We start from the raw sequence: 57,671 nt of genomic DNA on the forward strand, positions 1-57,671 counted from the left end.
TGGCGCGCCGAAAGCGACCTGGCGCCGAACATCACCGACGTCTCCGCGCCCATCATGGCCGACGGCGCGGCCATCGCGGCCCTGACCATGCCCTACATCTGCAAGCGTGGCGTACGGCCGGTGGAAGAGACCATCGCCGAGGTCCAGGCCACCGCCGCGGCCATCTCGCGCGAGATCCAGGGCGTCGCCTGAAAACACCCCGACCGGCCGGGCGTGGCCCAGCGACCGGGCGCGCCGGCAGGTTCAATCCGCTCCAGGCGACGGGGACCCCTACGGCGTCGTCGTGAGGCCCATCAACCGACTTCCTCGACGACCACGGGGGCGCCCATGCCGAAAGGCTGGCCCGGCGCCACGGCCATCAGCACCGCCACGGTCCGCTCGCCATCCTTGGCCGGCAGCGCCGTCGTCAGGGCGCCAGCCGCGGCGTCAGGCTTGGCCGCCACCTTGACGCCGTCGACATAGACCTCGGCCGGACCGGTCAGGCGGCCGAACACCAGCTTGCCGCCGCCCCGCCGCACCTTCGCGCGCGGCGTGAAGGCCAGCCGATAGAGCACGAAGCCGCCGCCCGGATCGGCGTCCTGCAACGTACCGGGCTTGGCCCAGGTCCAGGAATTCATGTCGTTGTCGGCCGGCTTGGCTAAGGGATCCGGTCGCGTCGAGGCCATCGGCGACATTCGCCAATCGGACAGGATCGAGACCGGCGAGGTCCGCGGCTCAGCCAACAGCGCCCCGGGCTGGACGGTCAGTTGAACCTGTGCGGACCGCAGCCCCGGCGCCGAGGCCGAAAGGCGCATGACGCCGCTGGAACCCTGTTCGCTCTGCACGATCACCTGGGCCAGGCCGTTGAACAGGCTTCGAGCGTTTCCCTTCTCCGGCTCGTGGCAGTTGGGGTCGCCATTGCCCAGGCCGATGATCCGTCCGTTGGCGATCTCAAAGGTCACCGGCAGATTGGCCGTGGGGACCGGCCGCCCGGCCTTGTCCAGGGCCTCGACCGTAATCGGCGCGGCGTCGGCGCCGTCGCCGGTCAGGACGGTCCGATCCGGCGTCAGGCGCAGGGCGACCGGCGGACCCGCCGTCTCGACCACCGCCTTCGACACCGGTTTGCCGCCGACATAGCCGATCGCCTCCAGCCGGCCGGGCGCATAGGGCACGGTCCAGGACGGCATGACGAAGGGATCGACCGCCTGGCGCGAGATCAGCCGGCCGTTGAGGCGCAGCTCGACGGCCTCGGCGTTGGTCAGGGCCATCACCTTGATCGGCTGCCCCTCCTTGCCCGGCCAGGTCCAGTGCGGGGCCAGGTCCAGCAGCGGCCGGTCCTTGATCCATTGCGCCCTGTGCAGGAAGAACGCCATCTTCGGGAAGCCGCAAAGATCCATCGCCCCGAAGAACGAGCTGGCCGAGGGCCATTCGAACGGCGTGGGTTCGCCGCGATAGTCGATGCCCGACCACAGGAAGGCGCCCGCCACGAACGGACGCTTGGCGATCGCCTCCCAGCCCTTGCGATGGGTCGTCCCCCAGGACGACGGTTCCTCGTCGTTTTCGGCCAGGATGTTGCGCGCGCGATCGGTGAACCATTCGCCGCGGGTCATGAAGGCGGAGGTGTCCTCCGAACTCATCATCGGCAGGTTCGGATGCTCGGCGTGGAACCGGTCATACCTGTCGGGCTGGTAGTTGAAGCCCACGACATCCACGGCCTGCGAGACGTTGATCGGAGTGAACATGCCGTCGTTCATCGCGGCGGTGACGGGGCGGCTGTCATCCAGCCGCTTGACGGCCGCGACCATGCGCCGAACCATCTGGTAGCCCGCCTCCGTGCCTTGCATCGGCTCTTCGTTGAACACCGACCACAGGAAGACGCTGGGATGGTTGCGGTCGCGGCGGATCAGCCATTCCAGCTGCCGCATGTAGTCAGGGCTGGGGTTGAAGTTGCGGTTCTCGTCGAGGATCAGCACGCCCAGCCGGTCGGCCGCCTGGAGCATCTCCGGGGCCGGGGCGTTGTGGGCGCAACGCACCGCATTGGCGCCCATGGCCTTGACCCGGCGCAACCGGAAATCCCACAGGCTGTCGGGCACGGCCACGCCGACCCCGGCATGGTCCTGATGCAGGCAGACGCCCTGGATCTTCAGCGACTGGTCGTTGAGGAAGAAGCCCTGGTCGGGGTCGAACCGCAGCGTGCGGAAACCGGTCGAGGTGATCGCCTCGTCGACCTGCTGGCCTCCGCGCCAGACGCGGGTGCGCACCGTGTAGAGCGCCGGATCGTCCACCGACCACAGGCGCGGGCTCGCGACCTCCAGGACCAGCCGGGCCTCGGCCTGGTCCAGCGACGGGACCTCGGCGGCGACGCGCCCGGCGCCCACCACCTTGCCCCAGGGATCGACCAGTTGGGCCTCGACCTCGACCGCCTCGGCCTTGGATCCGATATTGCCCAGGGTGGCGACGACCGGCAGGGTCCAGCGCCCCGCCGCGTCCCGCCGCGGATCGGCATGGACGCCGTCGTCGGCGATATGCACGGCCGCGCGCTTGGTCAGCCAGACGTGGCGATAGATGCCGCCGCCCTCGTACCACCAGCCTTCCATCAGATCGGCGTCGACCCGCACGGCGATGCTGTTGAGCTCGTCGCCGTAGCGGGCGAACGGGGTGAGGTCGATCTGCAGGGCGTTGTAGCCGCTCCAGTTGTGGGCCACGACGCTGCCGTTGAACCACACCGTGGCCTGGGTGGCGATCGCGCCGAATTCGATGGATAGGTGCTTGCCGCGATCGGCGGGATCCAGCCGTAGCGCCCGGCGGTACCAGGCCTTGCCGCGCGGACGATAGCCCTGGGCCAGGTTCTCGTCCTTGTCGAACGGCCCTTCGACCACCCAGTCATGCGGAAGGTCCAGTTCGCGCCAGTCGCTGTCGTCATACTCGAACGACGCCGCGCCCTGGGCGTTGCCGGCCTTGGCGTTGGCGTAGGACCAGCCATGCCCCCTGATCTTGGGAAACGGCACGTCGCCCAGATGGAAGCGCCAGCCCTGGTCCAGCGAGATCCTCTCCCCGGGCGCCTTGAGCTGCGGCATGGGATAGGATCGCTCGGGGACCGCGACGCCCGCCCAGCCCAGGGCGGGTGATGCGCCAGCCAGGGCGATGGCCGAACTTGCCCAAAGGAAACGACGACGGTCCAGGTTCATGTTGCTCATCTCGGATTTCCGGCCGTCCGTCAGCCGATCACATCACGCATGGCGGCGGCGGCGGCGGCCTCGTCACCGTCCCGGATCGCGGCGAAGACCCGGCGCATCGCCTTGGATCGCGCCGCCCCCGATCCGTGTCCGCAGCGGGCGTCGTACAGCAGTTGAGCTTCGATCAGCCCCGACAGGGAGCGCATGACCGGCCGGTCCGACGCCGCGCAGATGGTCAACCTGAAGGCCCGCTGGAGGGCGCGAGCCCCTGCGTCGGACGGCTCCGCCGCAAGATCGTTCAGGCACTGCTGCAAGGTCTCCAGGTCGTCGACCGAACGCCGCTTGGCCGCGCGGCGCGCCGCCTCGCACTCCAGACCCAGACACATCGCGCGCAGGTCTTCGCCAAACACGGGATCGCCGCCCGCCCCCAGACGCCATCTCAGGACATCCCGGTCAAAATGGCTCCAGTGTTCCGCCCGGCGGACCGTGGCTCCGACCCGCGTCTTGACGCTCAGGAACCCTTTTGCGGTCAGGCCCCGAATGACTTCGCGCAGGAACGAACGGGAGACTTGGAACCGATGCAGCAGCGCCGTTTCGCTCGGAAAGCCGGTCACGTCGTAGACGCCGTCCATGATTTCCAGGGCCAGGACGCGCAGCATCTGGTCATGGGCCGAACGCGGACGCTCCAGACCCAGACCTGGCCAGCGCGGCGGCGCGCCATCCTCGGCGCTTCCAGGCCGCCAAGGCGGCATCAGGGGCGCCGCCCCGGGCGGCTGGCCCTGTTCGGCGCCGCGACGATCGGCCTCTTCGAGAGCGCCAAGCCGGTCGGCGAACAGGGCCTCGCCCGCCTCCTGCCTGCGTGGCCGTGCATCTGCGCCGCGCATCATGTGGTCGCCTCAAAGATCGGCGCGGCGGTCAGACGCCCCGGCGTTCGAAGCGCCGGTGGGCGGACCGCGCACTCGGCTTGGGCCAGGCAGCCGGCCATGGGGCCGTCGGTCGCTTCACCGCTGACGATCAATACTGGCTTGCTCAAAGCCTCCTCCGGAGAAGAAAAAGACGCCCTTCGGCTAGGGAAAGGAACCGCCGAAGGGCGCAGGAGAAGGACGTGTCAGAACGACAGCCGCAGGCTGGCGTCGTTCGACGAAGACCTGGTCTTTGGCAGTTGCAGCCTCCGCGCGCGCCTCTGGCCGCGGTCGCCGTCTGCGCTGAAGGTCGCGCGGCTGTCCCGCCGGTTGGCCATGCCGGAATGAGTTCGGACCTGAACGCCAGAGCCTTGGTCGGAGGTGCTGTCCAGATCGCGCCGAACATTCTGCCTGCAAAGCATTTTCTACCCCTCCCGCTTGCTCGCGAGGATTCTGGCGCTCCAAGGGCGCCACGCGAACCGCTTTGACTGACCATCGAATGGCAACGTTGTCATCGCCCTACTGACCTAGCGGATTGTCACAAATTAGCAAGCCAATTCCTCAGACAAATGGGGCCTCAATTTCAAAATGTTGCACATTAATACTGACACCGGTGGCATTCCGAGGTCAGCGTGGATCCTGCGCGGAGCACGGCCTAAAATGGCCTTACCCTCCTGTTCTCCCCAAGATTAGTGGATTTTTCGACGGAATCGCAAACGCACAGCGGGCAACTTCACAGGCATATTATAAGTTTCGCTGGAAGCAATTAAGCAGACAATTTGTCAGAGGCGCTGCGGCCATCGGTGCAGTGCGCCTTCTCCCTGCATGAGTGCTTGAGGGGACGCTCCATAATCGGGCGGCGCTCTTGCACTTGCACTCGATGCGATCCGGTGGGAAAATTTGCCCTAAAATACCGTAGTGTTTTATTTATACAAAGTTTTTTGCAACACGCCTACATCGCTGGCGACGCCGTGTCCCGGCCCACAGGGAGTCGTCGTCCGGGCGCCGCCCGCAGCGACGCTTCAGGGAGATTGAGCGTTTCCCGACCCGACTGAGTCCGGGCGGGACCTCAGATTTTCGTCTTGACGCATTTCCTGGCGACGCTCGGCCATTGGAGCTTGCCCCCGTCCAGACGTGGGGCTGACCGATCTTCTCGCCGAGTTGGCCCGAACCAAGAGGCGATCCGGTTTGTTCAGGTCACGCCGTCATCATCGCGCGGCGCGGGTTCGACGGACCAGCGCGACGTCACGCTCGCAAGCGGCGGCCGCCCCCTCCACGGTGATCGACCGCGCGCCATCGCAGCCCAAGCGGACGGCGAGGACGGGCTGGCCCTCGATGCTGGCCTCGACCCCTCGCTTGCCGGCCGTCCTGACCACGAACGCCTTGGACAGCGAGTCGAGCTCCACCCGGCCTTCGCGGCGCAGGTAGCTGCCGTCCGCCACGAACCAGCGTTCGGGCTTCTGCGGCGTCCCGCCCTCGGGATAGGTCAGCGCCAGGATGTAGGCGTCGGTCTCCCAGCCGCCGAGATCGGCGTTGGCGTTGCGGTGACGGATCCGGCCGTCGGCCAGCAGGTTGAAATAGACGTCGGTCACCTGCCCCTTCTGGTGAAGCCGCACCATCAGGTAGTCCTTGGTCTCGAAACGCTCGATCCGTGGCGCGCTGGCCGGACCGTTGGGAGTCAGGGCGACGATGAACTTCATGCGGTCGGAGACGCCCGGCGCCTGCAGGCGCAGATAGGGCTGGGCTTCGTCGGGCGCGTGGTCCCTCAGGCCGGCGCCCTGGGCCATGCGCAGCAGTTCGGGATAGTCGGTGGGCAGGCCGCCGTCGGGCAGGGTCTGCGGAAACAGCGGCTGGACGGCCACCTCGGCGTCGCCATTCCTGACCGTGATCACCTGACCTTGCCGCTTGGCCTCGCCCTCGTAGTGCAGCAGCCACTCGAACTGACCCGGCTGCCAGCCCTTCAGGTCGTCGATCACCAGGATCACGTCGCCCAGCCACAGGAAGCTGCGATACTTGCGCTCGAAGACGCTGGCGTTCGGCCCCGTGGCGTCGGCCCAGACGAAGCGCAGGTCACCCGCATCGACCAGGTGATCGACCCGCCCGGGGAAATGCGAGCCGTCATAGGTGTTGCTGGCCGGCTCGGCCTTGCCGTCCAGGGTGACGACATTGTGGGCCACGCTTTGCCGATAGTAGCCGTCGTATTCGGGCCGCGAATAGCTGCTGTTGCCGGAGTCGATCAGCAGCGGCTTGCCCTTGTGCCAGAGGATGAAGCTGCCGGCGTCCGCGTGGTTGTGGTTCCAGGTGAAGCCGGAACGGAGCGCCAGATAGGTCGCGTCCGGCGACCAGGACGAGCGCATCGTCGCCGAGCCCAGGTCCCGGTCGATCCAGCGGGTCGGCAGGTCCGGCCCGCGCGCCGCCTCCGCGCGCGCCTTGGCGGAAGGCCACTGCACCATGTTCTCCGGCTCGCTCCAGACATCCTGGCCGGGATTGGAGCGGACCTGGTCCAGATACCAGAGATAGCGGGGCTTCTGGTCGCCGCTGGCCCACAGGTTGATCAGGGCGTGCGCCCCGCTGGCGGTGGGATTGCCGTCGCCGAAGTTGGACGACAGCGCGCCCGCCCCGGTTGGATAGAGGTTCTGGATGAACAGGTCGGCGACTCCGTCCAAACGCGGCGTCGGCGCGGGCTTTTCGCTGAAGGCGTCAAGCCAGGCTCGCTTGAACCTCAGATAGCCCTCCACGGCGAAGTCGGCGTAGTTGATGCTTTCGACGAAGGCGCCGTTGGACGCGAAGTGCTGGGGCTTGGTCTCGATCGCGCCGCCGTCATAGGCGGCCCATTCCTCGGCGGCCTCGTCGATCCGTCGGATCCAGGCGTCGGCCTGGGGCTCCTCGGTCTTGACCGCTATGGCCGCCACGCCCGCGCCGAACACGATGTGGCTGAACCAGTTGTGGCCCATGGTGTCGAGGCTGTGGATCCGCTCCGCCCCGTCGACCCAGTCGCCCAGGATCGGCTTGATGGCGCCCTTGACCAGGGCCCTGGCCAGGCGGTCGCGTTCGGCCGGGGCCAGGGCGTCATGGATCGCATCGAAGGTCAGGCCATAGACATAGGCGCTGGTCCCCATGCCCAGGTCGGAATTCCAGACCGGGGTGCGGGCCAGCAGCGGCTTGTCGGTGATCCAGTTGGGCCGCGCCGCATAGACGTCCAGCAGGGCCTTGGCGCGGTCGGCGTAGCGGCGCTCGCCGGTCATGCGGTAGGCCAGGGCCAGGTCCATCAGGGCGGCGTTGAGCTCGCGGTCGTTGGCCGGCTTGCGGGTCATGGCCTCGTCGGCCTGGCCGTGAGCACGGCTCCAGGCCGCCTTGGCGTCCGGATCCTCGGCCACCCGGGCGCGAAACTGCGCGATGTGCCGGTCGCTGAACGCCAGGTAGGGGTGGCCCGACCGCAGGGTCTGGGCCTGGGCCGCCCCGCCGATCAGGCACGCCGCCAGGACCAGGCCGGACACCCGCCGCATCACGTCACGCACCCCGTGTCTCCTCCCCGTCGCTGTCATCGTGTTCCTGCTCAATGATGATCCGCCTAGGCCAGGGACAGGTTGACCGCGAAGCTGCGGCGCACGCCCGGGCTCCGGAACGGATAGACGCAGTGCAGCATCCAGGACGGCCACAGGTAGAACTCGCCCACCGCCGGCTTGACGACGAACAGGTTGCGCACGCCCACGGCGCTGCGGCTGTCGATGAACTGCAGGCACCCGGCGGTGTTCTGGCGCGCCTTGTCGGCCCGGAACTCGGCCTCGTAGTCGGACGGCACGCGAAGGTAGCCGACACTGCTGAACAGGCAGCCCTGGTGGAAATGGGCGGGATTGTAGTCGCCGGCGACCATGTCGTTGACCCAGCCTTCCTTGATCTGGATCCGCAGCTTTTTGTCGGCCAGCTCTTCGGTCCGCTCGTAGTCGCCGTAGTGCATGAGCGCGTTTTCGCAGCGGTAGGCGTAGGTGCGCGCGACATCGTAGAGGAAGTCGGTGACCTCGGGCATTTCGCGGATGACGTCGGTGAACCGCATCTCCGTGCTGACCACGCCCGCCAGGTGCGCGGACCAGTCGCGGGCGGCGACCTCGTCCTGCCGCCCCAGCAGGTCGTCGATGCGGGCGTTCAGCCGCTCGACCATCCCGTCCGGCATCGTCGCCTTGAGGATGGTCGGGCTGAACGGCGCCACAAGCTTCAGGTCGTGGTCGCTGGTCACGGCCGCCTAGAACTCCTTGCGGACGGTCAGCCAGACCGACCGCGGCGCGTTGCGCTTGAGCAGGTAGCCGGACTCCGGCAGCTGGGCGACGACGTCGTAGACCTGGACGTTGGCCGGAAGATTGCTGCTGATCATCGGATCGTAGGCCGAGACATACTGCGTATCGAACAGGTTGCGCACGTCGACGGTGACCTTGGTCTTGGCCAGGCCTTCGTATTGCACCGAGACGTCCACATTGTCCTGCTTGGGCAGGAAGCGATGGTCCAGCGCATTGGTGTTGAGCTTGCGTTCGTCCATGAAACGGTGACGAACGTTGAAGCGGAAATCCTTGTACCGGTAGGAAACGGTGTTGCTGACCGTCCACTTCGGAGACCGGGCCAGGATCCCCGCATCGACACGAAGGACATCGTCGGCCGCGCCCAGGCCGTTGGCGCCCGTATTCAGCCAGTTGTAGGCCGCGGTCGTCTTGCCGTTCAGGTAGGTCACGGACGGAGACCACTCGAGGTTCCGGGTGATCCGCCACTTCGCCCACGATTCAATCCCGCGCGTGAAGTAGGTGTTGAAGTTTTCCGGCAGCAGATAGGTCGAGACGTTGTCCGTATCGACGGCCGTCGGATAATCGTTGACCGCGAAGCTCTGGTAGAAGGCGGTGACCTGGCCGTTGAACTTGCGATCACCGAACGTGTAGGCCAGTTCGTGGCCCTTGATGAACGCGGTCGGACCGAGCGGACGAACCAGGGCGGCCACCGTCGAATAGCGATTGATGACGCCCGCCGCCGGCTGCTTGGCGTCGGTGTATCGATAGTAGATCTTGTGCTTGGCGTTGAAGTTGTACCCAGCCGACACGCTGTAGTCGACGACGCCCAGCGCCCGGTCGGCGCGAATGACCTTCGACGCCGTCTGGGTCATGTAGACATTGTCGTAAACGGTCAGCGGATCGCCATCGAGCCCGCCGTTGGTCAGCGACGCGGCGCCGGCGTTGCGCGTGTCCCAGGTCTCCGAATGGGTCTTGGCGTTGAAGTGCTGGTACTTGATGCTTCCGTTGAAGTCCCAGTGCTTGCCAGGCGACCAGTTGAAGCCGGCATAGGGCGAAACTTCCAGGATCTTGGCCCGCTGCGACACCGTCGTGAACAGGCCGCTGCCGTATGAGCCCCAGCCGCCGGCGTCGGTCAGCTGATAGGTCGTTCCCGACGCCGTGACATATTTGACGTTCAGGTTCTGGACTTGCCCGTCGGCCCAGGCCGAGACGCCCAGACCGTTGGCCCAGTTGTCGTTGGCCTGATGGGACCGAGCCACGTACACGCCGAAGTTCAGGCCATACGACTCGCCGTGGTAGCTGGCGGTGAAGTTGCCCATGAAGTCCTTCGACCCGCGGTCGTTGTCCTCGGCCCGGGTCTGGAGCACCAGGTCCTGCGAGGCGCTCCCGACCGGCACGACTCCGGAATTGAAGCCGCCGTTCGCGCTGGGGATGGTGGCGGTGACCAGGCCTCCGCGCATGTCGATGTCACGATTGGGCAGGCTATTGGCCACGATGCACAGGCTGTTGGTCTGCCAGGTGGTCGCCGTGACGCGCGGACAGGCCGCGCCCGTGCGATAGTTCGTTCCCAACTGCGAGCCGGCCACGTTGTTGGCGACCCTGGCGACCAGGGCCCCGGCGGCGTTGTAGAACTCGTAGTAGCCGGGCGTGCGGTCGAGGTTGTCGATGTTCAGGCCGAAACGCTCGCGCGTCGCCGCCGCCGAGGCCAGCGACGCCAGGCCCTGGGGCTTGTAGGACTGGCCTCGATAGTCGGATTTCTGGACGCGGAGCGCGCCCGTGAAACCCCAGGCGCCGTCCGTGTCGTGGCGCCAGTTGAGCGAGATCGCATCCTGCTTGTAGCGATAGCCGGCCGACGGATCGAGCGTGTGGCCGCCCGGCTTGAAATAGTTCGGAACGGTCTGCTCGCCGCCGTTCATGAACAGGTTCACGTCCCGGCCGAAGCCCGGGATCTCCTGTGCGTCCTGGTAGCCGTAGGTCGGCTGCTGGAAGGTCGTCAGCTCGGCGTTGGTGTCGTCCAGGTGCTTGAGGATCACGTTGAAGGCGCCGGACCCGCCGGCGCCCTGGTATTCCTTGTAGAGGTTCACCTTGAACTGGCCGCCATGGTTCAGGTCCCACCCGGGATCCACCTGGCCGTTCGACCGGCGGTAGAAGCCGCTGACGCCGACGCCCGCGTCGCCGGCCTTGTTGACCCAGCCATACGCCCCGTCGACCTGCTTCCACGACAGGTGAAGGTCTTCGCCCTCGAAGCCCAGGCGGGTCTGGATGACCCCGCCCGGCCTGACCGCGCCGGTGATGTAGTTGAACGTGGAGCCCACGGACGTGGTCACGCCGGTCGCAGACGAGCCGCCGCGCACCGACTCGACCCGGCTGGTCGAGATGTCGGCGCGGTAGAAGTAGCCGTCCTGAAAGCCGCTGAACTTGAACGGCACGACCGGCAGGCCGTCTTCCAGGATGGTCGTCCAGAAGTAGCCGGACGTATTGGCGCCGGTGCCGATGGTCATGCCCCGTGTGAAGACCTCGTTGCGCGCCACGCCGTCATTGGATTCGACCACGACGCCGGGCATGTCGCGCAGCATGTCGTCGGCGCTGATCGGCGTGAACTTGGACATGTCGTCTTCGTTCAGCACCGAGAACGAGACATTGGCCTTCTTGGCCGCGGTTCCGGCCATGACGCCGGTGACGATCACCTGGTCGACGGTGCTGGTCCCGCTGTTGTCCTGGGCCGCGGGCTTCGCCGCCGCGGCCTTGGGCGGGGCCGCGGTCTGCGCGTACGCGCCGTGCGCCGACAACGCGCTCACGCCGGCGACCAGCGCCAGAACCATGTGAGAAACTTCCGTTGCGCGCACACGGCCGCGCACAGGGCTTTGAGCACCCATCATTTCCTCCCCTTCGGACTTTCGCCGACTCGCTTTGACGTGAGTTCGGACGCCGCTCAGCCGATCGCGTCGCCCAAATCGCAACGTCGAGCGACACCGCGACCAGTTCTATTGTTATCGATATCAATGACAATCAGAGGCTGTCAACGCCTTTCGCCCGGCTGACGTCTTCATCGCTTTTCAGCAGAGAACGGGCCCGCGCCGGGCCGCCAGGTCACCGAATCGCCTGGGCGTCAGGCGAAAGAAGCTATGGTTACGATATCATCCCGCTCCCCGGGCGTCGCTACGCCGTCGCCAGCTTCGACTTGCGCACCGAATACCCGAAGTAGATCGCGCAGGCCGCCGCGCCCCAGGCCGCGAACAGGATCCAAGTGTCCAGGGGCAGGCCGTAGATCAGGTAGCCGCAGAACGCCACGCTGAGCACCGGCACGACCGGATAGAGCGGCACGCGGTAGCCGCGCGGCAGGTCGGGCTGGGTGCGCCGCAGGAGGATCACCCCCAGCGAGACGATGGCGAACGCGATCAGGGTGCCCATGCTGGTCAGGTTGACCAGAGTGTCCAGCGGCACGAAGGCGGCGAGCAGGGCGATGAACGCCGCGACGATCCAGGTATTGAGGTCCGGGCTTTGGGTCTTGGGGTTCACCCGCTGGAACACCTTGGGCAGCAGGCCGTCGCGGCTCATGGCGTAGAGGATGCGGGTCTGGCCGTACATGACGACCAGGGTGATCGAAAAGATCGAGATGATCGCCCCCACGCAGAGGATCAGCGAGGTCCAGGCCTGGCCGGTCAGGTTGCGCAGGATCACCGCCAGCCCGGCCTCCTGGCCCGCGAACGCGGTCCAGGGCTGGGCGCCGACCGCGGCCAGGGCCACCAGGATATAGACGCCGGTGACGATCAGCAGGGACAGGATGATGCCCAGCGGCAGGGTGCGGCGCGGGTCCTTGACCTCGTCGCCGGCCGTCGAGACCGCGTCGATGCCGATGTAGGAAAAGAAGATCGACGAGGCCGCCGCCCCGATCCCGGCCACGCCCATAGGGGCGAACGGCGTCAGATTGTGGGCGTGGAAACCGCTGAAGGCGATGACCACGAAAAACAGCAGCACCAGCAGCTTCAACACCACCAGCACGGCGTTGACGGTCACCGACTCCTTCACCCCGCGCAGCAGCAGGATCAGGCAGGCGCCGACCAGCACCACCGCCGGCAGGTTGAACACCCCGCCCGCCCCCGGCGCCTTGGCGATGGCGTCGGGCATGCGCCAGCCGATCAGGTCGGAGAACATCTCGTTCAGGTACTGGCCCCAGCCCACCGCGATCGCCGAGGCCGAGACGGCGTATTCCAGCAGCAGGCACGCCCCGACGAGGAAGGCGACGAACTCGCCCAGCGTGGCGTAGGCGTAGCTGTAGGACGAGCCCGACACCGGGATGGTCGAGGCCAGTTCGGCGTAGCACAGGGCCGTCAGGGCCGCGGTGATCCCGGCGATCACGAACGAGACGACCACGGCCGGCCCGGCCGCCGGCACGGCCGTGGTCAAGGCCACGAAGATGCCGGTGCCGATCGTGGCCCCGACGCCCAGCATGGTCAGCTGGAACAGGCCGATCGAACGATGCAGGCCTTCGTCCGGAAGGTGCTCGCCCCCCTCGGCGACCACTTGGCCCACAGGCTTGCGGCGAAGAAGGTCGGCCGCGCGAAACTGGCCCATGGAGTCCTCGAGGTCTGGAAGGCGACGGCAAACTAGCCTCGCCATGCGCCCGACATCAACTTGCCTTCGCGCCGGAATCGGCTGGACGCTCTGGCCAGCGCGCCGGCGTTGGACCTCAAGTCCGTGATGTCCGGCTCCGCCGTCCGGCGCGGGGCCGGCGTGGGGGCCGGCCTTACGCCGCCGCCTCGTCCTCGTCGTCGTCCAGCACGCCGGCCATGGCGGCCATCGACAGCTTGCGCATCGCCGAGGCGCGGACCTTCTCGCTCTCGCTCTTCAGCTGGCCGCAGGCGGCGAGAATGTCGCGGCCCCGCGGGGTGCGGATCGGCGAGGAATAGCCGGCCCGATTGAGGATCGCGGCGAAAGCCTCGATCGCGGCCCAGTCTGAACATTGATAGTCCGTGCCTGGCCACGGATTGAACGGGATCAGGTTGACCTTGGCCGGAATGCCCTTGATCAGCTTGACCAGGGCGCGGGCCTCGTCGGGGCTGTCGTTGACGCCCTTGAGCATCACATATTCGAACGTCACGCGGCGGGCGTTGCTGAGGCCCGGATAGGCCCGGATCCCAGCCATCAGCTGGTCCAGCGGATACTTCTTGTTCAGCGGCACCAGCACGTCGCGCAGGGCGTCGTTGGTGGCGTGCAGGCTGATGGCCAGCATGGCCTGGGTCTTGTCGCCCAGGGCCTGCAGCTGCGGGACCACGCCGGAGGTCGAGACCGTGATCCGGCGACGCGAGATCGTGATGCCCTCGTTGTCGCTGATGATCTCGATGGCGTCGGCCACCTGACCCAGATTGTAGAGCGGCTCGCCCATGCCCATGAACACGATGTTGCTCAGCAGGCGGTCTTCCTTGTCGGACGGCCATTCGCCCAGGTCGTCCTTGGCGATCTGCACCTGGGCGACGATCTCGGCGGCGGTCAGGTTGCGGACCAGGGCCTGGGTGCCGGTATGGCAGAAGCTGCAGTTGAGGGTGCAGCCCACCTGACTGGAGACGCAGAGCGCCCCCGCCCGGCCCACGGACGGAATGTAGACCGTCTCGACCTCGACGCCCGGGGCCATGCGGATCAGCCACTTTCGGGTGCCGTCCTTGCTGACCTGGCGCTCGACCACCTCGGGACGGGCGATCGTGAAATGGTCGGCCAGGCGAGCCCGGGTCTCCTTGGCCACGTCACTCATCTGGGCGAAGTCGGTGACGCCGCGGTGATGCACCCAGCGGAAGATCTGGGTGGCGCGCATCTTGGCCTTGCCGTGCTCGACCACGCCGCTCTCGGTCAGGGCGGCCACCATCTGCGGCCGGGTCAGGCCCGACAGGTTGATCAGCGGCTTGGGAGCATCGACGGCGGGCGCGACGCGGGACAGGTCGAGGGTGACGCTCAAGGGGCGGTCCGAAGGCAAGACATTTCAGGGATCGAGGCCAGGATATAGCAGCTCTCGCGACTTTTTCCAAAAGGACGGGGCGTCGCGGCCCCGGACCTTGACGCCCGCGCCCGCGCCGCCTCCCATGCGGCGTCCGGATCCCTCGAGGATCGCCGAACTCTGGGGAGGCTCGATGAAGTCCCGTCTGCTGGCCGCCTGCGCCGCCGCGGCCCTGTGCGCGGCCGCCCTGTCCGCCGGGGCCCAGGCCCAAAACCAAGCCCAAAACCAGACTCAGGCCCAGGCTGTCGCCTCGGCCCCTTCCCCCGCCGAGGCCAAGGCCTTCGTCGACGGCGCCGAGAAGGACCTGATGGCCATGGGCGAATACGCCGCCCGCATGGCCTGGGTGCAGGCCACCTACATCACCGACGACACCAACTGGCTGAACGCCAAGGTCGACGCCGAGGCCAACGCCCTGTCGGTGAAGTACGCCAAACAGGCCGCCCGCTTCGACCGGACGCAGGTCGACCCGGTCACCCGCCGCAAGCTCAAACTGCTGAAGGCCGGCCTGGTCCTGCCCGCCTCCGACAGGCCGGGCGCGGCCCAGGAACTGGCCGACGTCCAGGCCCGGCTGCGGGCGCTCTACTCGACCGGCAAGGTGACGATCGACGGCGAGACCCTGACGCTCGACGACCTGGACGATCGCCTGCGCACCGAACGCGACCCGGCCAGGATCAAGGCCATGTGGGAGGCCTGGCACGCCGTAGCCAAGCCGATGGCCGCCGACTATCCCAAGCTGGTCAAGCTGGCCAACGAGGGCTCGGCCGAGCTGGGCTACAAGGACACCGGGGCCCTGTGGCGCTCGTGGTACGACATGGAGCCCGACGCCTTCGCGGCCAAGACCGACGCCCTCTGGGCCCAGGTCGCGCCGTTCTACAAGAACCTGCACTGCTACGTCCGCGGGCGGCTCAACGCCAAGTACGGCGACGCGGTGCAACCGAAGACCGGCCCGATCCGCGCCGACCTGACCGGCAACATGTGGGCTCAGAGCTGGAGCAACATCTACGACATCGCCGCTCCGCAGGGCCTTCCGGGACCGGGTTACGACCTGACCCAGTCGCTGGTGGCCAAGGGCTATGACGCCACCAAGATGATGAAGACCGGCGAGGGCTTCTACACCTCCATGGGCATGGCCCCGCTGCCGGACACCTTCTGGAAGCGGTCGATGATCACCCGGCCGCGCGACCGCGAGGTCGTCTGCCACGCTTCGGCCTGGGACGTCGACAACGACCAGGACATCCGGGTGAAGATGTGCACCCGGGTCAACGCCGACGACTTCTATACGGTGCACCACGAGCTGGGGCACAACTTCTACCAGCGCGCCTATGCCGGTCAGCCCTATCTGTTCCGGGGCGGGGCCAATGACGGCTTCCACGAGGCGATCGGCGACTTCGTCGGCCTGTCGGCCCTGACCCCGACCTATCTCAAGCAGATCGGGGTCATCGACGCCGCGCCCGACGCGGACGCCGACATCCCGTACCTGCTGAACATGGCGATGGACAAGATCGCCTTCCTGCCGTTCGGCCTGCTGGTCGACAAATGGCGCTGGCAGGTGTTCTCCGGCCAGATCGATCCCGCCCACTACAACGAGGCCTGGTGGAAGCTGCGCGCCCAGTACCAGGGCGTCGCCCCGCCCGGACCACGCCCGGCCGACGCCTTCGATCCTGGCGCCAAGTTCCACGTCGCCGACAGCACGCCCTATACCCGCTACTTCCTGGCCCGGGTCTACCAGTTCCAGTTCTACCGGGCCGCCTGCCGCCAGGCCGGCTGGAAGGGGCCGCTGAACCGCTGCTCGGTCTATGGCGACAAGGCGGTGGGCGAGAAGTTCGAGAAGATGCTGGCCATGGGCCAGTCCAAGCCCTGGCCCGAGGCCCTTGAAGCCTTCACCGGCGAGAAGGACTTGGACGCCAGCGCCATCGCCGACTATTTCGCGCCGCTGAACGCCTGGCTGATCAAGCAGAACAGGGGCCAGTCCTGCGGCTGGTAGAGGCCTGAGACAGGCTCCGGCGGGCCCGGCGAAGGTGGAAAGATTCACCATCGTCGTTTGCCGCCCGTTCACCGTCCTTGGCGATAATGCCCGATCTCTGGGGAGTCGGGCCTTGCTCATGACCATGTGGAAACGCCTCGCGGCGCGCCTTCGCGACGACGAGCGCGGCGCGATCGCCGTGCAGTTCGCGCTGCTCCTGATCCCGATCGCCATCCTGACCTTCGGCCTGATCGACCTCAGCCGGGCCAGCGTCCAGAAGCGCCAGCTGCAGGACGCCCTCGACGCGGCGACCCTGATGGCCGCCCGTTCGACCGCGACCACCAACGCCGACCTGGACACCATCGGCGACGCCGCCCTGGCCACCGAGATGGCCGGCCTGGGGGTGACCCTGACGGCCGCCAACTCGACCTTTTCCCTGGGCGACAACAACACGGTGGTGGGCAAGGTCCAGAACGTGACCATCAAGCCGATCATCTCCAATCTCTGGAGCTCCGGCGACCCAAATGTCTCGGCGGACTCCACCGTGATGCGCTCGGTCAACAAGCTGGAAGTGGCCCTGGTGCTCGACAACACCGGCTCGATGGCCAGCACCCTGGGCTCGGGGGCCCGCAAGATCGACGCCCTGATCGACGCCTCCCAGTCGCTGGTCGACGTCCTGGCCGCCGCCGCGGCCCGGGCCAGCGAGACTGACGCGGTGAAGATCAGCGTCGTGCCGTTCTCGATGACCGTCAATGTCGGCTCGACCTACCAGAGCCAGAGCTGGATGTCGGGAAAGATGCCGGCGACCGGCTACGGGACCGACGTGTTCGCGACTAACCAGGACCGCTTCGCCCTGCTGTCGAACCTGGGCCTGACCTGGGCCGGCTGCGTCGAAAGCCGTCCCGCGCCCTACGATGTCACCGACGATCCGCCGACCAGCGCGACGCCCGCCTCGCTGTTCGTGCCGTTCTTCGCGCCGGACGAGCCCGACGACAACACCGTCGGCGTCAACCAGTCCAGCTCGACCCGCTACCGCGACAGCCGGACCACCGGCACCTCGTATCCGATCCTGAACAATTGGCTGCCGGACGGGGTTGCGCCCAACGGCACCCTGGCGACCGCCTGGAACACGCGCTCGACGCCGATCGCCAAGTACGGCGCGAACAACAAGAACAACGTCCTCAGCTTGGCCAAGACCGGCACGGTCTACGGCCCCAACTCCGGCTGCGGCATGACCAGCCTGATGCGCCTGACCAATGTCCGCTCCACCACCCAGCGGGACGCGGTGAAGACCAAGCTCGGCCAGATGGTCGCCAACGGCAACACCAACGTCGCCATGGGCCTGGTCTGGGGCTGGCACACCCTGTCGAACAACGGGCCCTTCGCCGACGGCGTCATTCCGAACTCCACCGAGGGCCAGAAGACCACCAAGGTGATCGTGCTGCTGACCGACGGCGACAACACCAACGACACCTATAACAACCCCAACAACTCGGCCTATACGGGCTACGGCTACATCGGCCAGGGGCGTCTGAAGAACGCCAGCGGCACGGCCCTGACCAGCAGCTCCACGGCCACCAACCGCCGCGACGCGATCGACAGCCGGGAAAAGCTGGTCTGCGACAACGCCAAGGCCGAGGGAGTGCAGATCTACGCCATCGGCGTGGGGGTCTCCAGCCACTCCAAGACGATCCTGCAGGACTGCGCCACCAAGCTGGACATGTATTACGACGTCACCGACGCCGCCCAGCTGACCTCGGTGTTCAACACCATCGCCGGCTCGATCCAGAACCTGCGGATCACCAAGTAAGAAAAAGCCCCGGAGCGATCCTCCGGGGCTTTTTGCTTGGCGGCGCCTCGTTTTGGCTAAGCCTTGGCTTTCGCTTCCTCGCCTCCGGCTCGTCCCGGGACTGATGGAGGTTCCGGCTAGGCCAGCTTGATCTCCCGCAGGCGCTGCTGGAGGAAGGCGTCGGCGGTGATCGGCTCGGGATAGCGGTCCGGGTTCTCGCCCGTGACGCAGCTGGGCAGGGTCTTGATCAGGTAGTCCGACGCGAAGTGCAGGAAGAACGGCGTCGAATAGCGCGGCACGCCGCGGCGTTCGGGCGGCGGATTGACCACGCGGTGGATCGTCGAGGGCAGGACGTGGTTGGTCAGGCGCTCGAGCATGTCGCCGATGTTGCAGACCACGCAGCCGGGCGGCGGGTTGATCGGCAGCCAGTCGCCATTCCGGTCGAGCAGTTCGAGCCCGCCCTCCTCGGCGCCCAACAGCAGGGTGATGGTGTTGATGTCGCCATGCGCCCCGGCCCGCACGCCGGTGGCGTCCTTGGGGATCGGCGGATAGTGCAGCAGGCGCAGCACGCTGTTGCCGTCCTTGACCGTCGGATCGAAGAAGTCCCGGCCAAGTTCCAGATAGGTGGCGATGGCCTTCAGGACCCGCACGCCCAGGCTGTCGAGCGCGCCGTACAGCCAGCCGACATTATGGTGGAAGCTGGGAATCTCGGCCGGCCAGATGTTGTCGGCCATGGTGGCGCGGAACGGGTGGCCGGGCGGGAGGTCGCGGCCGACGTGCCAGAATTCCTTCAGGTCGTAGTGGTCGGCGCCCTTGGCGGTCTCGATGCCGAACGGGATGTAGCCGCGCGAACCGCCCTTCACCCCCGCGTACTGGCGCTTGGTCTCCTCGGGCAAGGCGAAGAAGGCCTTGGCGTCGGCGATCGCCGCGTCGATCCGCGCCTGGGCCAGGTCGTGGTCCGAGATCACCGCGAAGCCGTAGCGCTGGAACGACGCGCCCAGCGCCTGGGCGAACCTGTCGAAATCCTTCGAGTACAGGGTGAACGAGACGGGTTCGATGGCGGATGCGGACACGGGCGTGGCCTCGGCTGGCAAGATGGGACTTAGTAAGGCTGGACTTACTACACTGTCAGGCGTCCGGCGCGAAGGCCGTTCATCTCGGCGTCATGTCACCTGTTGGAACTTGGCCATGGACGAGGCGTTCTGCCTCGCAAGGATTCAATGGCGCCAAGGATCACGGGCAATGGCCCGGGATCAAGGCCGCAAGAGGGAAAGACCGTGATGATGAGCAAGTACGCCCCGTGGATCGCCCTGGCGGGCGCCCTGGCCCTGGCCGCCTGCACCACCACCGACCCCTATACCGGCATGCCGGTGCGCAACAACACCGGGACCGGGGTCCTGAGCGGGGCCGGCATCGGCGCGGCCCTGGGCTATCTGACCAACACCAACAAGGGCGAGCAGGGCCGCAAGAACGCCCTGATCGGCGCGGGTATCGGCGCCCTGGCCGGCGGCGCGGTCGGCAACTACATGGACCGCCAGCAAGCCGACTTCCGCCGCAGCCTGGAGGGCTCGGGCGTGATGATTCGCCGCAACGGCGACCAGATCGTGCTGGTCATGCCCAGCGACGTGACCTTCGCCGTCGACAAGTCCGAGGTCCAGCCCCAGTTCACCCGCGTGCTGGACGACGTGGCCCGTACGCTGAACGCCTATCCGCAGACGACGATCGACGTGGTCGGCCACGCCGACAGCAGCGGCCCCGACGACTACAACCAGACCCTGTCGGAGCGCCGCGCCAGCTCGGTGGCCGGCTACCTGACGGGTCCCGGCCGGGTGCTGCCCGACCGCGTCTTCGTTGCCGGGCAGGGCGAGCGCCAGCCGATCGCCTCCAACGACACCGCCGAGGGCCGCGCCCAGAACCGTCGGGTCGAGATCATCCTGCGGCCGCTGACGCGCTAGGGGGGCGAAGAGCGACTACCGCTCCTCGTCGAACCGGTTGGACACGAGTTCGGTCAGGGCCTCGACCGCCGCGTCGGCTTCCGGTCCCTCGGCGGCGATGTCGATGGTCGAGCCGATGCCGGCGGCCAGCATCATCAGGCCCATGATCGAGCGGGCGTCGACGCTGGTTCCGTCGCGGGCGACCGTGACCTCGGCGTCGAAGCCGGAGGCCAGCTTGACGAACTTGGCCGAGGCGCGGGCGTGCAGCCCCCGCTCATTGACGATCTCGACCGTTCGCTCCGCCATGCGACTCATTTTTCTCCCGCCAGCACGTAGGAGGCCACGGAGATATATTTGCGTCCAGCCTCCTGAGCGTGGGCGACGCAGGCCTGCAGGTCCTCGCGCTGGCGCACGCTGGCCAGCTTGATCAGCATCGGCAGGTTCAGGCCGGCGATCACCTCGGCCTTGGTCTGCTCCATCACCGAAATGGCCAGATTCGACGGCGTGCCGCCGAACATATCGGTCAGCAGGATCACGCCGTCGCCATCCTGGTCGACCGCGGCGCACGCCTTCAGGATATCGGACCGGCGACGCTCCATGTCGTCTTCCGGACCGATGCAGATGGCCTTCACCGCGCCCTGCGGTCCGACCACATGCTCCATGGCGGAGACGAACTCCTCCGCCAGCCGCCCGTGCGTGACTATCACGAGCCCGATCATGCCTGATCTCTCAAACGGGATCCCCATAACCCGTGGCGGCAGGGAGGCGCCGCGCGGGCCGCCTTGATACGCTTGTTAGTCGGCGACTCCAAGATGCTCAAACACTCGTCTGATTTTCCCGGGCCCGCCGGGTTCGAGAGGCCACAGGTCCAGCACCCGCGTCGACACGCCCTCGATGACCTCGAATATGGGATCGGGTAACCGCTCGACGGCCTGCGGCCGATCCACGCAGCGCACCAGAAGGTCGATCGGGCAGAGCGCCCGATGCGGCCGGGGCAGCACGCCCACGCCGCGAACCTCGACCAGTCCGGCCAGGGCGTCCGGCGCTCGGCCGTAGAGCCGGCCGCCGGAGACGAAGGTCACGGTGCGGTCGTCGGCGACCAGGACGAAGCCCTGGTCGAGGGCCCGCAGCGCCAGATCGCTCTTGCCGACGCCCGACGGCCCCTCGATCAGCGCGCCGCGCCAGATTCCGTAGACCCGACGGGCGATCAGCCCCGCATGGCGGATCATTCGCGCGGCCCTCCCTCGCGATGGGCGTCGCGCGGGCCACCGTGATGATGATGATGGTGGCCGTTGTGGGCGCTGGCTTCGGGGAGATCGACCAGGAACCGGGCGCCGATCACCTTGCCTTCGGCGTCCTTGCGGTTCTCGGCCCGCATGGTCCCGCCGTGCGCCTCGACGATCTGGCGAGCGATCGACAGGCCCAGGCCCGAATTGCCGCCGAACGCCTTGCCCTTCGGCCGCGAGGTGTAGAACCGCTCGAAGATCGTCTCCAGATTGTCGGGCGGAATGCCCGGGCCGTCGTCGTCGACCGTGACGATCAGGCGATTGTGATGGTCGCGCAGGCCCGGGTCGCGCTTGAGCGTCACCCGCACCTCGCCGTCGGCGGCGCTGAACGAGCGGGCGTTGTCGATCAGGTTGCGGAACACCTGGCCCACGGGGGTCTCGCGCGCCACGATCCGGGCGTGCGGCGGCGCGCCCTTGGCGTCGAAGGTCACCCGCACGCTGCCCGGAGCGTCGCCTGGCCGCAGCTGGGCCTCGTAGAGGTGAATGACCTCGGCCAGCAGGCCGTTCAGCTCGAAGGCCCGCGGCGCCTCGCGCGACAGCTCCGCGTCCAGCCTGGAAGCGTTGGAGATGTCGGTGACCAGCCGATCCAGGCGGGTGACGTCCTGCTGCAGGATGCCCAGCAGCCGGGCCCGGGCGGCGGGATCGGTCACCAGGTCCAGGGTCTCGATCGCCGAGCGGATCGAGGTCAGGGGATTCTTGATCTCGTGGGCCACGTCGGCGGCGAAGCGCTCGATGGCGTCCATCCGCTCGGACATCGAGTCGGTCATCTCCTCCAGGGCCCGCGACAGGTCGCCCAGCTCGTCCTTTCGGCCGGAGATGTCGGGCAGAGAGATGGCCCGGGCGCCGTCCAGCCGCACGCGGTCCGCGGCGCTGGCCATGCGCAGCACCGGCTGGGCGATCAGGCGGTTGAGCAGGAACGACGAGATCAGGGTGGTGGCGATGGCGATCAGGGCGAACGGCAGCAGCGCCTTGCGCTCGGCGGCGATGATCTGGTCGACGTCGCCGGCCTCCAGGGTCAGGACGCCCAGCACCGCCCGCACGTGTTGGATGGGGATCGACACCGACACCACGCGTTCGCCCATCTCGTCGATGCGGGTGCCGGCCACCGGCTCGCCCAGCTTGGCCTGGGCGATCTCGGCGGCCAGGGCCTGGCGCGCCGCCTCGGCGACCTTGGGCTTGGTGTCGGGGTTGTGGGTCGGCAGGCCGAAGGCCGGCTGCCCCGGCTTGCGGGCCGGTGGCAGCGCCCTGGACTCCACCCGATCGGCGACGACGTAGGAATCGGCCAGCTGGTTGCCCTGGGCGTCGAACAGCCGCGCCCGCTGCGAGCGCGGGATGAACAGGCTCTGCAGGATGTCGCTGGCCTGGTCGGGGACCAGACGCGGCTCGGGGTCGCCCACGGTCGCGGCCAGGTCGATCACATTGGCGATCAGTTCGCCCTGGGTGGTCAGGCTGTCGATCCGGGTGTTGATCAGACCGCTGCGCAGCTCGTTGAGCACCAGCGCTCCGCCCAGCAGCACCGCCAGGGCCAGCAGGTTCAGGCCGATGATCAGCCGGCCCAGGCGCGAGCCCCTCGGCCAGGCGAGCTTGGGCCAGGCCAGCCTCGGCAGGGTCAAACCCCGCCTCGGCCTGGCCTCCGGGCCGGACTCCCCGGCCCCCTTGCGATCAGGATTCGCGATATCGGTAGCCGACGCCATAGAGGGTTTCGATGGAATCGAACTCGGGATCGACCTGCCGGAACTTCTTGCGCATGCGCTTGATGTGGCTGTCGATGGTGCGGTCGTCGACATAGACCTGATCGTCGTAGGCGGCGTCCATCAGGTTGTCGCGGCTCTTCACGAAGCCCGGGCGCTGGGCCAGCGACTGCAGCAGCAGGAACTCGGTGACCGTCAGGCGCACCGGCTTGCCGTCCCACAGGCTGTCGTGCCGCGCCGAATCGAGCGTCAGCTTGCCGCGCTTCATGATCTTGGAATTGGCCGAGCCGGGGGCGGCGCTGGCGGCGTCCTCCTCCTCGGGGCGAGCCCGGCGCAGCACGGCCTTGACCCGCTCCAGCAGCAGGCGCTGGCTGAACGGCTTGTGGATGTAGTCGTCGGCCCCGAGGTTGAAGCCGAGGATCTCGTCGATCTCGTCGTCCTTGGAGGTCAGCATGATCACGGGGATCTCGGTGCTCTGGCGCAGGCGGCGCAGCACTTCCATGCCGTCCATGCGCGGCATCTTGACGTCCAGGATCACCAGGTCGGGCGCCTGGCTCTCGACCGCGTCGAGCCCCGACGCGCCGTCGTAATAGGCCTTCACCACGTGACCGTGGCTTTCCAGCGCCAGCGAAACCGAGGCGACGATGTTCTCGTCGTCGTCGATGAGAGTAATATCGGCCATCGAGCCCTATGGGTCCTTTCGCGATTTTCCTGCCGATACTATCGATCGGCGTCGCACGCTACAACGCGCCCCCTGTAACGCATGGAGGCGGCCAAGCTTTCCCTGGCTTTTGCGGCTCCAGCGTGGCGCGATTGCGGCGCGCTTCCGAACGGCGCCCGCCCCGCGTTTTCGGCCGGCAACCTCACCTTAAGGTCTTGTATCCCATAAGGGAGCTTCGGGGAGCCCTTTGCCGATGAGCGACCAAGTCCATTACGAGCTGTTCGTGCGCCGCAAGCCCGGCGCGCAGTGGACGCTCGACATGGCCACCGAGATCCGCACCCACGCCCTGCAGACCGCCGAGGAGGCGCTGGAACAGGGGCGGGCGATCGCCGTGCGGGTCAGCAAGGAAACCCTCGACCCCGAGAGCCGCGAATACAAGTCCATCTCGATCTTCACCAAGGGCCAGGTCGACGGCGGCAAGCCCAAGAAGGTGCAAGAGGACCTGGATCCGCTCTGCGTCCAGCCCGCCGACCTCTACACCGCCCACGCGCGTGACCGCATCGGCCGGCTGCTGGAGGGTTGGCTGGCGCGCCACAACGCCACCCCGTTCGAGCTGTTGCACCGTCCCGACCTGGTCGAGCAGCTGGAAGCCTCCGGCACCGACCTGCAGCACGCCCTGCAAAAGATCGCCATCCCCGAGGCCGAGGCCCGGGGCATGTCGGTCCACGAGCTGATCCGCACCTTCCAGGGCCTGGTCGAGCGCACCGTCGCCAACCTGATGAAGCAGTTCAAGAAGGGCGCCCTGCCCGACCTGGACAAGGAAGGCTTCGCCCGCGCCGCCGAGCGGCTGTCCACCGATCCCGACCGCGCCTTCCTGCTGGGGGCCGGCGTCGCCGCCTCGATCGCGCCCGGCAAGAACTGGTCCGAGAAGATCGCCCGCCTGCTGGACCTGGCCGACGCCGCGCCCAGCGATCCCAAGGCCCGCGCCGCCGCCCTAGCCGCCATCGAGACCCCCCTGGCCGAGATCATCGGCTCCAAGGCGGGCATGGCCGACCTGCTGGGGGCCCAGGACAAGGGGGGCGACGCCGACCTGGGCACGACCCTGGCCGCCATGACCCGCCTGGCCGGCGGCGCCCAGGTCGAGGGCCTGATCCGCGTCGAGGCCGGGGTGCGCACCTGCATGCCCGAGCTCTCCGGCACGGCCAAGCGCCTGGGCGAGTGGCTGGCCGGTGACGATTTCCCGGCCGTGCGGATGTCGATCGCCCAGCGGGTGCTCAAGGAGCTGAACGGCGTGCGCCGCCTCAAGCCCGCCGACGCCGAGGCCGAGATCGAGTTCCTGCGCGCCCTGGCCATGAGCCTGACCGCCGCCGCCGGCCGCATCCTGCCGCCGGAAGACATCACCAGCGCCTTCACCACCCGGTCCAAGACCCTGCTGAACGGCGAGTTCATCGAGGCCCTGCTCGGCCGCGACCGCTCGTCGCGCGAAGAGATCCTGATGCTGATCCGCCTGGCCGAGAACGTCATGGGCGCGGTCAACAAACGCATGGCCGCCCGCTGGCTGTCGGCCAACGTCCTGGCCCTGCGCTTCGAGCGCGAGCTGCGCCAAGGCCCCGACTCGGCGGCGTCCAAGCTGGCCGCCCTGGCCGCTCTGCAGCGTTCCCTGGTCCGCTCAGGCCTGGTGGTCGAGGACTACGGCCCGCTGTGCGCCCGCCTGGGCGAGGTGGGCGGCATGATCGAGGCCGACGCCCGCCTGGTCGCCATGCTGGTCCGCGCCCCTGCGCCCCTGCCCCAGAAGCTGGCCGTGCTGATCAAGCTGGCCATGGGCGAGGCCGGCCCCACCGGCCCGGTCGCCGACAAGGCCAAGCTCGAAGCGATGAAACTGGCCCGGGCGCCCGAGGCCCGCGAAGAACTGGCCAACTCGCCCGAGACCATGGACCTGCTCAAGGGCATGGTTCAGCAGAAGGCGGCGGCTTAGGGGACAGGCCCGCACGGCCGTCATCCTCGGAACAAGTCCGTGCACCTACCGAAACCGACAAAGCGCCTTCCACTTCCCCCGGAAAGCCGCCCGCAGCCTTCCGCTGCCTGCCCTCCCGGTCATGCGCCCGGCCAAGACCGTCGCCAAATCCCGATCAGGCCGCTTAGCGCGGTGGCCGCTTCGGTGCTGTCGTCTGGATCCTTTAGCGCCTCGGCTACACGCACCGACACAAGGTCTCTGTGGCTATCCAGGTTCACAGGATGAAATCGCCGGCGGAAAGCGAGAACAGGCCGTCAAGCCGCACGACCATCTCGGCCGCGCCGCCAGTGCCGTTGTCGAATTGCACGTCGGTCACGCCCCCCGAGGCGACGTAGCGGATCGAGGCGACGCCGCCGCCGCTGAAACCGCCCGTGCCGTTGAAGGCGAACTGGCCCACCGACAGGGCCGAGACGTCGATGAGGTCCCCGCCCGCCACGCCGGCGCCGTCGAACCCCACGATCACGTCTCGCGCCAAGGCGCTCGACTCGCCCCAGGCGCGATAGACGAAGGTGTCGGCTCCGGCGCCGCCGGTCAGTCGATCCGCGCCGGCTCCGCCGTACAGCAGGTCGTCGCCGGCCCCACCGTTGAGCTGGTCGGCCCCGCCGTCGCCGTTGATGACGTCGCGGCCGCTCGAGCCGGTCAGGATATCGTTGCCGCCCAGTCCGGAAATCGAGGCGACGCCGACGACCGAGGCGAAGATGGAGAAATCCAGGGTGTTGGCGTTGGAACTGCCCCGCACCGCCTGACCGCCGCCGTCGAACACCTCGATCGTGCTGATGGTCGCGGTCTTTTCCAGGACCACCGCGCCGCCGGCCGGATCGACCCGCAGCGTGTCCGTTCCATCGCCGCCGATCAGTGTGTCGAACTGCCCCTCGGCGGCGCGGATCAGCAGGATGTCGTCCCCCCGACCGCCGTCCACCCGGTCCGTGCCGCTGCCGCCATCGAGCGTGTCGCCGCCGGCGTCGCCGAACAGTTGATCGCTGCCCCCCAGTCCCCGGATCGTGTCGTCGCCACGACCGCCGTTCAGGGTATTGGCCCCGCTCGTGCCGGTGAGGACGACGCCTGCGGTGGTTTGGCCGTTGATGGTTATGGTGACCACCGCGATGTCGCTGATGAGGCCGTCCGAGACGGTGTAGGCGAAGCTGTCGGTCGCCGTCTGGCCGCTGGCCAGGGTGTCGAACGCCCCGTTCGGGTCATAGGTGAAAGCCCCCGAGGCGTTCAGGGTCAGCCGGGCGCCGGAGGCGAGCGGCGTCGCGGTCCCCAGCCCGCTGGCGCCGCCATTCAGCGCGACCACGCTCAGCGCGTTCCTGTCCGGATCGACATCCAGGCCCGCGAGGTTGGTGATGACGTTGCCGGTCAGCACGACGGCCTCGCCGGTCGCGAAGACGTCGTCGCCCGCCACCGGCGCGTCGTTGCGGCCATCCATCCGCACGGTCGCGGTGTTGAGCGTGGTGTTGACGCCGTCCGACACCCCGTAGCTCGCCGTGAGGGTTTCAAAGGCTCCCTGCGCCAGGTCGTTGAACTGCGACGGCGACAGCGTCAGCACGCCGGAAGGCTGGAGGCTGAAGGTCACGACGCGCGAGGCGTTGGACGAGGTCACCGTCAGGTTCTGAACCGAGAGCGGCTGGCCCTCGGGATCGGTCGCGGCGGCCAGCAGGTCGATATTGAGGGGGGGCGTCGCGTCCTCGTTGCTGGTTCCCGCATTGATCGGGCTGACGGTCGGCGGCGCGTTCGAAGCGGGGGGCGTCACATTGACCGTCACCGTCCCCGCCGCGCTGCCGCCGAAGCCGTCGATCACGATGTACTCGAAGCTCGCCGCCCCGACGAAGCCCGCGCTCGGCGTGAAGGTGACGGTTCCCGTCGCGGCGTCGAACCCGGCCGTTCCGTTGATCGCATTCCTGACGGCGCTGACGGTAAGGGTGTCGCCATCGGCGTCGGTGTCTCCGGCCAGTAGCGTCGCCACCGCGAGTTGGAGCGGCGTGTCGCGCGCGGTGGTCGCGGCCTCGGCGTCGGCGACCGGCGCGTCGTTGAGATCCACCGAGAGCACGACCTGGCTCGCCTGCACGCCGGCCGTGGCGGGATCGGCGTCGACCTGCCGTCCCTTGCCGGCGACATTGAGGAAAATGCCCTCGCTGGTCAGGGTGAAGTCGCTCGCCGTCAGCGGCGTCGCCGCTCCCGCCTGATTGGTGAAGCCGCGCTGACTGATGATCGACACGCCGCGGACCATCGGCAACAGCCCGTCGGCGTCGCTGAGCCGTACGCCGTTGAAGGGCTTGTCCTGGGCGGTGGCGAACGCGACATAGGCCTGGCTGAACACCGCCGGGTCGAGGGGAAACTGGATCTGGAGGGTCAGCGCGCCGAGATCGACCGCCGCGAGCCCGTACTGTCCGTTGCCGATGGCGGCCGGATCGGCGTTCGGCAGGTTGGCGAACTCGACGGCGCCCTGCGTGGTGTTGACGGTGGCGGTCTGCCGCGCGCTGGCGGTCGGGAACAGCGTGTCGGGCGTCGAGCCGAAGATGTACTCCGCCGTGATGGAGCGGCCCGCGAAGGTCGCCGGTCCGGGCGGACCCTCGGCCAGGTCGGTGACGGCCACGGTAATCGCCTGCTGAACCGCCGGCGCGATCCCATCGGAGACGCTGACCGTCAGCGCGTAGTGGTTATCGCCCCCCGTATCCCGCGGCGCCTCGAAATCCGGCGCGGTCAGGAAGCGCAGTTCGCCGGTGCTGGCGTTGATCGTGAACAGCGCCCGATCGTCGCCGGCGGCGATGGCGTAGGTCAACCCATTCCCGTCCGGGTCGGTTGCGCTGAGCGCGCCGACAAGCGTGCTGTTCTCAGCCATCGAGAAGGCGGCCCCCGAGGTGAACACCGGTGGCCTATTGGCGCCGTTTGGCGGGTCGAACACCACGTCGACCCAGTAGTTTCCGGCGTTGTAGCTGTGGTTGGGGAACTGCACGCCGGCCCCGTAGACATAGACGCCGTTGCCGCCGACCTGGCTGCTCGCCGGGGCGCTCAGCACGCCGAACGGCTCGTTGTAGGTGGTCGAGAAATAGTTGTCGGCCGCCAGGTAGTTGTTGTCGGTCTTGTAGGAGGCGACGTAGAGGGCGCCGGCCTGGATCGTGACCGGCGTCGTCAGCGTCGCGACCTGCCAGCCTGACTGGCCCGGCGCGGAATTGAAGGTCACCGTCGCGAGTAGGGTTCCGTTGGCCGCCCAGAGATGCCCCTGGCGCTGGTCGGTGTCGTTGGAGTCGCCGGCCGCGCGGAAATAGCGAAGCGAGGTGATCGCGCCGCCCTGCGTCGCCTGGAACTTGACGCCGAGCTCGACCGCCTGCCCGTCATTGTAGAGCTGCCCCGTGGGCGTGACCGAGGACCCGAACAGACTGACGGTGTTCGGCGTCTGCGGCGCGGTGACCGTGACGACATCGGTGGCCAGTTGGTTGACGGGGCGGATGTTCAGGCTGTCGTCAATGGCCCGCGCCTTGATGGTGTAGACACCCTGCGTGGTGGGCGTCCAACTGTAGGTCCAGTTCGCCGTGCCTTGCGCCACTCTCCAGTTCAACCCGCCATCGACCGACACCTCGACGAGGGCGACGCGGCCGTCGTCGTTCGACGGGTCATTGTCGATGTCGGCGGCCGAGCCGCTGATCGTCACCTGCGAAAAGGCGCCGACGCTGTCGGGCAGGTCGGTCAGCGTGGTGGTCGCGGCGATCCGATCATTGGAGCCGAGCGCCCGCGCCAGCCCCTGCGATTGCAGGATCGCGTCCGAGACGCCGGGCTGGATGCCCATGTCGGCGAACATGTTGATGGTGAACTGCTGCAGCGTCGCCGATTGGATGTTGGCGCCGTAGGGGCTGGAATCGTGCTGGTTGCTGAGACCCCAGCTCCAGAACACCGTGCCGGCCCCGAACACCAGGGCGCCGCTTGGGGCCCGGTAGAGCGACAGGCTGTGGGTCGCCGTGCCGGGCGCCGTGCGATTGCCCTGGTCGGTCAGGATCTCGCTCCAGGGGATCGTCGTTTCCGAGAGCTTGATCAGGCCCGCGGGGCGGAACGCGTCCGTCGGCGATGTGTCCCATTCGTAGCCAAGGATGCCGGGGGCGATGTCGAGCGCGCCGTTCGGTCCGACGCCAGTGTTGCGCCATACCCGCAGGCCCGCATAGGCGGCGGGTATGTCCAGCGCTCCGCCGAACTCGCCTGAGCCGTCGGGGCCGAACAGCTGGCCGGTGAGCGTGTTCTCGGGCCTGGCGCCGACCGCGTTCGGGTTGCCGACAAAGCGAAGGTCGCGCCAGGTGCCGGTCCACTCAGTCGACGGATCGACGTTGGGGTAGTCCTGCGGCCCGGCCCCCAGCGAATAGTTGAACTTGGTCTCCTTGTAGCAGACCAGTGTTCGATACTCGACGCCATCGACGATGCTGCTTTCCCAGCGCGTCTTCCAGTAGACCTCGTTGCCGCTCCAGAAGAGCAGGTTCACGCCGGCGTCGCGTGCGGCCTCCACATTGGCGCGCTGGGGGCCGGACCAGTATTCGTCGTGGCCAACGGAGATGAAGGCCTTGTGGCTGGTGAGGTAGCTCGCGCCCAGCCGGTCGGTGTCGACGCCCGAGACGTAGGAGACGCTGTAGCCGTTCTTCTCAAGCCAATAGAGCGCCGCGTAGTCCGCGCCGAACAGATAGTCCTGGCCGCCAGCATAGGTGCCGCCGCCACCGCGGGTGATGAAGGGGCGGTTGTAACTGACCGCGAACGCGCGGTCCTGGTCGAGCGGACTTTGGTCTGGCGCGATGTTGGCCGGCTGGTCGAAGCCGCCGTAGAAGCTCCCGCCGACCTGCCCATTACGCCCGGCCCAACCGTTATAGGCTTGCCAGGTGGTGTCGGAGGTCTGCAGCAGAACGTCGCTCGCGCCGCCATCGTCGCGGACGATGAAGGGGACCTGGTTGGTGGCGCCGTTGTCCGCGCGCACCAGCTTGGCCAGATAGACCCCCGAGACGGCGTCGGCCGGCGTCGTCCAACTGGCGCTGACCGACCAGTTGCCGGCGTCGACGAGGCCTCGGGAGTCGGTGATCGGGTCGGGTTGCCGAACGCCGGTGAGGCCGTTCAAGGTGGTGACCAGGGTTGCGCCGTCGCCCCCGTAGTAGCCAAGCCGATAGATCTCGATGCGGTAGGGCGCCGTCGCGCCCTGGGCGACATTGAGGTTGATCTTGAACGAGACCGTGCTGCCGTTGTCGACGCTGAACTGGGTGGCGAAGCCTTCGATCTGGTTGCTGGCGGGCGCGTCCCAGACATCTCTGGGCGTCCCCGGCTTCTGGTTTTCAAGAACGATCGGGTTGTCCACCGCTCGCCTCCTGCGCGTGACGGGCCGGCTGGAGTCCAGGTGACATCGCGTCAGTGCGACGGCGGCTCGGCCCGAAACGCTGACCTCATTCCGGTGGTGGTCGTCGTATCATTTCATAGGTTTGGCGTGGGATGGCTAGGCCGTCGCGACGGTTCCGCCTTCAGATCGGGCCAGGCCTTTCAGACCGCGTCCTTCCCTCGGCCGATGAGCCCCTCAGTCGGGTTCCTTAGGAGGCGGTGAGGATGATCCCCCGATGCGGCCCGCGCGGGCGGCCAGTTCGCGGTTCTGGGAGAAGCTGCGTTTCCCAGACGGCACGCTGGCGCCGCCGCGCGCGGCGATTTCCCGGCGGCGTTCCGGGCTGATGGCGGCGAAGCCGCGCTTGGCCTTGGGTTTTTCACCATCGAGCGTCATGACCGCCTCCATCCGATGATGGAGTTGGCGCGCGCGCCCGGAAGTGATCCCCCTCTTATGTTGGTTCGAAGGCCATTCAGGGGAACTGGGGCTGGCCTCCCGCGAGCTGGCGGCCGCCGTGAGCACGATCAACGCGGCTAAAACGGTCGCCCCCTTCGCGCGCGCGCATGGGGCCGCTGGCGCAGCAGAAGGCGGTTGCAATAGGCGTCCACCATCGCCTCGCTCTCGACGGGCTCGTAGCGGAACGCGAATACGGGCAGCAGCGAATACTGCACCTGGAGCATCAGGCGCGGGCCTGTGGTCGGACGGCCGCCACAGTGCACCCCCAAGGTATCAGCCATGAAGGTGGTGCCCATCGGCCCTGTCACGATCGCTATCTTGTGGCCCCCGAAGCGCGTTTCAATTTCGAGCTGCGTGTAGGCCCTCGTGGTCAATCCGAAGGCGGTGTCGTGGGATCTTCGGACGAAACTGTGCGGGCCCGAGCCAGCGTCGACGTCCGACAGATAGATGAACAGCTTCAGGAAGCGCCAGTCGTCGACATCGCGATGAAAGCTCTGAAACCGCCTGGCCTCGCGGCTGAACGGGAATGTCCAGCGCACGCCGATGCTTGAAATCGTTGGTTTGCAGCCCAGATAGTCCGCCGCGATCCGCAGAACCCGCGGCGCGTTCACGAGCGTCAGCAGACCTGGACACGCAAGGACGGTCTCCAGGCTGTAATCCGCCGCGGCGGCGCCCGCCGGCAGTTGTTCGACAGGGAGGCGCCCGCCGTTCGGCGCGGCGACCATGGCGCCGCGGAAATAGTCGGCGATCCGCTTGATCTCGGCCCGGGGAACGAGGGGCGGCAGCATGGCCAGCCCCTCCTTCTTGAGATCGGCCAGCACGGTTCTGCACGTCCCGTCGCGTGGCCAGGTCACTGGTCCGCCCTGTCGCACGCGCACGGCCGCGGCGATGAGAAACGACAGGGCGCGGCGGATCACGGGCGCGGTCGCCATCCGCTGTCCGTAATAGAACAGCGCGCGTCGCGCCTGGAACCCGGGCCCAGGCTTGAGCCGAGCATAGGGGATCATGGTGCCCTCGTGGTGTGGTGCGGCATCTCGCCCAGCGGCCGAATAGCGCCTTCTCACCGGCCGCCGATCCATCATTCGACATAGTCATGATCGTCCCAGTGTTCCTATTCATGGGGTGCAACCGCTCGATCGTTCAGCGGCGAGCGGAGACCGGGGCGACGCCACGTGGCCCGGGTCGCAGGCGTAAAAGGGGCCAAACATTGGAACGTCGACTGTCGAGCATCTCCGCGGCCGCTGACGGATCGTCCGGACGACGGACCCTCAAGATCAGCGTTGCGCGTCATTGGCGGAAGCTCGGCGTTATGAGCGTGCTCTGCGCGGTGATCCCGCTAGCCGCCAACGCCCAGCCCGCCACGGACCTTGGCCGACACGCGCCCGTGTCGGAGGGGGCCGTGTCGGAGGCGGCCGTGTCGGAGGCGGCCGACTACCTCATCGGGCCGGGCGACATCCTCCAGATTTTCGTCTGGAAGAACCCTGACCTTTCGGTGGAAGCGCCGGTCCGCCCCGACGGTCGGATCACCACCCCGCTGGTGCAGGACATCCAGGCGCAGGGCCGCCGGCCGACGGAACTGGCCGAAAACCTCCAAACCTCGCTTTCCAACTATATCCAGGAGCCGGTGGTCACCGTCGTGGTGAAAGCCTTCGCCGCGCCGGGCAACTCGGCCGCGGTCCGTGTCATCGGGGCGGCCGTGACGCCCAAGACGGTCCCGTATCGGGCCGGGCTCACCGCGCTGGACGTGCTGATCGATGTCGGCGGCCTCACCATGTTCGCCAATGGCAACGGGGCCAAGCTGCTGAGGCGCGAGAACGGCGCCTACCAGTCCTACCCGCTGCGGCTCAAGGACCTGGTCCGATCGGGCGACCTGCAAGCCAACGTGAACCTGATGCCGGGCGACATCATCCGCATCCCTGAACGGATGTTCTGACCGAACCCATCGGCCTTCAATGCCGACCCCGCCCGAGGGCGAGGCCGGCTTCGAGAGAGTAGTGCTTCCATGCTCGATCCCCTCTTCACGCTCATCAGGAACGAAAGCCGCCGGATCTGGTGCTACCGCTGGCTGGCGGCCGCGACCACCGTGGCCCTGTGGGGCGGCGCGGCGGCCTACGTTCTCCATCTCCCGAACGAATACGACGCCTGGGGGCAGATCTACGTGAACGGCCAGACGCCGCTCGCCGCCACCGCTGAGGGCATGTCCATCGTGGGGGAAGGCTATGGCAGCCCCTACGTCGTCCAGAAGACGCTGCTCAACGACGTCAACCTCGAGAAGGTCGTGCGGCGGATGGATCCGGCGGCGGCGTCGATGAACCGGGCCGCCCTTGAGGTGGAGATGGCCCGGCTCAGGAAGAAGATCACCCTGGCGCGAGACCCGGGAGAGGATTTCGTCGAGCTTCATGTCAAGGACAAGGACCCGGTTCGGGCGCGCGACGTGGTGCGGCTGTTGTTGAACCAGTTCGTCGCCCGCAACGTGGATCGCGCTCAAGCCGATCTCGGACGGGCGGGCCAGTTCCTCGACGAGCAGGTGGATTCCTACGCCGCGATGGTCGCGGCCTCGCAAATCAAGATCGCCGAATTTCGGCGAAGCCACCCCACGGTGTCGGCCACGACGATCGACACTGGCTTCCAGGACTCGAGGCCGGCCCCCGCGCCCGTCGCCCAGGCGGCTCCGGCGCCAAGGTCCTTCGCCGCCGCCAGGCGCGTGACGGAGCTGGAGTCGCAACTCACGGGCCTCCGCGCCACCTACACCGAACAGTATCCGGACGTTATCGCGACCCGCCGGCAGCTCGCCGAAGCGCTCCGCGCGCGCGATCTGGAGGAGAGGGAGGCCCTGACCACCGCGCCCCGATCGCCGGCCCTGGTCGCGGGATATGCGCCGCGGCGGATCATGCCCGTCCCCATCCCGCCCGAGGTCGCTTCGGAATGGACCAATTTGCAGAAGAACGACGAGGTGCTTCGCAACGCCTACCAGCAACTGCTCAACAAGCGTGTCGCCACCCGGATGTCGCAGGCCGTCTACGGCGCCGACGGCGTCGGCAAGTACCAGGTCACCCGGGAGCCTACGGTTCCGACGGCCCCGATCGGACCGCACCGCGTCCTTTACGTGGCTCTGGCCGGCGTGCTCGCGATCGGCGGCGGGCTGGCGGCGGGATGGCTGCGCGCGGCGACAAGGAGCATATTCGTATCGACGCAGGAGCTGGAACAGGCCGTGCAGCTTCCCGTGATCGGCACGCTGTCCTGGGAGCCCGCATGGAACGCCCGGCCGACTCGACTGGCCCGCGCGCCTAGACGCATCGGCGGCCCGGCGTCGAACCCGCCCATCATCCTGAAATCCTATCGTACAACCTGGGACTACCGGCCGTGAGCAACATGCCTCAACTCCTCCCGAGCCTCGTCGCGACCGACTCCAGGGCCCTGACGACCAACAACCGCGACACGCCCCTGGTCCAGAACCTGTGGACACGCGCCGGAGAGCTGAAGCGGGTCGGCGTGGTCGCCCCGCCCCGCTTCGACGAATCCCGCACGCGCGAGGAGTTCCGGGTCCTGAAGCGACACATGCTGGCGCGGATGGAAGCGGATGTCGGGCCCTACGATCCCCGGACCATCCTGATCACCAGCGCTTCGCCTGGCGAAGGCAAGACCACGATGACCCTCGGGCTCGCCTTGAGCTTCATGTTTGAGCACGACCGTCGCGTCGTCCTCATCGACACCGACATGGGCGGTTCCGAGCTCTCCAGGCGCATGAAGCTCGGCGACCAGCTGGGACTTCTCGACTATCTGGACGACGAGGATCTGGAAGTCAGCGACATCCTGTACCCCACCAGCGTCCGAGGCGTTTACGCCGTCCCGTTCGGTCGGCCCCGCATAACGGCGCCAGAGCTGATGGCCGGCCAACGCATGGGGCGCCTGATCGAGACGCTGCATCACGGAAGCGAGGAGCGGATCGTGATCATGGACTCCGGCTCGGTGCTCTCCTGCAGCGCGACCGTCTCGCTGGCCAAGCACGCCGGCCAGATCCTCTTCATCGCGGCCATGGGCGAGTCGAAGCGGGCGGAAGTCGACGAAGGACTGGGCATCCTGCACCGCCACGCCGGTCCGCTTGACGCGGCGCGTGTCGCGCTGGTCTTCAACAAGACCGACCGGTCGCAGTCGCACGTTCGCTATTCCAGGCGGCATTGAGCCGGTCGGCTCGGGGGAAACGGCGGAACATGTCTTGCGAACACCCCTCGCGGCGGAAACCTCATCCCGGCGTTACCTGGGCCGCGCTCTTCTGCACAACCTGCATGACCCTGACCGGAGGCGTCGCGCCAGCCGCGGAACCCGTCGATCAACGCCCGTTCTCGATCACCCCGACCTTGGGCGTTCAGGGCGTCTACACCGACAATGCGCGCGTCACCGCCTCCGACAGGACGTCGGACTTCATCCTGCGCGGCCTGCTCGGCGTGGAAGCCAATCTCGCCACCAGCCGCGTGACGGCCCGGGCTGTCGGCGAGGCGTCCTACGACGTCTATTCGCGCCTGTCGGACTTCAACGGGGGGTCTGTGTCCGGCAACGGCGCGGCGAACCTGCAGCTGATCCGGGACACCCTCGCCATCGAGGCCGAAGGCGCGGTCACCAATGGCTCCATCTCGACATTCGGCGCCCCCGCCACCCAGCGTCACGGGGTCGGCGGACGCGTCCGGCTGTCCACCTACGCCGTAGGCCCACGCCTGACGATGACGCGGGGCGATCATGTCGACGTCGCGGCGGCGGCGCGCTTCTCGCAGGTCTTCTACGCGACGAACGACCGCGATTCCGCCCGGGCGCTGCCGGAAGACGACAGCATCGTCCAGCTGGTCGGCAGCGTCGGCAGCGGCGCGCGGCTGCGGCGATACGAATGGCTGACCACCGGCGAGTTCGTCAAGGACGACCGTGGCTACAAGGCCGCGAACGCGGTCCAGTCGGTGTTCGTGGGACTCCGGCCGAAAGTCCGCCTGATCTCGCGCGTCGGCTATGAACGCGTCACGCCGCCGGGCATTGCGCGCATCACCGCGCCGATCGCCAGCGCCGGGTTGGAGTTCACGCCGAACGCGCGCTCGAAGATCAGCGTCGAAGGCGGCAGCCGATACCACCGCACCGCCTGGGCGGCCGACGCCAATTTCCAGGTCTCGCGAACCTTGCAGCTGATCGGCGCCTATTCGAAGACGATCCAGCCGGGCCAGCTCGCCGTGGCCAGATCGTTCCGCGAGTTCGTCCAGCGCAGCGCACAATTGCAACTGCCGAACGCGCCGACGGGCTTCACGTTCGACGGCAACCTCTACGGCGAGACATCGGTGTACAGGTCCGGCGAGCTGCGCGCGCTCTATACGGGCGCCACCGATTCCCTGACGGCCTCGGGAAGCTGGACGAACAGGACCTTCCTGCGGTCTGGCGGCCGTGACCGAACCTTCATCGGTCAAGTGGACTACACCCGGCGTCTTCGACCGGACCTCACGCTCTCCCTCGGAACGCACTACGCCCACACCTATGAGAGCCTGCTCTATGGGGCGAGCAAGACGCACGGCTTCTCCGGTCGCCTGACCTACAAGATCAATCCGAGAACCGAGTTCGACACCAGGTTCGACCGGACCAAAAGCCGGCAGCTCTTCCCGGGCGGCGAACGGATCACCGAGAACGCCGTCTCCATCGGCCTCAGGAGGACCTTTTGAACCGCCGGGATCGCGGGTCGGTCGCGCCGACGGCCCAGGTCATCAATGGCCTCTCCGTCGACGTGGAAGACTACTTCCAGGTTCAGGCCCTTGCCTCCATCTACCCTCGCGCGGACTGGGAGGGGTGCGAATCCCGGGTGGAGCGCAACACGCAGCTTATCCTCGACGTGTTCGCCGAGGCGAGCGTCAGGGCCACCTTCTTCACCTTGGGCTGGATCGCCGTCCGTCACCCTGGCCTCGTCCGCCGCATCGCCGACGCCGGCCACGAGGTCGCCAGCCACGGCTTCAGTCACATCCGGGTGGACAGCCAGACGCCCGAGGACTTCCGCGACGACGTTCGCAAGTCGCGCCGGGTTCTGGAAGACATCGCCGGCGTGCCGGTGCGGGGCTATCGCGCCGCGACCTTCAGCGTCGGGCCGCACACGCCCTGGGCTTGGCGGACGCTGGAGGAAGAGGGCTACGCGTACAGCTCGAGCGTCTACCCGGTCGCCCGGGACTTCTATGGCGTTCCGGACGCGCCGCGCACCGCCTACCGACCCGACGGCGCCACCACGCTCGTCGAGATCCCGATCTCCACCGTCCGCTTCGGCGCGCGCAACTGGCCTTGCGGGGGGGGCGGCTATTTCCGGCTGCTGCCCTACTGGCTTTCCCGCGCCGCCATCGACCGCGTGAACCGCGTCGATGACATGCCCGCCGTCTTCTACATCCATCCCTGGGAACTGGACCCCGGACAGCCGCGCGCCGGGGGCGCGCCGCTCAAGTCCCGCCTTCGCCACTACGTGAACCTGTCCAAGACGCACGATCGCCTGAGGCGGCTGGCCCGCGACTTTCGCTGGGACCGGATAGATCGCGCCTTCGACCTGGCCGGAGGCCCTCGATGACGCCGACTTCCGAGCAAGAGTGGGATGAGTTCGTCCTCAACCACCCCGACGCCACCTTCTTCCACCGATCGGCATGGCGCGAGGTGGCGAGCCAGGTCTTCGGTCACCGGGCCCACTATCTGACCGAGCGGCGTGACGATGGAAGCCTCGCGGCGATCCTGCCGATGGTGGAGATCCGCAGCCGCCTTTTCGGCCACGCCCTGATCTCGAACGCCTTCTGTGTCGGCGGCGGCCCGCTCGCGTCGGACGCGGATTCCTTCGCCGCCATCCTGGACCAGGCCGAAACACTGGGGCGCAAGCTGGGGGTCGACTACGTCGAGCTGCGCGACCTGCCCGTGGCCTCGGGGAACTGGCGCGCGCGCGGGGACCTCTATGCCGGCTTCGCGGCGCCGATCGCCGCGGCCGAGGAGGACAATTTCGAGCAGCTGCCCAGAAGGCAGCGGGCTCTCCTCCGCAGGGTCTTTGCACGCGGCATGACCACCCGCGTCGAGACCTCTCCCCAGGTGTTCTACGAACTCTATTCCCGCACCATGAGGAACCACGGCACGCCCGCCTTGCCGGCACGGTTCTTCGAGCGGCTGTACGCGGTGTTCGGATCGGATTGCGACATCCTGACGGTGAGTTCCGGGGGTCGACCGGTCAGTTCGGTCCTGAGCTACTACTTCCGTGGCCAGGTCCTGCCCTACTATACCGGCAGCCTGCCGGAGGCGCGCGCCCTCCAGGCCAACGACCTGATGCTCTGGGCCCTCATGCGGCACGCCGCGGAACGCGGCTGCACCACCTTCGACTTCGGGCGCAGCAAGGTCGGAACGGGTCCCTACGAGTTCAAGCGCCATTGGGGCTTCGAGCCGCGGCCGATCACGCATCAATATCGATTGCTGAAGTCCAAGGTCCTGCCGAACGTCAACCCCACCAACCCGCGCTACGCCGCGCTGATCGGAGTCTGGCGGCGGCTGCCCCTGCCGGTCGCCAACGCGATCTCCCCAATCCTAAGCCGCAGCCTGGCCTAAGCCGCAGCCTGGCCTAAGCCGCAGCCTGGTCTGAAAGCGGCTTGACCACGTCGGCGATGAGCCGATCCATCGCCTCGAGCTGGACGTCCCAACGATGGTGGCGCTGCACGAACCGCCGGCCGCGGGAACCCAGGTCCGCCGGAGCGAGGCCCAGCAACACGTCCGCGACCGCCGTCGCGAAGCCTTGAGCGTCCGCCCCCACCAGAACATCGCGCCCCGGCCGCGCGGCGATGCCGTCGAGCGCGTCGGGCGTGGCCACGACGGGGCGCCCGGCGGCCAAGCCTTCGAGCACCTTGTTCTGGATCCCGCGAGCGATGCGCAGCGGCGCGACCACGACCGCCGCTCCCGCGAGGTAGGGCCGGACGTCAGGCACCGTGCCGGTCACCTCGACCCCTGGCGTCGCGCGCAGGGCCAACACCCGTGCGGCGGGCGCCGCGCCGACGATGCGAAACACCGCGTCGGGTCTGCGCTCACGGACCTTGGGCAGGATCTCGCGCACGAACCATTCGACGCCGTCGATGTTCGGCTCGTAGTCCATGCGGCCGCAGAAGACGATCGCCGGTTGGATGTTCGGGTTCGGGATCACCCCAAAGCAATCGGCGGCCACCCCGTTGGTGATGACGAGCAGCTTGTCGGCGCCGTCGGGCTGAAGGTTCGCCAGCAGCCGCCGTTCGGTCTCGGAGACCAGGATCCCGGCGACCGCCGCGTCGAGGGCGCGCCGCTCGAAGCGGATCAGCCGCCGCGTCTCGGCGGCGTAGATCCAGCGCGCGGGGACCGAGGCGCGTTCGGCGTAGGCGCGCCACTTCTCGGCGTCCGCGTCGACGAAATCCACCACCAGGCGCGCGCCGGGGCGCATCCGGCCGACGACGTACTGGGCCATGGCGGAGGAGAAGACGAAGACCACGTCCGGGCGGACCTCCCGCAGCACGTCCTCGATCCAGCGTTCAAGCATCGGATGCCGGAAACGCGCCACGCTCAGAGGCGCCCCGGCAACCGCCGCCCAGGCCATGTTGCGGGCGCGACGGAAGCGGTCGAGGGGGGCGAAGCAGGCGTCGCGGTAGCGAGCCTTGGCCATCGGCAGGCTCCGCAGGTCGGCCAGGTCGTCCGCCCCCGCGCCGAGCCAGATCTCATGCCGCGCGGCGAGATGCTCCAGGATATGGAACGCCCGGATCTTGTCGCCCTTGTCGGGCGGGAACGGCACGCGGTGTGCGAGGAACAGAATTTTCGCCATCGGGGGTCGTCCTCGCCTTTTGACAGGCCCCGCACGACGCGGCGGAGCCAAACTCCAGTCCTCGGTAGCGGCGGACTTGGAGGCAGCATGTGCGGGATCGCGGGCCTGTTCGATATCAAAGGATCACGGCCATACGATCCGGCGCTGCTCCGGCGCATGATCGCCGCGATCGCCCACCGCGGTCCGGATGGCGCGGGCGTCCATCTTGAGCCTGGCGTGGCGCTCGGCCATCGCCGGCTGGCCATTATCGACATCGTGGGCGGCGCTCAGCCGATGGAGACCCGCGACGGGGCCCTCACCGTCGTTTTCAATGGCGAGATCTACAACTTCCATGAGCTGCGTGCGGAGCTCGAGGACAAGGGCGCGCGCTTCGAGACCCGTAGCGACACGGAAGTGCTGCTGCATGGATGGCGCGCATGGCGGGAGGTTCTGTTCTCGAAGCTGCAGGGACAGTTCGCGTTCGCGCTTTGGGACCAGAACGAGCAGACGCTCGTCCTCGGGCGCGACCACTTCGGGAAGAAGCCGCTGCACTACCAGGTGAGTCCCGACGCGACCCTGGCCTTCGCCTCCGAGATCAAGGCCCTGCTGACCCTGCCGCAAGCCGATCGCGCCTTGGACGCGCAGGCGGTCGAGGACTTCTTCACCTACGGCTATGTGCCTGACCCGAAGACCATCTACCGTTCCATCCGGAAGCTGCCGGCCGGGCACTACCTGTTGGCCCGGCGGGGGCGCCCTCCGGAGATTCGTCGATACTGGTCCCTGCTGGAGACCGCGCCGGCGTCGGGAACCGTGACCCCCGAGCTCCTGGTGGAAACACTGGCCGCGGCGGTCAAGCGTCGCCTCGTCTCCGACGTGCCCCTGGGGGCGCTGTTGTCGGGCGGGGTCGATTCAAGCGCCGTCGTCGCCCTGATGGCGTTGCAGGCCGGGCGCCCGATCGACACCTTCTCGATCGCGTTCGGCGACCGGGATTTCGACGAGACCTCCTACGCCCGCGCCGTGGCGGAACGCTATGCGACGCATCACGACGTCCGCCGGGTCAGCGCCGACGATTTCGAGATGATGAGGCGACTGCCGGAAATCCATGACGAGCCGTTCGGCGACGTCTCGGCGATCCCCACCTTCGCCGTGTGCGCCCAGGCCCGGCGATCGGTGACGGTGGCCATGTCGGGCGACGGCGGCGACGAGGCGCTCGCCGGCTATCGACGCCACGCCTTCCACTGCGTCGGGGAGCGTGTGCGCGCCCACGTCGCGCCGTCCGTGCGCGCTCGCCTGCTCGGCCCGCTGGCGGACATCTATCCGTGCGGCGCCTGGCTCCCACGGCCCCTCCGCGCCAAGACCACCCTGCGTGAACTGTCGCTGGATTCCGCGAGCGCCTACGCCCGCATGTCCTCCGCGCTGCCCGAGGAGGCGCGGGCGGCCCTGCTGACGACCGATTTCCGGAAAGCGCTGGGAGGCTACGACGCCGGCGACGTCGTTCGCACGGCGTTCAATGCGGACGCGCCGCTGGATCCGCTGCAACGCGCCCAGTACGCCGACATCATGACCTATCTGCCTGGCGACATCCTGACCAAGGTGGACCGGGCAAGCATGGCCAATTCCCTGGAGGTCCGATCGCCGATGCTCGACCCGCAGTTCGTCGCCATGGCCTTCTGGCTGCCGCCGGCCCTGAAGCTGTCGCGCGCGAGCGGCGGCAAGGCCATCCTCAAGCGCGCCATGGAGCCCTACCTGTCGCGCGATCTGCTCTACCGGCCCAAGCAAGGCTTCTCGGCGCCCATCGCGCGCTGGTTCCGAGGCCCCCTGCGCCAGGCGATCCTTAGCCTGGCGGACAGTCCGCACCTACGCGACTGCGGCATGATCGACACCGGGCGTGTGAGAAAGATGGCCATCGAGCATGTCGAGGGGTTCCAGGATCACTCCAAGGCGCTCTGGCTGACCTGGGTGTTCGACGCCTTCCTGGCGCACAACGCCGCATCCGGCGCTCAGGCCGCCAACGACCAGCGCGAAGAGGACCCGTCGCCGAGCGACCGGGAGATCGCCACGCGGCCCGCGGCGTCATCGACTCTGGTCTGAGCGTTGACCGTCCAGCAGTCCGCCGTCACGGCGCCGCCGGGTCACACACGCCAATCTCCGGTTCGCCGAGGAGACGGCGAGCGAGGTCCAGGACGCCCGGGGCGTGTCTGCCTTCGAACCCCGCCGCGGCCGCCCCATCGAGCAAGGCCTTGTTGGCTTCGCCGATCCGGGTCCAGCTGAAGGCCTCCGCGTAGCGCCGGGTCTCCGTCCGGCTCGGCATGTTTCGACGCAGGAGGTCCAGCGCTTCCACCAGACCCTCCGGCGTGCGTCGGTTCATGAGCACGCCCGCTGCGCCCGACCGAATGACCTCCTCGGCGCCGTTGACGTTTGTCGCGACCACCGGCGTGCCGCAGGCCATCGCCTCGAGCAGCACGTTCGCCCAGCCCTCCCGCGAGGACGCCAGCACCAGGACGTCGGCCGCGGCATAGACGCTCGGCAGGTCGGCGTGCGCGACCTCGCCGAGGAAGCGGACGCGGCCGGCGACGCCCAGGCGCCTGGCATGAGCTTCTAGCGTCGCGCGCAGGGGGCCGCCCCCCGCGATCAGGAGATTGCAGTCGGGGCGTTTCGCGAGCCCCTCAAGGACCAGGTCGACTCCTTTTCGCGGGATAAGGCCGCCCACGCAGAGCAGCGTGAATCCGTCCAGCCCGAGGGCCGCGCGCGCGGCGGCCCGGTCTTGTGGGCGAAAAAGCCGAAGATCAACGCCATTGCGCAGGACCAGGGTCCGATCCTCGGGCGCGCCCAGGGCGATCAGCCGACGCTTCAGGTCGCCGCAGACCGTGACCATGGCGCTCGCCTGATGGGCCGCCCAGAGGATCCGCCGGCGGGCGCCCGTTTCGTCGGGGATCAGGGTGAGGTCCGTTCCTCGGCCGGTGATGATCACCGGCAGCCGAAGGGCCTGTCCCAGACGCGCGGCGGCGACGCCGTCCGGGTAGAAGTAGTGGGCGTCGATGACGTCGAACTGCTGGCCGGCCGCCTGCAGCTGGCGCGCGAGCGCGAGCCCGCGGCGAAAGAGCGCTTCGGGCGCATAGCCGGAGCCGACCTTCGGAATGACCAGGTAGCGCGGGTGCCAGACCTCGACGCCGTGCCGCACCTCGTGCCGCGGGACCCGGGCGAAGGTCGAGTAGCGGCCGAAAACTTCGTGGGACAGCGGGAAATACGGCGCCGGTGCAATGACGGTAGCCTCGATGCCGCCCCGCGCGATCGTGGCTCGGAGCCGGTTCTCGACGAACACCCCATGGTTCGGCTGAGCCGCGTTTGGATAGAGGGTCGAGAATACCAGGACACGGGTCACGCGGGAGCCTCTTGGAGCGGCGCACTCGTCCGGGATGTGGGGAGAATTTCCGGGCGCCCGCATTTCACAATGATGCATCGCCTGATCGACGCCCCGACCGCGCGCCCCGGCTGAGCGGCCGCTTTCATCGTCGACGACCCGAAAGGTGATCATTCGACAGGGCGGCGGTCCAGTTCGCCGAAGTTAATTGGCGTTAACCGTGGCGGGCCCGACGAGGCGCCGCCGTGAAGACATTCCAGAATTGTGGGATTTGGCCGTGAACATTTTTGGACATCACGCTCCTCGCCAATTCTGCGTCCTCGCTTGCCTGGACGTGGCAATGCTCCTGTCAGTCCTGCAGCTTCTGGACATCTCCCAACGATGCGTGGGGTGTTTCGCCGGACCCCTGGTGCAATTCGATCCGCCGGAGGCCTTTCTGCTGACCGCCGGATTGCTGCTCATCACGACAGCGGTCGGGCTTTACAACAACGATGCGGCCCAGAATCTCAGGATCATCCTGAAACGGTTCCTGGTGGCGTGGCTGATCATATTGGTGCCGTCCGTCGCGGTCATCGCCCTGACCAAGATCGCCGCTGGACTTCCCTTCAGCGAACTCGTTGGCGTCCTGTCGCTCGCCATCACCCTGTTCATGCTCATCATGCTGATGCTGCACGTGTTGCTGGGATGGTGGCTGGGGCTGTCGTTCATGAAACGACGGGTCCTGGTGCTCGGTGACGGTCCGGGCGCCGAGGCGGTGACAAGGTTCCTCATTGGGCCCGGTCGCGGCCACTTCCACCATTTGCAGACCATCCGCCACTGGCGGGCGCCGGAATGCGCCCCTCCCCGGATCGGCAACCTTCTGGTCGCCGTCCCGGCCCCTGAACGGGCGCCGCTTTCGATGCTCGCGGAGAGGCTGCGCACGGACGAGATCATCGTGGCGGTGGACGACCACGGAGGACTGCCGGTCGCCGAACTCATGGAGTGCAAGCTGCACGGCATGGAAGTGGTCGACGCGCTGATTTTCTGGGAGCGCGAGGCCGGCGTGATCGATTCCTCCAAGGTCGAACCGGGCTGGCTCACCTTCTCCAGCGGCTTCGTCTTCAATCACCGTCACCGCGTGCTCAAGCGCGCGCTCGATCTCGTCGTCAGCCTGGCCTTTCTGGTCGTCGCCCTGCCGGTGTGCCTGCTGACGGCCCTGGCCATCCGGCTGGAGAGCCGCGGGCCGATCTTCTATCGGCAGGAGCGCGTCGGCCTGGACGGACGGATCTTCAAGGTCTGGAAGTTCCGCAGCATGAGGACCGACGCCGAGCAGGACGGCGTGGCCCGCTGGGCGGCCTCCGCCGATGATCGGGTGACCCGTGTCGGCCGTTTCATCCGCAAGGTGCGGATCGACGAAATTCCCCAGGTCATCAACGTCCTGGTGGGAGAGATGAGCTTCATCGGCCCGCGGCCGGAACGCCCGGTCTTCGTCGAACAGCTTCGCGAGGTGCTCCCCAACTACGACCTTAGACATCGCATGAGGCCGGGCATCACCGGCTGGGCGCAGGTGAACTATCGCTATGGCGCGTCCATCGAGGACGCAAGACAGAAGCTCTCCTACGATCTCTACTATCTCAAGAAGAACGACGTCCTGCTCGACTTCGTGATCCTGGTGCAGACGATCCGCGTGGTCCTTTTCCCGGTCGGCGCCCGGTGACCCCCGCCCTGCAGTCAACAGACTTCGTTGCCTCGCCGGGGATCGAACCGACGCCGTGGTTCGACGGGCACGATGATCGCCCGCACCTGGTTCACGTCTTCCCCAGCTTCAATATCGGGGGCACCCAGGTGCGCTTCGCGGCGCTGGCCGCGGCCCTGCACGCGCGCTTTCGTCATACGGTGGTGTCGCTCGACGGCGACTACGGCGCCGCCGCGCTCGTCTCGCCTTGCGCGCCGGTGCTCTATGCCGATCCGGCGCCGCCGACCTCGGCGTCCTTGTCCGGGCGGCTGAGCCTCTATCGCGCCAAGCTCGCCGCGCTCAAGCCGGACGTGTTGGTGACCTACAACTGGGGAGCCATGGAGGTCGCCTTCGTCAACGCGTTCGGCGGTGTTCCGCACGTTCATATGGAAGACGGCTTTGGTCCGGAAGAGGCCGTCCGGCAGTTGTCGCGGCGGATTTGGGCGCGTCGGGTCGCGCTCGCCCGCAGCCACGTGGTCGTGCCCTCGCGGACGCTGCAGACCATCGCAACCGACACCTGGCGTCTGGCCCGGCGCAACGTCCAGCACATCCCCAATGGCATCGCCCCGCAGACCGACTACGTCACGCGCCTGGGCAGCCTGCGGCCGAAACTGCCGCGCGGGCTTCCGATGATCGCCTGGGTCGGCGCGCTCAGGCCCGAGAAGAATCCGCTTCGCCTGCTTCGCGCCTTCGCGCCGCTCAAGACGCGCGCCGCGCTTCTCCTGATCGGCGACGGGCCCGAACGGGACGCCATCGTGCGGGAAGGCGTGCGGCTCAAGCTTGGAGGGCGCCTGTTTCTTCTGGGGCGCCGGACCGACACACGGGACATCATCATGCAGTGTCAGATCCTGGCCCTGTCGAGCGACACCGAACAGATGCCGTTCGCTATCCTGGAGGCGATGGCCGCGGGGCTGCCGGTCGCCTCGACCGACGTCGGAGACGTTCGCGACATGGTGGCGGTGGAAAACCGGCCTTTCGTGGCGCCGCCGTCCGAGGCCGCCCTCAGCGACGCGTTGCAGGCCCTGATCGCCGACCCGGCGTTGCGGGAGCGCATCGGCCAGGCCAACCGCACCCGCCAGCGCGACCTCTACACCCTGTCCACCATGGTCGAAGCCTATGGCGCGCTGTTCGACAGGCTCAGCGTCCGGTCTCGCGCAAGGCGGTCCAGATGAGGCCGGAGCCACGCGTTTCCATCATCGTGCCGGCCTATGGCGTCGCCCACCTGCTCGGGGACGCCCTGGCCTCGCTCCAGGGGCAACACCGGCAAGATTGGGAAGCGATCGTGGTCGACGACGGAGCGCCCGACGACGTGGCCGCGGCGTTCGCGCGCTTCGCGGACGATCCGCGCTTTCGGCTGTTGCGGACCGACAACCGGGGGGTTTCCACCGCCCGAAACCGCGCCATCGCCGCGTCGACGGCGCCCTTCGTCGCGTTCCTGGACGGCGACGACCTCTACGACCCGACCTATCTGGAGCGCATGCTCGCGGCGATAGAAGCCGACGCCGGCCTGGCGTTCGTGAGTTGCGACGCGATCTGCTTCGGCGCGGGCGAGCGCGCGCCGCGGCGCTATTCCGCGACCTACGCCATGGCCGGGCCCGTTTCGCTGGAACGGGTCCTGAATCGCGAGATGAACATCTTCGTGGCCGCGATCCTCCGCCGGGGAGCCCTGGACGCGATCGGCGGCTTCGACGCAGGGTTGGTCGCCTCCGAGGACCTGGACCTGTGGATACGCCTGCTGGCGGCGGGATGGGGCGGAGCCGTTCTGGCCGAGCCGCTCGTCCGCTACCGCCGCCGTCGCGGTTCGCTGTCGTCGAGCGCCCGGCGCATTCTGGTCGGTTCCTGCACGGTCTATCGCAAGGCGTCCGCGGCCCTGGAGGGTCGGGCCGAGCAGGCGGTGGCCGACCGCATGCTCGCCTCTTGCGAACAGGCGTTGCGGTGGCTGGACGGCGAGACCCTGATCCTTGGCGGCGACGTCGCCGCGGGCCTGCCGCTGCTGGCGGGCGCCGAGCGGCGCTCCTGGCGCTGGCGCGTCGCCGTGGGCGTCATGCGACGAGCGCCCCGTCTGGCCGCCTTTCTGCTGCGGATCAGGCCTTGGCTGCCGGCCCCGAGCCGCGCCCCGGGCGGTGGCGGCCCTCCCGAGACGACGGGTCGCACCGACCGCGGAGCCTTGACCGCTCCGCTGCCCATCAAACGATAGGGTGAGGCGCCGGCGATCGATTAAAACAGTACAGCATTCGCTGAATTCCAGTGCGGGATCTTGTGGGACATGCCCATTACTAGCGACACCTCTCTCGGATTGAACGTAGAGATCCCTCAGAGAGAGCTCGTAAACTTGTATGGGTGCGTCATTGGCGATTTCACTCGCATAGGCGCATTCGTGGAAGTCCAGAAGCGCGCGAAAATCGGCGCGCGATGCAAGATTTCATCTCATAGCTTTATTTGCGAAGGCGTCGTCATCGAGGACGATGTCTTCGTCGGCCACGGGGTGATGTTCACCAACGACCTGTACCCGCGGGCGACGATCGCGGACGGCGGCTTGCAGACGGAAGCCGACTGGCGGGTCGTTGCGACCATCGTTCGACAGGGCGCCTCGATCGGTTCCAACGCCACGATCCTCGCCGGCGTCGTCATCGGCGAGGGCGCGTTGGTGGGCGCGGGGGCGGTGGTCACCCGGGACGTGGCCGCCCACGCCATTGTCGCCGGCAATCCCGCCCGGCCCCTGCGGGACGCGCGTCGCCCCGCGCAGCTCCGACCAGCACAGGAAATCCGCACATGATCGGCGTCGCGGTGATCGGTTACGGCTATTGGGGCCCCAATCTGGCGCGGTGCTTCGCCGAGACGGACGACTGCCGCCTGGTCGCCATCGCGGATTCGTCGCCCGCCGGCCTGGCCCGCGCCGGGAAGCGCTACCCCCATGCGCGTCTGTTGGCCGATTGGCGCGAAGCCTTGGCCGATCCGGAGATCGATGCGATCGCGATCGCGACCCCCGTGCGGACCCATTATGAGATCGCCCGCGCGGCGTTGCAGGCCGGCCGGCACGTGCTGGTCGAAAAGCCGATGACCGAGAACTCCGACCAGGCCCGCCAACTGATCGAGATGGCGGAGCAGCGCGGCCTGACCCTGCTGGTCGACCACACCTTCGTCTATTCCAGCGCCGTGCAGAAGATGAAGGAGCTCATCGCGGCCGACGATCTGGGGCAGATCTATTACTACGACTCGACCCGGATCAACCTGGGTTTGTTCCAGCGCGACGTGAACGTCATCTGGGACCTGGCGGTGCATGATCTGGCGATCCTGCAACATGTTCTCGACAGCCCGCCCACCGCCATTTCCGCCAACGGAATCAGCCATGTGCGCGGGGCGCCCGAGAACATGGCGCAGATCACGCTCTATCTGGAAAGCGGCGCGGTCGCCCACCTGAACGTCAATTGGCTGGCGCCGGTGAAGGTTCGGCGGGTGCTGGTCGCCGGAACCCGAAAGATGATCGTCTGGGACGATCTCGAGCCCAGCGAGAAGATCAAGGTCTACGATCGCGGCGTCAGTCTGACCGCCGACCCCGAAGAGATCTACCAGATGCTGGTCAGCTATCGGATCGGCGACATGTGGGCGCCGCGGCTGTCCACCGCCGAGCCGGTCCTCACCGAGACGACGCACTTCATCGCCTGCATCAAGGACGGCCTGACTCCGATCACGGATGGCCGCCTGGGCCTCCAGGTCGTGGAGATGCTCGAGGCGGCGACCCGTTCGATGAGCATGCGCGGCCATCCCGTCGAGCTGAATCCTCAGCGGAGAGCGTCATGATCCCGTTTCTCGATCTCAAGCTTCAGCACGGCGCGCTCGAGCCCGAGCTCGCCGAGGCCGCGCGCCGCGTGATCGCCAGCGGCCAGTTCGTCCTGGGCGAACACAACGCAGCGTTCGAGGCGGCCTTCGCGGCGTTCTGCGGCTGTCCCCATGCCGTCACGGTCAACACCGGAACCTCGGCGCTGCACCTGGCCCTGCTCGCGGCCGGCGTCCGGCCGGGCGACGAGGTGATCACCACGCCCTCGACCTTCGTCGCCACCGTGGCCGCGATCCAGTACGCCGGGGCGACCGCCCGGCTTGTCGACATCGATCCCGAAACCTGGACGATGGATCCGGCGCTGCTCGAAGCCGCTATCACGCCGCGGACGAAGGCGATCGTTCCAGTGCACCTGCATGGGCGCCTGGCGGACATGGCTCCGATCATGGCGATCGCCCGCGCCCACGACCTGACCGTGATCGAGGATGCAGCCCAGGCGCACGGCGCCGAACTGGACGGACGCCGCGCCGGCGCCATTGGCGACATCGGCTGCTTCAGCTTCTATCCGGGCAAGAACCTCGGGGCGTGCGGCGAAGGCGGCGCCGTCACTACGCACCGCGCCGACCTAGCCGCCCGCGTCCGGCTGTTGCGGGACTGGGGGCAGGAACGGAAATACCTGCACGTCGAAAAGGGCTTCAACTATCGGCTGGATGAACTCCAGGCCGCCCTGCTGAACGTCAAGTTGCCGCATCTGCAAAGCTGGACGCAGATGCGCCGCCACGCCGCGGCGCGCTACGACCGGAACCTGGCCGGCGCGGGCGTCCAGCAGCCCGCGCCGCCACGGGGCCGCAACCACGTCTACCATGTGTACGCGGTCCGGGTTTCCGATCGCGACACCGTGCGCGCCAAGCTCGCCCCCGACGTCGGAACCAACATCCACTATCCGATCCCGGTGCATCTGCAGCCGGCCTATGCGGACCTCGGCTACGGGCGCGGCGACTTCCCGGCCAGCGAACTGCTGGCGGACGAAACCCTTTCGCTGCCGATGTTTCCCGGCATCACGGACGAGCAGGTGGACGCGGTCTGCGACGCCCTGCGTGACGTGTGCAAGGCGCGTTCGTCGCTTCACGGAAAGGCCGCCTGATGGGCCCCGCACGCATCGCCAGGGCCGTTCACGGCCGGGGGGCGGTCCGCCCCGATCCGGCCTTCGAGATCGCGTTCGCCCAGGATCTGGCGCACCGCTGCGCGCCATCCGAGATCATGGCCCTGTTCCGCCGCTTCAATCAGGGCGAGGACCATATCGATTTTCTGATGCGGCGAACCTGCGTCCGCGCTCTGGCCAGGCGGTGCGGGTCCGGCCTTCGGATCGAACCGGGCGTCGGCCTGCGCCATGTCGAGACGTTCGAGATCGGCGATGGCGTGGTGATCGGCGAACAGGTCGTGATCCATGGCCGGTTCGACGGCAGGTGCGAGATCGGGAGCAAGGTCTGGATCGGCGCGCAGGCCTTTCTCGACGCCCGCGACCTGGTGATCGGCGACAATGTCGGCTGGGCGCCAGGCGCCAAGGTGCTCGGCTCGAAACATTCCGGCCTGCCGATTGACGTGCCGATCATAGCGACGGACCTCCTCATCCCGCGGACCGTCGTCGAGGATGACGCGGATATCGGCATGAACGCCATCCTGCTGCCCGGCGTCACGATCGGCCGCGGGGCGATCGTCGGGGCCGGCGCCGTCGTCACCAAGGACGTGCCGGCCTTCTCGAAGGTGGCGGGCTGTCCGGCCCAGGTGATCGGCTACCGAGACGGCCGCGAGGTCTTGGCGGAGGCCTCGCAATGACCCGTCCCCTCTACGACCTGTCGGGCCGTAAGGTGCTCGTCACGGGCGGCGCCGGTTTCATCGGCAGCCGCACGGTCGATCATCTCCTCATGGCCGGCGCCGGCGAGATCGTCGTGGTCGACGACATGGTGCGCGGCCGGCGCGACAATCTCGCCCTTTCGCTCGCGAGCGGCCGCGTTCGCCTGGTGCAGGGCGACATCTGCGATCGCGCGCTGATGAACGATCTGGTGAGCGGGTCGGACACCGTTTTCCATCTGGCCGCGCTGCGCATCACCCAATGCGCGGCCGAGCCGCGCCGCGCCATCGAGGTGATGGTCAACGCCACCTACGACCTCCTGGAAGCGTGCGTCGAGGCGAAGGTGCGGAAGGTCGTCATGGCCTCGTCGGCGTCGATCTATGGCATGGCCTCGTCGTTCCCCACCCGCGAGGACCACAACCCTTACGCCAACCGCACGCTCTACGGCGCGGCGAAGACCTTCGGCGAAGGCCTGCTGCGGACCTTCAACGACATGCACGGGCTGGACTATGTCGCGATGCGCTATTTCAACGCCTATGGCCCGCGCATGGACGTCCATGGCCGCTACACCGAAGTGCTGATCCGCTGGATGGAGCGCATCGACGCAGGGCTGCCGCCGATCGTCTTCGGCGCCGGCGATCAGACCATGGACATGGTGCATGTGGACGACATCGCCCGCGCCAACCTGCTCGCGGCGCGCGCGCCGGCGAGCGACCTCGTGCTCAATATCGGCAGCGGGGAGGAAACCAGCCTGGCCCGTCTGGCGGAGCTGACCACCCAGGCGATGGGCGGCAAGGGCCTGATGCTGGTGCATGAGCGGGAGCGCGCCGTGAACCCGGTGCCCAAGCGTCTCGCGGACATTTCCCTGGCCATGGAGCGGATCGGCTTCGCGCCGAAGGTCTCCCTCGAGGATGGCCTGCGCGGCCTGGTCGCCTGGTGGCGGACGGAAAAGTCCAAGGCCGCGGCCACGAAAGGAGAGGTGGCATGATCCCGATCACGAAACCCCTGCTCGATGAATCCGAGGCCCAGGCCGCGGCCCAGGCCGTCCTGTCCGGCTGGCTCAGCCAGGGCGCGCAGGTCGCCGCCTTCGAGGCCGAGTTCGCACAGCGGGTGAGGGCGCCCTACGCCTGCGCGGTCTCGAACTGCACGACGGCGCTTCATCTGGCGCTGCTGGTCGCCGGCGTCGGCCCCGGGGATGAGGTCATCACCGTCAGTCACAGCTTCATCGCCACCGCCAACGTGGTGCGGCAATGCGGCGCCACGCCCGTGTTCGTCGACATCGATCCCGCCACATACAATCTGGACCCTGAACTGCTCGCCGCCGCCATCAGCGTGCGGAGCAAGGCCATCCTCTGCGTGCATCAGGTCGGCCTGCCCTGCGACCTCCGGCGCATCCTGTCGATCGCGGGCGCGCATGGCCTGGCGGTCATCGAGGATGCGGCCTGCGCCATCGGCTCGGACATCCGTCTCGACGGAGCCTGGGCGCCGATCGGCGCGCCGCACGGCGACGTCGCCTGTTTTTCCTTCCATCCACGCAAGGTGATCACGACCGGCGAAGGCGGCATGCTGACGACCCGGCACGCCGACTGGGATCGCCAGTTCCGGCTGTTGCGCCAGCACGGGATGAGCGTGCCCGATACAGCGCGCCATCACGCCAGCGATGTCGTGTTCGAAGAATACCCGGTCAGCGGGTTCAACTACCGAATGACCGACGTCCAGGCCGCGATCGGCCGTCGGCAGCTTGAACGTCTGCCGGACATCGTGGCGCGCCGCAGGGCGCTCGCCGCCGCCTACGACCGCATGCTGGCCGAAGTTCCGGGCGTGAGGATTCCGTGCGAGCCGGCCTGGGCGCGCGGCAACTGGCAGAGCTACTGCGTCCGCCTTCCCGACGGCGTGGACCAGCAGCGGATCATGCAATCGATGCTGGACGGCGGGGTGGCCACCCGGCGCGGCGTCATGTGCTCGCACCTGGAGGCGCCCTACGCGGGGATGGGCGTCGGATCGCTACCCCATTCCGAACAGGCGCATCGCCGCTGCATCCTGCTGCCCCTCTATCCGCAGATGACGCAAGGCGACCAGCACGAGGTCGTGGACGCTCTGCGCCTCGCCCTGGTCGCCGAACGCTGGGCGGCCAGCGCGCCGCGCGAAGTGGCCTGAGATGACGTGCGCGCTTCCCGTCGACTGGACCTTCCGATGACCGCCGCGACCTTGCCCAAGCCCGATCACCTGTCCATCGACATCCGCCCGGGCAGAGCCCTGGGCAAGCTGGAGCTGGGGGAGCTCTGGCGGTACCGCGAGCTGCTCTATTTCCTCATCCTGAGGGAACTCAAGATCCGGTACCGGCAAGCGGCGATCGGCGCCGCATGGGCCCTGATCCAGCCCATCATGACCGTGGCGATCTTCAGCGTGGTGTTCGGCCATTTCGCGAAGATGCCGTCGGGCGGCGTGCCCTATCCGATTTTCGCCTTCACCGCCGTCCTGCCCTGGATGTACTTCGCCGAGGCCGTTCGCCGTGGTTCGACCGGTCTGGTCGCCGATTCCGATTTGATCCGCAAGATCTACTTCCCCCGGTTGCTTGTTCCGCTCGCCATGGTGGCCGCGCCGCTGATCGATTTCGCCGCGGGATTTGTTGTGCTCCTGGTGATACTTGCCTTCTACCAAGTGCCAATCACCCTATACATTCTTCTCTTGCCATTATTTCTTCTGGTGGCCCTCAGCCTCTCGCTGTCCGTGGCGCTTTGGCTTGGACCTTTGAGCGTTCGGTTTCGCGATGTCATGCATGCGCTGCCGTTCGCCATCCAGGTCTGGATGTATGCGTCGCCCATTGCCTATCCGATGGCCATCGTTCCCGAGCGCTGGCGGCTTCTCTACAGCCTCAACCCGATGGTCGGGGTGATCGAAGGCTTCCGCTGGGTGCTCCTGCGTGACGGCCACCCGGATTTCAGAGCGATCGCCATCAGCTGCGTGATCATCTCGGCCTGCCTGGTGGGCGGCTTGGTCTACTTCAAGAAGATGGAGCGCTCCTTTGCGGACGTCATCTGATCCGGCGGATTCGATCGCCATCGAGGCGCGGGGACTTGGCAAGAAATATCGGCTCCAGGGTCGCGGCCGGCGGCACGACACGGTTCGTGACATCCTGGCCTCCGCCTTCACCGCCGCGCTCAAGGGCCGGCGTGAGCCCAACCGCCCCGCCGAGAGCTTCTGGGCGCTTAAGGACGTCTCGTTCCAGATCCGGCACGGCGAGAATGTCGGCGTTCTCGGCCTCAACGGCGCGGGCAAGAGCACCTTGCTGAAGGTGCTTTCGAGGGTGACGGCCCCGACCACGGGACAGGCCCGCATCCATGGCCGCCTGGGGTCGCTGCTCGAAGTCGGCACGGGCTTTCATGGCGAGCTGACCGGGCGCGAGAACATTTTTCTCTACGGCGCGATCCTCGGCATGAAGAAATCCGAGACGGAGCGGAAGTTCGAGGAGATCGTCGCCTTCGCCGAACTCGACGAGTTCATCAACATGCCGGTGAAACGCTATTCGAGCGGCATGTACGTTCGCCTGGCGTTCGCCGTCGCCGCCCACCTGGAACCGGACATTCTGCTCCTGGACGAGGTCCTGTCGGTCGGAGACCTGCCCTTCCAGCGAAAGTGCATGGAGTTCGCGCGGAACCTGCAGAAGCGGCGCGCGACGATCATTCTGGTGTCCCACAACATGTTCAGTATCAAGAGCATGTGCGACCGGGTCATCTACCTTCGTGGCGGGCGCGTTCAATTCGACGGTCCGACGGAAAAAGGCGTCGAACTCTACGAGGCTGATTGCCGGCTCAGCGCGGTGCCCTGGGCGAGCCACGAGGCCGCCGACTGGCCGATCGCCATCACCGATGTCAGGGTGATGGACGAGGCCCACGCGCCAAGGGCCATATTCGACCACGGCGAAAGAATGCGGGTGCGGGTCGACTACACCACGACCCGGTTCGTGGACGCCCCTAATTTCGTGATTTCGATCATGCGGTCGGACGGCGTCGCCTGCTGCTGCTACAGCACCGAGCTGGACGGGATTGTCGTCACCCCCTCGTCGGGGCGTGGCGCGATCGAGTTGCTCACGCCGCCGCTCGCCCTGATCTCCGAGCACTACAGGATCGAGATCCTCGTGCGCGAAAAGGGCTTCCAGAAGCTGATCTGCGCCCAGGGCGGCGGCTCCTTCCACGTAAGGCACCCGATGCTGGACACGCACTTTGGCGTGTTCCACGAGCCTGGAGCGTGGGAACAGGAAGACGGCCGGCGACCGGCGACCCTCCGGACCATCGCCATGGGGGCGGGGTCGTGAAACCGGCCGGCGTCGACGTCATCGTTCCCTGCTACAACTATGGCCGTTACCTGCGGCGGTGCGTGGCGAGCGTTCTGCGGGAAACGCGAATTCCGATCCGCGTTCTGATCATCGACGACGCCTCGAGCGACGGTTCGGCGGCGCAGGCCCGCGAGATCGCCGCGGAGGATGACCGGGTCGAGGTCATCGCCCATCGCGTGAACCAGGGCCACATAGCCACTTTCAACGAAGGCCTCGGCTGGGTGCGGGCGGACTATCTGCTGCTCCTCTCGGCCGACGACCTGGTGGCGCCCGGGGCGCTGGCGCGGGCGGTCGGGCTGATGGAAAGCCATCCAGACGTCGCCTTCGTGCACGGCCGCGCCATCCGATTCTCGCAAGAGGATGAACTCGATCCGTTCCCCGAAAGCGTTGACGCCGACGGCGCGGCGATCCTCAGGGGCGTCGACTTCATCGGCGACCTATGCGCCCGCCCGATCAACCTGGTCGAGACCGCCACCGTGGTCGTGCGCAGCAGCATCCAGAAGCGGATCGGCGGCTACCGCCCCCATTTGTTGCATTCGGGCGATCTGGAGATGTGGTTGCGCTGCGCCGCCCACGGAAGCGTCGGCGTGATCGGCGCGGTCCAGGGCTATGTCCGCCTGCACGCCAACAATATGCGCGACAGGTACAAGGGCCCCGCGGACTACCAACAGCGATACGAGGCCTTCGTTGATTTCTTCGATCACAACTCGGCGGTGGTCGCCAACGCCCCGCAACTGAAACGTCAGGCCCTGAGGGCGCTTGCCCGTCAATTGGTGGGCGATGCCTCGAACGCCCTCGACAATGGGCGGCGCTACGCATGGATGATCGCGCGGGCGCGGGAGATCTGGCCTGGGGTTCGCTGGACGAGATCCTATTGGAGGCTGGCCCTCAAGGGGATCGTCGCGCCCCTCCTGGCGCGCGGGCGGTGGAAGGGGGCGCCAAAGCCCGCGGATACGGGACCAACGCCGTGAAAACCGCTCCGAACGCGACGTCCCCGCCGCCCGCGGGGCGCACGCCCGGCGAACAGGCCAGGGCGGCGGACAGGACGATCACGGTCCTGTTCTGCTGCGACCCCGGTTACTACCAGCACCTGGCCGTCGCCCTGGTTTCATTGCTGCTGAACAACGCGAGCAACTTCCTGGACGTACACCTGATATCGAGCCGCCGAGACTCTGCCCTGGAGTCGAAACTGACCGGCTCATTAGGTGGACACGACAACTTTCGACTTCGGGTCCACTACTGGAATAACGATCAACGTCTATACACGTCGCATCACATAACGATGGAAACCTATACGAGGCTGTTTGCGGCAACCATACTGGACGACGCCATAGACAAGATCCTTTATCTGGACTCGGACCTGATCGTCGTGGACGACCTGATGAGCTTATGGCGAACGGACATTCGGGATTACGTCCTGGCCGCCGTTCCAGATCCCTTCGGCCTGTGGCGCCGGGAGACTCTGGGCATGCCCCGCGAGGGTCCCTACGTGAACGCCGGCGTCCTCCTGCTGAACCTGGCCCGGTGGCGCTCCGAGGATCTGACAAGGCGGCTCGCCGATTTCATCGCGCGAGAAGGCGATAATCTCGTCTTCCATGATCAGGACGCGATCAACGCGATCCTGCATGCCGCGACCAAGGTCCTGCCTTACCGCTGGAACCTCCAGGCCAGGATGCTTCGCCCCCGCCGGCTGACGTCGCTCGCCGATCATGCCGCGATCCAGCGGGCCGCGCAGTCGCCGGCGATCATTCACTACACGTCGGCCCGGAAGCCCTGGCTGTTCGTGGCGGCGACGCCGGGGAAGCAGCTTTACCGCCACTATCTTCGCCTCACCGCGTGGCGCACGGCCAGGCCGATCGGCAGGAGCTGGTCGCGTCTGCCGGAATACCTGGCCAATCACGCCCTGGACCTTCTCGGATCCGACTATACGTGGGAGCGGGTTTTGCGAAGCACCACCGTCGGCCGCATCATCGACAGGTCCGCCCGCCTGCTCGCGACGGGCCGAGCTCACTAGAGCCCCAACCTGTCAAATGACCCGGCCGCCGCGGCCGCCGGGCGCCACGCTGGCCTGAGCGCCCCCGCCTGGGCGTAGCGCCGCCAAGCCTGTTGTCGCGCTGGCGTTGTCGGGAGCGTCGGATCAGACATGCGTTGGGTTTTGCTCGTCATCCTTCTGTTGGGGTTCGCGCCCTGCGCGCCCGCCGCGGCCCAGCCGTTCAAGGGCGAAGCCGCGAGATTTCGCATCACGAACGACGCCGACAGCGCCACCACCAAGCGGATCGTCTCTTTCGGCCAAGTCTTCCGGCGCGGCCAGGTGAGAGCGAGTTCGCGCCTGACGGTCAAGCTGGGAGGCGCGATCGCGCGGTCGCAGATGGACGCCAAGGCCTTGTACCCCG

The 57,671-nt window shown here is 67.6% G+C and carries 43 protein-coding genes and 1 pseudogene (1 of these 44 running past the window's edge); 26 read left to right on the plus strand and 18 right to left on the minus strand.

What is annotated here, in order from left to right; all coding sequences use genetic code 11:
- Positions 1–192 (plus strand): annotated as a pseudogene (locus ASD47_RS27005) (IclR family transcriptional regulator); the annotation flags it as partial.
- A 101-nt stretch (positions 193–293) separates the two neighbouring features.
- Here ASD47_RS27005 and galA read toward each other — a convergent pair.
- The 7 genes from galA to rlmN form a co-directional block, all read right to left on the minus strand.
- Positions 294–3,176, minus strand: a complete 2,883-nt coding sequence (gene galA, locus ASD47_RS11455; RefSeq protein ID WP_156402218.1) for a beta-galactosidase GalA — start codon at positions 3,174–3,176, stop codon at positions 294–296.
- A 20-nt stretch (positions 3,177–3,196) separates the two neighbouring features.
- Positions 3,197–3,814, minus strand: coding sequence for a FadR/GntR family transcriptional regulator (locus ASD47_RS11460; protein WP_057187402.1), 618 nt, complete (start codon positions 3,812–3,814; stop codon positions 3,197–3,199).
- 1,451 nt (positions 3,815–5,265) lie between these two features.
- On the minus strand, positions 5,266–7,575 hold the full coding sequence (locus ASD47_RS11465) for a heparinase II/III family protein (RefSeq protein ID WP_162251636.1): 2,310 nt from the start codon (positions 7,573–7,575) through the stop codon (positions 5,266–5,268).
- 53 nt (positions 7,576–7,628) lie between these two features.
- Positions 7,629–8,291, minus strand: a complete 663-nt coding sequence (locus ASD47_RS11470; RefSeq protein ID WP_056756087.1) for a putative 2OG-Fe(II) oxygenase — start codon at positions 8,289–8,291, stop codon at positions 7,629–7,631.
- Positions 8,292–8,297: 6 nt separating this feature from the next.
- On the minus strand, positions 8,298–11,150 hold the full coding sequence (locus ASD47_RS11475; RefSeq protein WP_056756091.1) for a TonB-dependent receptor plug domain-containing protein: 2,853 nt from the start codon (positions 11,148–11,150) through the stop codon (positions 8,298–8,300).
- A gap of 337 nt (positions 11,151–11,487) precedes the next feature.
- The gene (locus ASD47_RS11480) at positions 11,488–12,903 is read right to left on the minus strand and encodes an APC family permease (RefSeq protein ID WP_056756094.1); all 1,416 of its coding nucleotides are present in this window, start codon (positions 12,901–12,903) and stop codon (positions 11,488–11,490) included.
- 172 nt (positions 12,904–13,075) lie between these two features.
- Complete coding sequence (rlmN, locus tag ASD47_RS11485; protein ID WP_056756097.1) at positions 13,076–14,278, minus strand: 23S rRNA (adenine(2503)-C(2))-methyltransferase RlmN; 1,203 nt, start codon at positions 14,276–14,278, stop codon at positions 13,076–13,078.
- A gap of 172 nt (positions 14,279–14,450) precedes the next feature.
- Here rlmN and ASD47_RS11490 point away from each other — a divergent pair, with 172 nt between their 5' ends.
- Positions 14,451–16,301: a M2 family metallopeptidase gene (locus ASD47_RS11490; protein WP_056756101.1), complete on the plus strand. Its 1,851-nt coding sequence runs from the start codon at positions 14,451–14,453 to the stop codon at positions 16,299–16,301.
- A gap of 118 nt (positions 16,302–16,419) precedes the next feature.
- On the plus strand, positions 16,420–18,090 hold the full coding sequence (locus ASD47_RS11495) for a TadE/TadG family type IV pilus assembly protein (protein WP_164468867.1): 1,671 nt from the start codon (positions 16,420–16,422) through the stop codon (positions 18,088–18,090).
- 116 nt (positions 18,091–18,206) lie between these two features.
- Here the strand turns inward: ASD47_RS11495 and ASD47_RS11500 are convergent, their stop codons facing one another.
- On the minus strand, positions 18,207–19,142 hold the full coding sequence (locus ASD47_RS11500) for an isopenicillin N synthase family oxygenase (protein WP_056756105.1): 936 nt from the start codon (positions 19,140–19,142) through the stop codon (positions 18,207–18,209).
- A 207-nt stretch (positions 19,143–19,349) separates the two neighbouring features.
- Here ASD47_RS11500 and ASD47_RS11505 point away from each other — a divergent pair, with 207 nt between their 5' ends.
- The gene (locus ASD47_RS11505; protein WP_369800289.1) at positions 19,350–20,024 is read left to right on the plus strand and encodes an OmpA family protein; all 675 of its coding nucleotides are present in this window, start codon (positions 19,350–19,352) and stop codon (positions 20,022–20,024) included.
- 15 nt (positions 20,025–20,039) lie between these two features.
- Here the strand turns inward: ASD47_RS11505 and ASD47_RS11510 are convergent, their stop codons facing one another.
- The 5 genes from ASD47_RS11510 to ASD47_RS11530 form a co-directional block, all read right to left on the minus strand.
- Complete coding sequence (locus tag ASD47_RS11510) at positions 20,040–20,318, minus strand: HPr family phosphocarrier protein (protein WP_056756108.1); 279 nt, start codon at positions 20,316–20,318, stop codon at positions 20,040–20,042.
- Entirely contained in the window at positions 20,315–20,722 is a 408-nt protein-coding gene (locus ASD47_RS11515; protein ID WP_056756109.1) for a PTS sugar transporter subunit IIA, read from the minus strand. Before ASD47_RS11515 ends, ASD47_RS11510 begins: the two co-directional genes overlap by 4 nt.
- A 75-nt stretch (positions 20,723–20,797) precedes the next feature.
- On the minus strand, positions 20,798–21,232 hold the full coding sequence (locus tag ASD47_RS11520) for an HPr kinase/phosphorylase (RefSeq protein WP_056756112.1): 435 nt from the start codon (positions 21,230–21,232) through the stop codon (positions 20,798–20,800).
- Complete coding sequence (locus ASD47_RS11525) at positions 21,229–22,983, minus strand: ATP-binding protein (RefSeq protein ID WP_056756114.1); 1,755 nt, start codon at positions 22,981–22,983, stop codon at positions 21,229–21,231. Before ASD47_RS11525 ends, ASD47_RS11520 begins: the two co-directional genes overlap by 4 nt.
- Positions 22,952–23,662 (minus strand): response regulator transcription factor, encoded by a 711-nt coding sequence (locus ASD47_RS11530; RefSeq protein WP_056756117.1) that lies wholly within the window; start codon positions 23,660–23,662, stop codon positions 22,952–22,954. The genes ASD47_RS11525 and ASD47_RS11530 overlap by 32 nt, the downstream gene beginning before the upstream one ends.
- A 232-nt stretch (positions 23,663–23,894) precedes the next feature.
- Here ASD47_RS11530 and ASD47_RS11535 point away from each other — a divergent pair, with 232 nt between their 5' ends.
- The gene (locus tag ASD47_RS11535; RefSeq protein ID WP_056756120.1) at positions 23,895–25,616 is read left to right on the plus strand and encodes a hypothetical protein; all 1,722 of its coding nucleotides are present in this window, start codon (positions 23,895–23,897) and stop codon (positions 25,614–25,616) included.
- A gap of 253 nt (positions 25,617–25,869) precedes the next feature.
- Here ASD47_RS11535 and ASD47_RS11540 read toward each other — a convergent pair whose 3' ends face one another.
- The 3 genes from ASD47_RS11540 to ASD47_RS11550 form a co-directional block, all read right to left on the minus strand.
- Positions 25,870–30,975: a N,N-dimethylformamidase beta subunit family domain-containing protein gene (locus tag ASD47_RS11540; protein WP_056756123.1), complete on the minus strand. Its 5,106-nt coding sequence runs from the start codon at positions 30,973–30,975 to the stop codon at positions 25,870–25,872.
- Between the two features lie 213 nt (positions 30,976–31,188).
- Complete coding sequence (locus ASD47_RS11545) at positions 31,189–31,386, minus strand: stress-induced protein (protein ID WP_056756126.1); 198 nt, start codon at positions 31,384–31,386, stop codon at positions 31,189–31,191.
- Positions 31,387–31,523: 137 nt separating this feature from the next.
- Entirely contained in the window at positions 31,524–32,453 is a 930-nt protein-coding gene (locus ASD47_RS11550; RefSeq protein WP_235525857.1) for a hypothetical protein, read from the minus strand.
- A 302-nt stretch (positions 32,454–32,755) separates the two neighbouring features.
- On the opposite strand from ASD47_RS11550, the gene ASD47_RS11555 reads away from it, so the two are divergent.
- From ASD47_RS11555 to ASD47_RS11580, 6 genes are all read left to right on the plus strand, one after another.
- Complete coding sequence (locus ASD47_RS11555; RefSeq protein WP_056756131.1) at positions 32,756–33,379, plus strand: XrtA/PEP-CTERM system exopolysaccharide export protein; 624 nt, start codon at positions 32,756–32,758, stop codon at positions 33,377–33,379.
- Positions 33,380–33,448: 69 nt separating this feature from the next.
- Entirely contained in the window at positions 33,449–34,813 is a 1,365-nt protein-coding gene (locus ASD47_RS11560; protein ID WP_056756135.1) for a hypothetical protein, read from the plus strand.
- A gap of 125 nt (positions 34,814–34,938) precedes the next feature.
- Positions 34,939–35,628: a chromosome partitioning protein gene (locus ASD47_RS11565; RefSeq protein ID WP_235525860.1), complete on the plus strand. Its 690-nt coding sequence runs from the start codon at positions 34,939–34,941 to the stop codon at positions 35,626–35,628.
- 104 nt (positions 35,629–35,732) lie between these two features.
- Entirely contained in the window at positions 35,733–37,136 is a 1,404-nt protein-coding gene (locus ASD47_RS11570) for a TIGR03016 family PEP-CTERM system-associated outer membrane protein (RefSeq protein WP_056756138.1), read from the plus strand.
- Entirely contained in the window at positions 37,133–38,017 is an 885-nt protein-coding gene (locus tag ASD47_RS11575) for an XrtA system polysaccharide deacetylase (RefSeq protein ID WP_056756141.1), read from the plus strand. The genes ASD47_RS11570 and ASD47_RS11575 overlap by 4 nt, the downstream gene beginning before the upstream one ends.
- On the plus strand, positions 38,014–39,027 hold the full coding sequence (locus ASD47_RS11580; protein WP_056756144.1) for a FemAB family XrtA/PEP-CTERM system-associated protein: 1,014 nt from the start codon (positions 38,014–38,016) through the stop codon (positions 39,025–39,027). Before ASD47_RS11575 ends, ASD47_RS11580 begins: the two co-directional genes overlap by 4 nt.
- Before the next feature lie 13 nt (positions 39,028–39,040).
- Here ASD47_RS11580 and ASD47_RS11585 read toward each other — a convergent pair whose 3' ends face one another.
- Positions 39,041–40,258 carry a TIGR03087 family PEP-CTERM/XrtA system glycosyltransferase gene (locus tag ASD47_RS11585; protein ID WP_056756148.1) on the minus strand — a complete coding sequence of 406 codons (1,218 nt, stop codon included), beginning with the start codon at positions 40,256–40,258 and terminating at the stop codon, positions 39,041–39,043.
- On the opposite strand from ASD47_RS11585, the gene asnB reads away from it, so the two are divergent.
- Entirely contained in the window at positions 40,232–42,328 is a 2,097-nt protein-coding gene (gene asnB, locus ASD47_RS11590) for an asparagine synthase (glutamine-hydrolyzing) (protein ID WP_235525863.1), read from the plus strand. The genes ASD47_RS11585 and asnB overlap by 27 nt on opposite strands.
- A 25-nt stretch (positions 42,329–42,353) precedes the next feature.
- Here the strand turns inward: asnB and ASD47_RS11595 are convergent, their stop codons facing one another.
- Positions 42,354–43,619, minus strand: a complete 1,266-nt coding sequence (locus ASD47_RS11595; protein WP_056756155.1) for a glycosyltransferase family 4 protein — start codon at positions 43,617–43,619, stop codon at positions 42,354–42,356.
- A gap of 319 nt (positions 43,620–43,938) precedes the next feature.
- Between ASD47_RS11595 and ASD47_RS11600 the strand changes: the two genes are divergently transcribed.
- From ASD47_RS11600 to ASD47_RS11665, 14 genes are all read left to right on the plus strand, one after another.
- The gene (locus ASD47_RS11600; RefSeq protein WP_082564584.1) at positions 43,939–45,294 is read left to right on the plus strand and encodes a TIGR03013 family XrtA/PEP-CTERM system glycosyltransferase; all 1,356 of its coding nucleotides are present in this window, start codon (positions 43,939–43,941) and stop codon (positions 45,292–45,294) included.
- On the plus strand, positions 45,291–46,484 hold the full coding sequence (locus ASD47_RS11605) for a glycosyltransferase family 4 protein (RefSeq protein ID WP_056756158.1): 1,194 nt from the start codon (positions 45,291–45,293) through the stop codon (positions 46,482–46,484). The genes ASD47_RS11600 and ASD47_RS11605 overlap by 4 nt, the downstream gene beginning before the upstream one ends.
- Positions 46,481–47,509, plus strand: a complete 1,029-nt coding sequence (locus ASD47_RS11610) for a glycosyltransferase family A protein (RefSeq protein ID WP_056756163.1) — start codon at positions 46,481–46,483, stop codon at positions 47,507–47,509. Before ASD47_RS11605 ends, ASD47_RS11610 begins: the two co-directional genes overlap by 4 nt.
- Before the next feature lie 69 nt (positions 47,510–47,578).
- On the plus strand, positions 47,579–48,088 hold the full coding sequence (locus tag ASD47_RS28035; RefSeq protein ID WP_056756280.1) for an acyltransferase: 510 nt from the start codon (positions 47,579–47,581) through the stop codon (positions 48,086–48,088).
- Positions 48,085–49,113, plus strand: a complete 1,029-nt coding sequence (locus tag ASD47_RS11620; RefSeq protein WP_056756166.1) for a Gfo/Idh/MocA family protein — start codon at positions 48,085–48,087, stop codon at positions 49,111–49,113. The genes ASD47_RS28035 and ASD47_RS11620 overlap by 4 nt, the downstream gene beginning before the upstream one ends.
- Complete coding sequence (locus ASD47_RS11625; RefSeq protein WP_056756169.1) at positions 49,110–50,234, plus strand: DegT/DnrJ/EryC1/StrS aminotransferase family protein; 1,125 nt, start codon at positions 49,110–49,112, stop codon at positions 50,232–50,234. The genes ASD47_RS11620 and ASD47_RS11625 overlap by 4 nt, the downstream gene beginning before the upstream one ends.
- Positions 50,234–50,926 carry a DapH/DapD/GlmU-related protein gene (locus ASD47_RS11630; protein ID WP_056756173.1) on the plus strand — a complete coding sequence of 231 codons (693 nt, stop codon included), beginning with the start codon at positions 50,234–50,236 and terminating at the stop codon, positions 50,924–50,926. The genes ASD47_RS11625 and ASD47_RS11630 overlap by 1 nt, the downstream gene beginning before the upstream one ends.
- Positions 50,923–51,930 (plus strand): NAD-dependent epimerase/dehydratase family protein, encoded by a 1,008-nt coding sequence (locus tag ASD47_RS11635; RefSeq protein WP_056756176.1) that lies wholly within the window; start codon positions 50,923–50,925, stop codon positions 51,928–51,930. Before ASD47_RS11630 ends, ASD47_RS11635 begins: the two co-directional genes overlap by 4 nt.
- Entirely contained in the window at positions 51,927–53,099 is a 1,173-nt protein-coding gene (locus ASD47_RS11640) for a DegT/DnrJ/EryC1/StrS aminotransferase family protein (RefSeq protein ID WP_056756179.1), read from the plus strand. The genes ASD47_RS11635 and ASD47_RS11640 overlap by 4 nt, the downstream gene beginning before the upstream one ends.
- Positions 53,100–53,135: 36 nt before the next feature.
- The gene (locus ASD47_RS11645) at positions 53,136–53,984 is read left to right on the plus strand and encodes an ABC transporter permease (protein ID WP_056756182.1); all 849 of its coding nucleotides are present in this window, start codon (positions 53,136–53,138) and stop codon (positions 53,982–53,984) included.
- Complete coding sequence (locus ASD47_RS11650; RefSeq protein WP_056756184.1) at positions 53,968–55,257, plus strand: ABC transporter ATP-binding protein; 1,290 nt, start codon at positions 53,968–53,970, stop codon at positions 55,255–55,257. The genes ASD47_RS11645 and ASD47_RS11650 overlap by 17 nt, the downstream gene beginning before the upstream one ends.
- Positions 55,254–56,249 (plus strand): glycosyltransferase family 2 protein, encoded by a 996-nt coding sequence (locus ASD47_RS11655; RefSeq protein ID WP_056756187.1) that lies wholly within the window; start codon positions 55,254–55,256, stop codon positions 56,247–56,249. The genes ASD47_RS11650 and ASD47_RS11655 overlap by 4 nt, the downstream gene beginning before the upstream one ends.
- Complete coding sequence (locus ASD47_RS11660; RefSeq protein WP_056756190.1) at positions 56,246–57,292, plus strand: glycosyltransferase family 8 protein; 1,047 nt, start codon at positions 56,246–56,248, stop codon at positions 57,290–57,292. Before ASD47_RS11655 ends, ASD47_RS11660 begins: the two co-directional genes overlap by 4 nt.
- 129 nt (positions 57,293–57,421) lie before the next feature.
- Positions 57,422–57,671: the start of a hypothetical protein gene (locus ASD47_RS11665; protein ID WP_156402219.1), read on the plus strand. The gene runs 1,751 nt beyond the window's last position; 250 of the gene's 2,001 nt are visible here — the first part of the coding sequence; its start codon is at positions 57,422–57,424; its stop codon lies off the right edge, out of view.

Source organism: Caulobacter sp. Root1472, assembly GCF_001426985.1.
GTDB lineage: Bacteria > Pseudomonadota > Alphaproteobacteria > Caulobacterales > Caulobacteraceae > Caulobacter > Caulobacter rhizosphaerae.

Excerpts from the sequence above, each read along its gene's own strand:
- galA (WP_156402218.1), bottom strand. The coding sequence starts at position 3,176 with ATGAGCAACATGAACCTGGACCGTCGTCGTTTCCTTTGGGCAAGTTCG.
- ASD47_RS11460 (WP_057187402.1), bottom strand. The coding sequence starts at position 3,814 with ATGCTGCGCGTCCTGGCCCTGGAAATCATGGACGGCGTCTACGACGTG.
- ASD47_RS11475 (WP_056756091.1), bottom strand. The coding sequence starts at position 11,150 with ATGGTTCTGGCGCTGGTCGCCGGCGTGAGCGCGTTGTCGGCGCACGGC.
- ASD47_RS11480 (WP_056756094.1), bottom strand. The coding sequence starts at position 12,903 with ATGGGCCAGTTTCGCGCGGCCGACCTTCTTCGCCGCAAGCCTGTGGGC.
- ASD47_RS11490 (WP_056756101.1), top strand. The coding sequence starts at position 14,451 with ATGAAGTCCCGTCTGCTGGCCGCCTGCGCCGCCGCGGCCCTGTGCGCG.
- ASD47_RS11495 (WP_164468867.1), top strand. The coding sequence starts at position 16,420 with ATGACCATGTGGAAACGCCTCGCGGCGCGCCTTCGCGACGACGAGCGC.
- ASD47_RS11505 (WP_369800289.1), top strand. The coding sequence starts at position 19,350 with ATGATGAGCAAGTACGCCCCGTGGATCGCCCTGGCGGGCGCCCTGGCC.
- ASD47_RS11510 (WP_056756108.1), bottom strand. The coding sequence starts at position 20,318 with ATGAGTCGCATGGCGGAGCGAACGGTCGAGATCGTCAATGAGCGGGGG.
- ASD47_RS11515 (WP_056756109.1), bottom strand. The coding sequence starts at position 20,722 with ATGATCGGGCTCGTGATAGTCACGCACGGGCGGCTGGCGGAGGAGTTC.
- ASD47_RS11520 (WP_056756112.1), bottom strand. The coding sequence starts at position 21,232 with ATGATCCGCCATGCGGGGCTGATCGCCCGTCGGGTCTACGGAATCTGG.
- ASD47_RS11525 (WP_056756114.1), bottom strand. The coding sequence starts at position 22,983 with ATGGCGTCGGCTACCGATATCGCGAATCCTGATCGCAAGGGGGCCGGG.
- ASD47_RS11530 (WP_056756117.1), bottom strand. The coding sequence starts at position 23,662 with ATGGCCGATATTACTCTCATCGACGACGACGAGAACATCGTCGCCTCG.
- ASD47_RS11535 (WP_056756120.1), top strand. The coding sequence starts at position 23,895 with ATGAGCGACCAAGTCCATTACGAGCTGTTCGTGCGCCGCAAGCCCGGC.
- ASD47_RS11545 (WP_056756126.1), bottom strand. The coding sequence starts at position 31,386 with ATGACGCTCGATGGTGAAAAACCCAAGGCCAAGCGCGGCTTCGCCGCC.
- ASD47_RS11550 (WP_235525857.1), bottom strand. The coding sequence starts at position 32,453 with ATGATCCCCTATGCTCGGCTCAAGCCTGGGCCCGGGTTCCAGGCGCGA.
- ASD47_RS11555 (WP_056756131.1), top strand. The coding sequence starts at position 32,756 with ATGAGCGTGCTCTGCGCGGTGATCCCGCTAGCCGCCAACGCCCAGCCC.
- ASD47_RS11560 (WP_056756135.1), top strand. The coding sequence starts at position 33,449 with ATGCTCGATCCCCTCTTCACGCTCATCAGGAACGAAAGCCGCCGGATC.
- ASD47_RS11570 (WP_056756138.1), top strand. The coding sequence starts at position 35,733 with ATGACCCTGACCGGAGGCGTCGCGCCAGCCGCGGAACCCGTCGATCAA.
- ASD47_RS11580 (WP_056756144.1), top strand. The coding sequence starts at position 38,014 with ATGACGCCGACTTCCGAGCAAGAGTGGGATGAGTTCGTCCTCAACCAC.
- ASD47_RS11585 (WP_056756148.1), bottom strand. The coding sequence starts at position 40,258 with ATGGCGAAAATTCTGTTCCTCGCACACCGCGTGCCGTTCCCGCCCGAC.
- ASD47_RS11600 (WP_082564584.1), top strand. The coding sequence starts at position 43,939 with ATGCTCCTGTCAGTCCTGCAGCTTCTGGACATCTCCCAACGATGCGTG.
- ASD47_RS11610 (WP_056756163.1), top strand. The coding sequence starts at position 46,481 with ATGAGGCCGGAGCCACGCGTTTCCATCATCGTGCCGGCCTATGGCGTC.
- ASD47_RS28035 (WP_056756280.1), top strand. The coding sequence starts at position 47,579 with ATGCCCATTACTAGCGACACCTCTCTCGGATTGAACGTAGAGATCCCT.
- ASD47_RS11620 (WP_056756166.1), top strand. The coding sequence starts at position 48,085 with ATGATCGGCGTCGCGGTGATCGGTTACGGCTATTGGGGCCCCAATCTG.
- ASD47_RS11625 (WP_056756169.1), top strand. The coding sequence starts at position 49,110 with ATGATCCCGTTTCTCGATCTCAAGCTTCAGCACGGCGCGCTCGAGCCC.
- ASD47_RS11630 (WP_056756173.1), top strand. The coding sequence starts at position 50,234 with ATGGGCCCCGCACGCATCGCCAGGGCCGTTCACGGCCGGGGGGCGGTC.
- ASD47_RS11635 (WP_056756176.1), top strand. The coding sequence starts at position 50,923 with ATGACCCGTCCCCTCTACGACCTGTCGGGCCGTAAGGTGCTCGTCACG.
- ASD47_RS11640 (WP_056756179.1), top strand. The coding sequence starts at position 51,927 with ATGATCCCGATCACGAAACCCCTGCTCGATGAATCCGAGGCCCAGGCC.
- ASD47_RS11645 (WP_056756182.1), top strand. The coding sequence starts at position 53,136 with ATGACCGCCGCGACCTTGCCCAAGCCCGATCACCTGTCCATCGACATC.